This window comes from Brevundimonas sp. KM4 (genome assembly GCF_000964075.1).
Classification (GTDB): domain Bacteria; phylum Pseudomonadota; class Alphaproteobacteria; order Caulobacterales; family Caulobacteraceae; genus Brevundimonas; species Brevundimonas huaxiensis.
The window spans coordinates 57,672-112,628 of sequence record NZ_JZRG01000003.1; the positions used below are offsets into that span (position 1 = coordinate 57,672).

Below are 54,957 nucleotides of genomic sequence, written 5' to 3' on the forward strand. Positions count from 1 at the left end.
TTCGGCGACCGCCGCAAGGCCATGCTGGAAGACATCGCCATCCTGACGGGCGGCCAGGTCATCTCGGAAGACCTGGGCATCAAGCTTGAGTCGGTCACGCTGGACATGCTCGGCAAGGCCAAGAAGGTCTCGATCACCAAGGACGACACCACCATCGTCGAAGGCGTTGGCGGCAAGGAAGAGATCGAAGCCCGCGTGGCCCAGATCAAGCGCCAGATCGAAGACACCACGTCCGACTACGACAAGGAAAAGCTGCAGGAACGTCTGGCCAAGCTGGCCGGCGGCGTTGCAGTCCTGCGCGTCGGCGGTTCGACCGAAGTCGAAGTGAAGGAAAAGAAGGATCGCGTCGACGACGCCCTGAACGCCACGCGCGCCGCGGCTGACGAAGGCATCGTTCCCGGCGGCGGCATTGCGCTGCTGAAGGCGTCGAAGATCCTGGCTGACGTCAAGGGCGACAACGCCGACCAGAACGCCGGCATCGCCATCATCCGTCGCGCCCTGCAGGCTCCGATCCGTCAGATCTCGGAAAACGCAGGCGTCGAAGGTTCGATCGTCGTCGGCAAGGTGCTGGAAAACGACCAGTCCTCGTTCGGCTTCAACGCCCAGACCGAAGAGTACGGCGATCTGGTGCAGATGGGCGTCATCGACCCCGCCAAGGTCGTCCGCACGGCTCTGCAAGACGCCGCTTCGGTGGCCGGCATCTTGATCACGACGGAAGCCGCCGTCGCCGACGCCCCCAAGAAGTCGGGCGGCGCTGCGGCTCCCGACATGGGCGGCATGGGCGGCATGGGCGGCATGGACTTCTAAGCGGAAGGGCGGCCTTCGGGCCGCCCGGACGCCCCGGCGAAGGCCGGGGTCCAAGCTAACCGACGCTGAAATGCAGAAGGGCGGGACCGCAAGGTCCCGCCCTTTTTGTTTGCCTATCCTCTCTGCGAAGCGGGGAGGGTGTGGCTGTTTCAGAACTCCGAAATCGCGCCCGGCTTGCGGGACCGCGTCTTCAGCCACATCACGCCCAGGAGGTCCGAGACAGAGGCGCGCAGGCGGCCCCAGTTGGTGTATTTCGAGCGGCCGACCTCGCGGTGGCGGTGGTCCACGTCGAGATACTGATTCTTGAACCCCTCGCGGATCATCAGGGCCGGCAGATAGCGGTGGATGTGATCGAAGTAGGGCAGCCGCAGGAAGACGTCGCGGCGGAAGGCCTTCAGGCCGCAGCCGGTGTCGTCGGCGTCGTCGCCCAGCAGTTTGCGGCGGATACGGTTGGCCCAGATCGAGGCCTGGCGTTTGGCCTCTGTGTCCTGGCGTTTGGCGCGACGGCCGCCGACCAGGCCCACGTCGCCAGGCGCGGCCAGAAGCGCATCGACCAGGCGGGGCGCATCGGCCGGCGGGTTCTGACCGTCGCCGTCCATCGTCACCACGACCGGCGCGCGCGCGGCCAGGACGCCGGTTCGAACCGCGCGGCTCTGGCCCGCATTGGTCCCGTGGGCCAGGACGCGGAGCGCCGGCAGTTCGGCCATGGCGGCCTTCAGCTCGGCCAGGGTCGCATCCCGGGACGCATCGTCCACGAAGATCATCTCGTACGAACGGCCGGCGAAGGCGGCGGCGATCTCGCGCGCCAGGGGCACGGCGGCGCCCGCCTCGTCATGGACGGGAACGACGACGGAGATTTCGGGCGTTTCGGGGGTCATCGGCGCTCCATAGAGGATAACGATGGCTTAGGGGAGACGGCTGACGACGGCGTAGTCGCCGTGTAAGGAGTCTGGAATGAAGACTTTCGATCTGGATGGCCGCATCGCCGGCTGGCGCGGGCCGGTTCTCGCGGCCCTGCTGACGCTGATCGCCGGGCTGCCGGGCCTGCTGCTGCTGCCGCCGCTGGATCGCGACGAGAGCCGGTTCGCCCAGGCCACGTCCCAGATGCTGGAGAGCGGCGACTATGTGGACATCCGCTATCAGGACGAGCCGCGCTGGAAGAAGCCGGTCGGCATCTACTGGATGCAGGCGGTCGCCGTGGGCCTGACCTCGGATGTCGAGGACCGCGAAATCGCGCCCTATCGCATCCCGTCCCTGCTGGGCGCCATGCTGGCGGCCTGGGCCGTGGCCTGGGCCGGCTCGGCCATGCTGGGCAGCCGGGTCGGCTTCTTCGGCGGGGCCATCATGGGGGCGACCTTCCTGCTGTCGACCGAGGCGGGGATCGCCAAGACCGACGCCATGCTGTGCGGGGCGACGACCCTGGCCATGGCGGCGCTGGCGCGCATCTATATGGCGACGAAGGCGGGCGAACGCCCGATCCGGCCGCACAAGCTGCTGTTCTGGATCGGGATCGGGCTGTCGATCCTGATCAAGGGACCGATCGGGTTTTTGGTCGTGGCCCTGGCGATCATCGCCCTGTCGATCTGGGATCGGAACGTCAAATGGCTGTATCGCCTCGGCTGGGGTTGGGGTCTGCCGCTGGTCGCCCTGATGGTCGGACCGTGGGCCATCGCCATCACCATCGCCACCGACGGCGGTTTCTGGCGCGAGGCCATCGGCGGGGATCTGGCGCCCAAGATCGCCGGCGCGCACGAAAGCCATTCGGGCTTCCCCGGCATGTATCTGTTGCTGGCGCCCCTGCTGTTCTTCCCCTCGACCCTGCTGTTGCCCGCCGCCGTCTCGACGGGTTGGAGCCGACGCGCTGAGCCGGCGATCCGGTTCCTGGTCTGCTGGCTGGTCCCGGGCTGGCTGATGTTCGAACTGGCGCCGACCAAGCTGTGGCACTACACCCTGCCGACCTTTGGGGCGCTGGCCCTGCTGGCCGCCGCTGCCCTGGCCCAGCCCATCGGCAAGGTCTCGCGCATCACCGGTGCGGTGCTGGGCGCCTTCGCGGCCCTGCTGATCATCGGCATCACTGTCTATGGGTTGACCGTATACGGCACCTCGACGGCCCAGACCTGGGCGGCGCTGACGGTGGTCATGGCGCTGGCGGCGGGGACGATGGGGGGCTTCCTGCTGCTGAACCGTGCGCCGGTCGCAGCGCTGGTCGCCTCGCTGGCGTTCGGGATCGTGGCGCACGCGGCCCTGTCGGGCACGATCCGCCAGTTGCGGCCCCTGGCTATCGCGCCCCAGCTGGAAAAGGCGCTGGAGGCGGCCGACCTGCACCCGCGTCAGGGGCGCACGCCGGGGCCGGTGGCGATCACCGGCTTCCATGAACCCAGCTTCGTCTTCCTGACCGGACGAGACACCGACCTGACCGACGCCCAGGGCGCGGCCGAGGCCCTTGCCGAGGGGCGGCCCGCCATCGTCGAAGGACGCGACGCCGACGCCTTCCGTGCGGCTGCGGCGCGTCTGGGCGTGTCCGGTCGCGCGGTCGGGACGGTCAACGGCTACAACTATTCGGCCGGCGATCCGGTCAGCCTGACCGTCTATGCGCCGCCGCCCCGAAACGGGAACGGTAACGGCAACGTCGTGGCGGGAGCCGAGTGATGGGCCGCTTCATCCAGATCGTCGAAGTCGGGCCGCGCGATGGCCTGCAGAACGAAAAGGCGGTGCTTGAGCCCGCGGTTCGCGCCGATCTGGTGCGACGGCTCGAGCAGGCGGGGGCGAAACGGATCGAGGCCGTCTCCTTCGTCCATCCCAAATATGTGCCGCAGATGGCCGGCGCCGAAGAGGTCATGGCCGCCCTGTCGCATGAGGCGGGGCGCAGCCGCATCGGCCTGGTGTTGAACGGCAAGGGCTATGACCGGGCGCTGGCGACCGGAGTGGACGAGGTCAATGTCTCGGTCGCCGCCACCGACGGCTTCGGTCTGAAAAACCAGGGCCTGGCGGTGAAGGATCAACTGGCCATGCTGGGCGAGATCGTCGCCCGCCGCCACAACGCCGGGGCCAGCGAGGGCGCGCCGTCGCTGTCGGCCATGATCTCCTGCGTCTGGGGCTGTCCGTTCGACGGCGAGGTGTCGGTGGATCAGGTCGCGGACATGGTCGGCGCCATCGCCGAGATGGGCGTCGGCGAGATCGGGCTGGCCGACACCATCGGCGCGGGCGATCCCTGGGCGGTGACGAGAAAGGTCGAGGCGGCCAGGACGGCCGCGCCGAGTGCGACCCTGCGCCTGCACTTCCACGACACCCGCAACACCGGCCTGGCCAATGCCTATGCCGGCGTCGAGGCGGGGATCGATGTGCTGGACGCCTCGGTCGGGGGGATCGGCGGCTGCCCGTTCGCGCCGGGCGCCACGGGAAACATCGCCACTGAGGACCTGGTCTATATGCTGGCGCGGGCCGGGTTCGAGACCGGCTATGACCTGGACGCCCTGATCGCGACGGCGCGCTGGATCGGCGAGGCCATCGGCCGGCCGGCGCCGTCGGCGCTCAGCCGGGCAGGCGGATTTCCCAAGCGCTGAACCTTTGTGGCGGCGTTTCGCAAACGGCGCTAAATCAGGGTGAACAGGCGTAGCCGTTGGACCGGCTGCGAAGAGGACCGTCCATGCTGCTCGCCATTCCGCTGCTGCTGATCCCGGTGGTGCTCTACAATATCGTGGTGCTGTTCGGCGCGCCGAGCGGGGCGGGCATGGTGCAGGCGGACGTGCTGCTGCGCGATCCGCTGTTCTCGATCACCATGACCTCGGGCGCGCAGTGGACGATCGGATCGGGCGACCTGATCCTGTTTCTCGGCCTGATCCTGCTGTTCTTCGAGCTGGTGAAGTCCACCTCCAGCCAGCGGATCGCCATCATCAATCACGCCCTGTCGATGATCCTGTTCATCGGCGTGCTGGTGGAGTTCCTGCTGCTGCCGGGTTTCGCGACCTCGACCTTCTTCCTGATCGTCATCATGATCCTGCTGGACGTGCTGGCCGGGTTCATCGTGACCATCATCGCGTCGCGCAAGGATTTCGATTTCGGCGGGGCGTGAGCCCAACGGCTCTCCCCGACAACGGCCTCAAGCAGCGCGAAGCGCGGTAGGCCCTAAGAAACATGCGCTCAAGTCGCGCGAAGCGCGGTAGGCTCCAAGAAACATGCGCTCAAGCAGCGCGAAGCGCGGTAGCGCTTACGAAAATGCCGTGAAGATCAGGGCGACGACGGCGATGTCGAAGGCTTTGGCGGCGAGGGCGAAGACGGCGGGCATGGGCGGGTCCGGCTGAGAGCGTTCTGCCTCTCCCCCAGCAAACCTCGTGCCGCCGGAGCGGCGTCAGCTCAGATGTCGGTCTTGGCGGTCTTGCCTGTTTTCGGACGACGCTCGGCCGCGCCCGAATATTCGGCTCCGAGGTAGGCGGAGCGGGCCGCATCCAGAACCGGCGGGCCGCCGCGCAGGCCGCGTTTCTGCCCGCTCTGGCCCATCTGCTGGGCGACGAAGGCGGCCGCGCCGGGCTCGGGCGTCGGCAGGACGGCAGCTCTTGCCGAGGCCGATTGGGGCTCGACCATCTCCGGCGCATCGACGGGGACCAGGGCGCGCGAGGCGGATCGGGCGCGCCGCTCGCGTTCGCGGCGTTCGCCTTCGCGGCGATCTACCCGGTCCGGTCCGCCGACGGCCTGTATCCGGTCGGTCATTTGCCCTTGCCGCCCGCCAGTTTCTCAATCTGACGGCGCATCTCGTCCATCTGGCGACGCATCTCGTCCAAGGCGTCGGGCGCCTCGGGCGGCGGGGCCGGTTCAGCCTTGTCGTCCGACGCGGCAGGCGTCGGCTCGGCGCGCGGGTAGGTGAAGGCCGGGAACATCTGCATGGCGCGCTCGAACATCGCCATATTGGCGCGCGCGGCGTCCTCCATCAGGGTCGCACCCGCGCCGGTTCCGAAGGCGCGGCCCATCTGACTGGCGAACTGTTCCTGCTGGCGACCGAAGTTGGCCAACGACATCTCTAGATAGGAGGGCAGGACGCCCTGCATCTGACCGCCGTAGAAGCCGATCAGCTGGCGCAGGAACTGAACCGGCAGCAAGGCCTCTCCCCGGCTCTCTTCCTCGAAGATGATCTGGGTCAGGATCTGGCGGGTCAGGTCGTCGTTGGTCTTGGCGTCATAGACGACGAACTCCGTCCCCTCGCGCACCATGGTCGCCAGGTCTTCCAGCGTCACATAGGCGCTGGTCCGCGTGTTGTAGAGCCTGCGGTTCGCATACTTCTTGATGACGACCTGAGCGCTGTCGCCGGTCTTTCCACCCTTGGTCTTTTCGTCAGCCACGCTTGTTCTCGCGATGTTGCAACGCGTCACTATCCTCCGTTGCGACGCGATGCGCCAGAGGGGGCGAAACCGCCGGGAACGGACGGTCGATCAGTGGCTCATCGCCGGGGCCAGCACGACGCCGACCAGCACCGCCGTCCAGTGGACTGTCGCGCCGGTGACGACGAAGCCGTGCCAGATGGCGCGGCGGAACTTCACGCGCGGACTGATGAAGACGAAGACGCCGGCGGTATAGATCAGGCCGCCGATGACCAGCAGGGCCAGAGCGATCGGATGCACCGTCTCCACCATCGGCTTCAGGGCCGCGACCGCCAGCCAACCGAAGACGACGTAGACGCCGCTCCAGAACTTGTCCGAGATGCGCGGCGCGAACAGCTTCACCCCGGCGCCCAGGAAGGCCAGGGTCCAGATCAGGGTGGTGAAGCCGATGGCCCACAGACCTTCGAACCGTTGGGTGGTGAAGGGGGTGTAGCTGCCGGCGATCATCAGGAAGATCGCCGCCTCGTCCAGCCGCCGTAGCACCGGGCGCGCAGCGCAGGGGTTGGTCCAGTTGTAGATGGTCGAGGCCGTCAGCATGCCGACGAGGCACAGCGCGTAGATGGCGGTCGCCATCACGCCGCCGATCCCCGCATAGACCCCGGCCAGACCCGCCAGGATGATGCCGCCGACCGCCGCCAGCATCAGGCCGACGACGTGAACCCACAGATCCGCCAGCTTTTCCGCGCGCGTCGGATAGTGCTCGATCATGTCCAGCTCGTCCGGCGTGCAGACGTGGGTGACAAGACGTTTCAGCGTGCGCAGCATGGACCTTCCAATCCGTCGATCGCCTCTATCGTTCCGCGACAATGCACCGACAGGGTGACGATTGGCTGAATCGCGCCCTGTCCATGTCGTCGCAGGTGACGAACGCGCTGCAATGCGGCAAAACGGTCACGCCGAGTTATTCTCCAAAGAGTGAAATCCCATGACCGACGTCGTCATCGTGTCCGCCGCGCGCACCCCGGTCGGCTCCTTCCTGGGCGCCCTGTCGTCCCTTCCGGCTTCCAAGCTGGGCGAGGTCGCCATCAAGGCGGCGCTGGAACGGGCCGGCGTCTCCGGCGACGAGGTCGATGAGGTGATCCTGGGTCATGTGCTGCAGGCCGCCGCGGGTCAGGGCCCTGCGCGCCAGGCCGCCGTGGGCGCGGGCGTTCGAAAGGAGGCCGCCGCCTGGAGCCTGAACCAGATCTGCGGCTCGGGCCTTCGCGCTGTCGCCATCGCCGCCCAGCAGATCGCTCTGGGCGACGCCAAGATCGTCGTCGCCGGCGGTCAGGAGAGCATGAGCCAGGCGCCGCACGCCCAACAGCTGCGCAACGGGCACAAGATGGGCGACGTCGCCTTGGTCGACACCATGATCAAGGACGGTCTGTGGGACGCCTTCAACGGCTATCACATGGGTCAGACGGCCGAGAACATCGCCGAAAAATGGTCGATCAGCCGCGAGGCGCAGGACGAATTCGGTCTGGCCAGCCAGCACAAGGCCGAGGCGGCCCAGAACGCCGGCAAGTTCGATGAGGAGATCACGCCGGTCGTCATCCCGGGTCGCAAGGGCGATGTGACGGTCGACAAGGACGAATATATCCGCCACGGCGCGACGCTGGAGCTGATGCAGAAGCTGAAACCCGCCTTCACCAAGGACGGCAGCGTGACCGCCGCCAACGCGTCCGGGCTGAACGACGGCGCCGCCGCCCTGGTGCTGATGAGCGCCGACGAGGCCAAGGCGCGCGGGCTGGAGCCCCTGGCCCGCATCGCCTCCTACGCCACCGCCGGCGTCGATCCGTCGATCATGGGGACCGGCCCGATCCCGGCCTCCAAGAAGGCGCTGGAGAAGGCCGGCTGGAGCGTCGCCGATCTGGATCTGGTCGAGTCCAACGAGGCCTTCGCCGCCCAGAGCCTGTGCGTGGTCAAGGAGCTGGGGCTCGACCCGGCCAAGGTCAACGTCAACGGCGGCGCCATCGCCATCGGCCATCCCATCGGCGCCTCGGGCGCGCGCATCCTGACGACGCTGCTGTTCGAGATGAAACGGTCGGGCGCGAAGAAGGGTCTGGCGACCCTGTGCATCGGCGGCGGCATGGGCGTGGCCCTGTGCGTGGAGCGCGCGTGAGCCGGTAAAAAGAAGGGGCGAGGTTTCCCTCGCCCCTCAACTCTTAGTCCGCCGCCGGATATTCGAACGGATCGCTCGGCGTGGGCTGGGTCGGCAGCGGCATGCGGGGCAGGGGTTCGTCGCGGTTGGCGGCGTTCAGCAGGAAGCTGGCCAGAATGACGGCCGCCTGACGCAGGTCCTCGGCCTTCAGGTGGTCATAGCTGTCGATGCTGGTGTGGTGCAGGCGGCTGGAATAGTCGAGCGGGTCCTGGATGAACTGATATCCCGGCACGCCGACGGTCTGCATATAGACGTGGTCGGTGCCGCCCGAGTTGCGCAGCGAGACGGTCGTTGCGCCCATGCTGGCGAACGGCGCCAGCCATTCCTGGAAGATTGGGGCGGCGGCGACATTGCCCTCGGCGTTGATGCCACGAATCTTGCCCGACCCGTTGTCCAGATTGAAATAGGCGACCAGATCGCGATAGCCGGCGCGCGGCTCGATCGGCCAGCGGCTGCGCCAGGTGCGGTTGTCCGGCAGTCCCGCCAGCGCCGGATCGTTCGACGCAGCCCGCGTCGCCAGATGACGGTCGACATAGGCCAGCGAGCCCAGGATGCCCTGCTCCTCGCCGTTCCACAGGGCGAAACGGATAGTGCGCTTGGGCTTGACGTTCAGGGCTTTCAGGATGCGGGCGGCCTCCATGACCACCGCGCTGCCCGCCGCATTGTCGACTGCGCCGTCCGAGGCCACCCAGCTGTCCAGGTGGGCGCCGGCCATGACGTATTCGGTTCCGCGCGCCGTGCCGGGGATGTCGGCCAGGATGTTGTAGGCGTTGACGTCCTCGTCGTGGAAGCGGACCTCGCTCATCAGCTCCAGCGTCGGCGGCGCGTCGGTCAGGGCCAGGCGCGCCAGACGGCGATAATCCTCGGCCGCCAACTCCATCCCCGCCAGCTTGGGCGTGGCGCCGACCTGATAGCTGTAGCCCGTGCCGTGTAGCAGGCCGCCGTCGCGCTGGGAAATCCGCACCCAGGCCAGGGCGCCCTGTTCGGCCAGGAAGGCGTCCAGCTGATTGGCGAAGTTGACGGTCTTCAGCGAGCGTTCGATGGCGGCCGGCGAATGCTGGGGCTGATTATAGGTGTTGCGCTCGGCCAGTTCGGCGCTGGTCCAGCGGCGGAAGGCCGGCTCGGTCGGCTCCGACCCCGTGCCCGGCTGGGACAGCATGACGATCTTGCCCGCCAGCTTTCCGCGCCACTTGTCGAAATCCTCAACCTTGGAGATCGGGGCCACGATCACGCCGCCGCTGATCACGCCATTGGTCGAGGGCGTCCAGGCGACCGGGATGGCGCGCAGATCCAGCGGGCGCGGCGCGGTCATGCGCGCGCTGGAGCGGACGATGGACCAGCCCCGGCCGAACTCGAATCCTTCGGCGCGCACGTCGGACAGACCGTAGTCGCGGAACTGCTGCTGCGCCCAGCGTTCGGCCTCGCGCATCTGGGGCGAGTTGGTCATCCGCCCGCCGATCCGGTCGGTCAGATAGGCGGCGGTCTGCATCACCTGACTGTGGTTCAGCCCCTGGTCGATGATGCCGTTGACGGCGACGCGGTCCACCGACTGGGCGGCGACCGGCGTGGCGAGAAGAGCGGCGGCGGAGACGAAGGCGAGCAGACGCGACATGGATTTCCCCAAGAAAGCCCGATGGCTGAACAGGGGCGCATCTGATGTGATCCGGTCGCGGAGTGCAAACCGCAAACGGCGTCCAGACCGCGACGATCAGCCCCAGGGACCGCGCGGCTCGTTCGGGGTGGTCGGGACGCCCGTGGTGGTGAAACTGGCGGCCGGTCGCGGCTGGGTGAGGTCCGGCGTTCGGGCGCGGGACTGCATGCCCATCTTCGCGCCCAGCTCCATCAGGGCCCGGACGCGGTTCCCCGTCGCTGGATGGGTCGAGAACAGATTGTCCGCGCCGCGTCCCGCCAGCGGATTGATGATGAACATCTGGCCGGAGGCCGGATTGCGCTCGGCCGTCTGATTGGTGATCCGCCTGGCGTAGGCGTCGATCTTCTGCAGGGCCGAAGCCAAGGCCTGGGGATCGCCGGCGATCTCGGCGCCGACGCGGTCGGCCTCATATTCGCGGCCGCGGCTGATGGCCATCTGCACCAGGCCGGCGGCCATCGGCGCCAGCAGCATCAGGGCGATGGTGCCGATGATGCCGCCCGGCCGCTCGCGGTCATTGCCGCCGAAGAACAGCGCGAAGTTGGCGAGCGCGGCGATGGCGCCGGCGATGGTCGCCGTCACCGTCATGATCAGGGTGTCGCGGTTCTTCACATGGGCCAGCTCGTGCGCCATCACCCCGCGCACCTCCTCGCGCGTCAGCATGTCCAGCAGGCCGGTGGTGGCGCAGACGGCGGCGTTCTCGGGGTTTCGGCCGGTGGCGAAGGCGTTGGGCTGATCATTGGGAATGATGGCGACCTGCGGCTGGGGCAGGCCCGCGTCGCGGGCCATCTGACGCACGTCGGCGACATAGTTCCTGACCACGGCATTGGGGTGCTGCTCGTCGACCGGCTGGGCCCGGTACATCTTCAGCACGATCTTGTCGGCGTTCCAGTAGCTGAACAGATTCATCCCGCCCGCGAACAGCACGGCGATCGCCATGCCGGTCGCGCCGCCGACCAGATAGCCGACCCCGGCGAACAGGGCCGTCATCGCCGCCAACAGAATGAAGGTCTTCAGATGGTTCATCGCGGTTCCATTCCCGATCCGGCTGGCGTCCCGGGCTTGAACCTCTATTTGAGAGAAGGCGCATCAAGCCTCAAGGGAGCCGCCCTGTGACCGAACATCCCACCCTCGCGCCGAATGACGCCGACGAAACGGCGGTTGCGGCGCCTGTCTTCAACGCCGACGTGCCCCACGCCACGCCGGAACGGCCGCTCAGCGAGGCCGCGCGCCGCGCGCTTCAGGAAGCGGCGGATCGTCGCGCGGCGGAAACGACGGTTCAGGCGGACACGGAATACGGCGGTCCGACCGGTCCCGAACCGACCCGTTTCGGCGACTGGGAAAAGAAGGGTCTGGCGGTTGATTTCTAATCCGCCAAGCCCGCTGCAACGGGCGCAAAGGTTAACCACGCCTTAAGAAACAGGCGCCGGACTTGCCAGTCACGGGACAACTCAGAGGAGTCTGTCCCGTGACGATACAGTCGATACTTACCGCCGCGTCGGCGGCTCTGCTGCTCTCCGCAGCGCCCGCTCTGGCCGGTGGTCCCGGTCACGGGGGTTATGGCGGCGGCCATCCCGGCGGCGGCTGCGGCGGGGGATGCGGCGGCGGTCACTATGGCGGCGGCAACTACAACGCCAACCACAACGTCAATGTGAACGTGAACGGCGGCGCCTACGCCAATGCCAACGCCAACGCCTATGCGAGCGCCGCCAGCTATTCGGCGAGCAGCGCCCGGTCCTATTCCAGTTCGTCCAGCTTCCAGCGCGGCTACGTCGGCGGCGGCACGACCTATGTCGGAAGCGGCGGCTATTCGGACGGCTATTACGGCGGCGGCTATGTCGGCGGCGTCAGCGCGACCTCGGTCCTGGTCGGTCGCCCGCCGGTCAGTGCTCCGGTCGGCTATCCGGTCTATGGCTTCGGCCGTGACTATATCGGCTGGCGTCCGTATCCGGGCCGTCCGATCGACTGCAACTGCCGTCCGCCCGCTCGCCCGCCGGTTCGCTACGAACACCGCTATGAGCAGCGTTACGAGCAAGGCTACGTCGATCAGCCGCCGGTCTATGTCCAGGCGCCGCCCGTCCAGATCGCGCCGCAGCGCATCTATGTCGCGCCTTCTCAGGTCAGCCTGGCCCCGCCCCAGATCGAGATGGGACCGCCTACCTATATCGAACAGCCGCCCATCTATGTGCAGGCGCCGCCGGTGAACATCGGGCCGCAACGCGTTCAGGTGGCTCCGTCGCAGGTGAATTTGGCTCCGGCCCAGGTCGATGTCGGCCCGCCCGTCTATGTCGATCAGGCCCCGGTCTATGTGCAATCGGCGCCCGTCAACATCGGCCCGCAACACATCCAGGTCGCCCCGGCCCAGGTCAATGTCGCCCCTGCCCAGGTCGAGGTCGGCGGCCCGGTCTATGTCGATCAGTCGCCGGTCTATGTGCAGTCCGCGCCGGTTAATGTGGCCCCGGCCCAGGTCTATGTCGCGCCGCCGGAGGTGAACACGGCCCCGCCGCCGCCTCCTCCGCCCCCGCCGCCGTCGGGCTACTACGGCGACCTGCCGCCGCCCGAGGCGCCCGCGCCCCACGCCCCGCCGCGTCACGGCTATGCCCAGGAGCCGGGCGAGCGCGGCTGATCGCCACTCTCGAAAACAACCGAAGACGAACGGTCGCCCTGGTCTGTCTCAGATCAGGGCGATCTGCTGTGCGATTTCTTGCGCCGCCGCGCGCGGATCGGCCGCCGCCGTGATCGGCCGACCGATGACCAGATGGGTCGCGCCGGCCTGAAGGGCCGCCTGTGGCGTCGCCGCCCGCGCCTGATCGTCCAGCGCCGCGCCGACCGGGCGTACGCCGGGCGTGACGATCAGGAAGTCGGGCCGCCCCGCCTCGATCGCCAGAGCCCGGGCCCGCGCCGCCTCATGCGGGCTGGAGACGACGCCGTCGATCCCGGCCTCCAGCGCCTGACGCACGCGCCGCTCGACCAGATCGGCCGGCGACAGGCTGTGGTCGTCGGCGGCCAAATCGTCGGCTGTCAGGCTGGTCAGGACCGTAACCCCGAGAACCTTCATCTTCGAGCCCGCCGCGCCGCGCGCCGCCGCCGCCATGACCTGGGGCCGCGCATGGACCGTCAGCAGGTCGCAGTCGGCGCCCGCCAGATTGGCCGTCGCCTTCTCCACGGTCGCGCCGATGTCGTGCAGCTTCCAGTCCAGAAAGATCTTCCGACCCTGCGCCTTCAATTCCCGCGCCAGCGTCATGCCGTCGACCGCGAACAGTTGCAGTCCGACCTTGTAGAAGCCGATCGCATCGCCGATCCGCTCGGCCAGGACGGCCGCCTCGGCCGTCGTCGGCACGTCCAGGGCGCAGATGATCCGCTCGTCGGGCGCACGATCGGAGGCGGTTTGGGGATCGGTCATCGACGGACTCGCGCTGAGCGGCTATGCCGGACACGAGGGCGCGTCGGCAGGGCGGCGTGATGGATTGAGGGCGAGGGCAGGCGATGAACGCAGTCGATTTGGGTGTCAACCTGTTCGTGACCCTGTTCGCCTTGCTGGACCCGATCGGCAATCTGCCGATCTTCGCCGCCGCGACGGCGGGGGCGACCCTGCGTCAGCGGATTTCGGTCTCGGCCCTGATCTGCGCCTTCGCCGCCGTCTTCCTGGCCTTCTTCCTGTTCACGGGCCTGGGCCTGTTGCAGTTCTTCGGCATTTCGCTGGCGGCGTTCCGCATCGCGGGCGGCATACTGCTGCTGTTCCTGGGGCTGGACATGGCGCGCGGCGACTTCCTGGCCATGTTCGCCGACAAGGATGCGCTGGCGGATTCCAAGGACGTGCGCGGCTATGCCCGCAGGCGGTTCCAGCGCCTGGTCGTCCCCTTCGCCATTCCGCTGATGATCGGCCCCGGCGCCATTTCGGCCGTGATCATCCAGGCGGGCGAGGCGGCCAAGCTGGGCTATGCCGGGACCATGGGCTCGCTGGTGGCGATCGCGGCGGCCTGCGCCGTCTCCTTCGTCTGTTTCGCCCTGACAGGCTCGCTCAGCCGCCTGCTGGGCGAGGTCGGCATGGCGATCATCGTCAAGGTGCTGGGCCTGATCCTGTGCGCCCTGGCGATCCAGTTCATCCTTCTGGGCCTGGGCGAGGCCATCCCCGGCATGATCTCCGGCGCGGTGACGACGCCCTATCCGGCGACCAAATAAAGCGTCAGTCCGCCTCGTCCTCGATGGCGTGGATGTCATCGTCGGTCAGGCCCAGGTGATGGCCGATCTCGTGGATCAGGACGTGGGCGATCAGTTCGCCGATCCCCACGTCGCCGCGCTCGCACCATTCGTCCAGGATGGGGCGGCGATAGAGGAAGACCCGCGATGGCTCGGCCGCCGGGCCCAGGCTGTCGCGCCGGCCGATGTCCACGCCGTGATACAGGCCCGTCAGCTCGAACGGATCCTCGATCTCCATCTCGGCAAGCGTCGCCTCGTCGGCGAAATCGTCGATGCGGATGACCACCTCACCCGCCGCGTCTTTGAACGGTCCGGGCAGGGCGTCGAACGCCTCTTGCGCCAGGCGGGCGAAGTCATCGAGGGAGGGAGCGATCGGGTCGGTCATGTCCGCGATATCACAGCCCCGACGCTCTGCCGCAACGGGGCGCGATGACGCGATTACGAGACTGCCGCTTTTTCGCGCGCTTGGAGTATGGTTAGCGAATCGGGGCTGAGACTCTTCTCCAGGGACACGAATGGCCGAGGCCGACATCGCCTATGTCGCCACAGCGGGCGCAGCCGGATTGGCCATGGCCGTCAGCGCCTGGGCCTTGCTGCTGCGTGGGCGGTTGCATGAGACCGCCGTCGCCGCCGAGCGCGAGCGGGTCGAGGCCCTGGCCGACCTCAGCCGCCATGACGCCATGCTGCGCGCCTTCGACGACGTCAGCCTGGCCCTGACGCCGGTTGGGCAGGCGGCCGGTCTGCCGATCGGTTCGGCCGAACTGATCGCGCGGCTGGCGGGTGAGGACGCCGAGGCCGGGGCCGCGGTCCTGAACAAGCTCCGGATCACCCACGGCGCCCTTATCGACGCCTTGGTTCACGAAGGTCAGGCGTTCGAAGGTCTGGTCGCGCTGGACGATGTGGAGCCCTGGCGGATCGAGGGGCGGGTCGCAGGCGGTTCGGCCTGGCTGCGGCTGTCGCCCGCCTCGCGCTTCACCCTGACCGGGGCGGACGCGACGGAAAGCGGCCTAGCCCTGTTGGGCGACGCCTCGCCCACCCCGACCTGGGTCGTTGACGGCACCGGCAAGCTGGCCTGGGCCAACCGCGCCTGGCTGAACGAGACCAATGCCGAGAGCATCGACGACGCCGTCGAAAAGGGCGTGTCCTTCGACCGCGGCGCCGACGCCCTGGTCGCCGAGGCCGCGCGGCTGGGCGTGCGCCAGGAGGGCTTCCGCTGGACGACCGGCGGGGGCGCGCGGCGCGCCTGGCGCATCATCGCCGAGCCGGCGGGCGGCGGCGCCGTCACCGCCTTCGCCATCGAGGTGACCGAGGCGGAAGAGACGCGCGACACCCTGCGCCGCCACGTCGACGCCCATGACGAGACGCTGAACCACCTGGCCGACGCCGTCGCCATCTTCGGCCCGCAAAAGCGGCTGGCCTTCCATAACACCGCCTTCCAGACCCTGTTCGACATCGACGCGGCTTGGCTGGACGAACGTCCGACCCATGCCGAGCTGCTGGACCGTCTGCGCCAGCGTCGCAGCCTGCCCGAGGTCGTCGACTACGCCGGCTGGAAGGCGCGCGAGCTTGAGTTCTACGGCGCGTCGGAGGCTTCGCCGGACGACAGCTGGTCCCTGCCGGACGGGCGCACCCTGCGCGTCGTGCGCCAGCCGCACCCGCTGGGCGGCATTCTGCTGATCTTCTCGGACATCACCGACGAGTTGAAGCTGCGCAGCCGCTTCAACGCCCAGATCCAGGTCCAGCGCGCGACGCTGGACAAGCTGAACGACGCGGTCGCGGTGTTCGGCTCCGACGGCCGACTGCGGCTGCACAATGAGGCGTTCGAGACCTTCTGGAACCTGTCGGCGGACAAGATCGCGACGGCCTCGGATTTCGACGCCCTGGCTGAACTGTGCAAGGCCGTGCTGCCCGATCCCGCCCTGTGGCTGGGGCTGAAGGCGCGCGTCGCCGATCCCGATCCCGAAAGCCGTGTCGCCATCTCCGGCGAGGGCCGGACCGTGGACGGTCGCGTCGCCGCCTGGCAGACCCGCCCCCTGCCGGACGGCGCGACCCTGGTCGCCTTCTCGGACGTGACCGCGCGTCGCGGGCTGGAGCAGGCGCTGGTGCAGCGCGAACAGGCCCTGGCCGAAAGCCAGGCGCTGAAGCGCGAGTTCGTGGGCAGTGTCTCCTATGAACTACGCACGCCGCTGACGACCATCGTCGGCTATTCCGAACTGCTGGAGACGATGGGCGACCTGCCCGAACGCAGCCGCCAGCACGCGGGCGCCATCCGCATCGCCGCCAGCCAACTGGCCCGCTCCATCGACGACGTGCTGGACATGGCCCAGATCGACGCCGGCGAGATGGAGCTGTCGCTGGGCGACCTCAGGGTCTGCGACCTATTGAGCCAGGCCGCCGAAAAGGTCCGGGCGCGGGTCGAGGGGCGCGGCGCCACCCTGACCGTGTCCTGTCCCGCCGATCTCAAACCCATCCGCGCCGATGAACACCGCATCGGCCAGGCGCTGGATCATCTGCTGGAGAATGCGGCGCGCGCCGTGTCCGAAGGCGGGGCGGTCGAGCTGAAGGCCGAGGCCGGCCCGTCTGAAATCCGCCTGACGGTGTCCGACACCGGGCGCGGGATTCCCTATCACCTGCAGGCCCACGTCTTCGACCGCTTCGTGCGGCGCGAGCGGGGCGGTCCCGGCGTGGGTCTGGCCCTGGTCAAGGCCCTGGTCGAACTGCACGGCGGCTGGGCCGAGGTCGAAAGCGAGCCGGGCAAGGGCGCCGCCTTCATCCTGCATCTGCCGCTGGGCGCCGCGACCACCGCCGCCGCGCCCGAGCTTCAGCTGGAACTCTAGCGCCGCGACGCCTTCGAGGCGTCCCGCGCAGGGCCGAACTCGGCGCCGGCGTTCCATTCCGGCCATTGGTCCCCGTCCGCCAGCTCGCGACCGACGGCGTAGATCAGGGCCACATCGGCGGCGGCGGCATCCATGGTCCAGGTCGAATCCCATTCGTCCGTGGGCTGATGATAGCGGTTCTGGACGTAGTCGCGGCTGGCCGCGCTGGCGCCGGTGAAGCCCGCCGCCGGGAACAGGGCCGGCACGCCCTTCAACGCCAGGGGGAAGTGGTCCGAGCGATAGAAGGCCCCGGCCTGGGGCGCCGGATCGGCGATCAGGGTGCGGCCCGTCTCGGTCGCATGGCGCGCCAGAATGTCGTCCAGCTGGTTCTTGCCCTTGCCGATGACGACGACGTTGGGGTCGATCTCGGTCCCCGGCAGCAGGCTGTCGACGTTGATGTTGACGACCGTGGTCTCCAGCGGCCAGACCGGGTTGGCGGCATAATAGGTCGAGCCCAAGAGGCCCGCCTCCTCGCCCGACCAGGCGGCGAAGACGACCGATCGTTTGGGGCGCGGACCCTCGGCGAAGGCGTTGGCCAGTTCCAGCAGGGCCGCGACGCCGGTCGCATTATCCACCGCCGCATTATAGATCTTGTCGCCCTGGGCGTTCGGCGTGCCGACGCCGTAGCCGTCCCAGTGGGCGCCGTACATGACGGTCTCGTCCGGGCGTTCCGAACCGGGAATGCGGGCGATGACGTTCTTGGTCTCCACCTTGTCGGCGATCTGGCCGAAATCGACGCTCAGGGTCAAGCCGGGCAGGACGACCGGCTTGAAATCGGCGCTGCGCGCGCTGTCCTTCAGGGCGGCGAAATCCAGGCCGGCGGCGGTGAACAGTTCTTCCGCCTTGGCGCGCTGGATCCAGCCCTGGAACGCCGCGCGTTCGGCGTCGGGGTTGGCGCGCACGATGTCGAACTTGGGCGCGGCCGATGAGTTCTGCAGCGTGGACCAGGGATAGCCCGCGCCGGCCGTTTCATGCACCACCAGCACGCCCGCCGCGCCGCGACGACCCGCCTCCTGGAACTTGTAGGTCCAGCGGCCATAGAAGGTCATGGCGTTTCCGTCGAACTTGCCCGCGACCGGATCGCCGTCGGGCGCCTGGAAGTCGGGATCGTTGACCAGGACGACGATGACCTTGCCGCGCACGTCCACGTCCTTGAAATCGTCCCACTGGCGCTCGGGCGCCGTCGCGCCGTAGCCGACGAAGACCACGGGCGCGTCGGTCACTGTGATGTGGTCGGTGGGCCGGTCGCTGGACACCAGAACGTCGGGACCGCGCTCCAGGCTGATGGTCTTGCCGCCGACGGTCGCGGCGACGGTGGCCGGACCGTCCTGGCGGGTGCGCGACAGATGGGCGACCTGAACAAAGGCGCCGTCCGGCCCGCCGCCCTCGGCCCCCGCCGCCTTGAACTGTTCGACCAACCAGGCGACGGTCTTTTCCTCACCGGCCGAGGCGGGCGCGCGGCCTTCGAAATCGTCCGACGCCAGAACCCGAACCGACTCATTCATCCGCGCGGCGTCGATGTTCGGCGTCGTCTCCTGCGCCAGGGCCGGCGAGCAGGCCATCATCAGGGCCAGGATGGAAACAGCGGGGAGGGCGTGGCGCATCGGATACTCCTGATCGAACCGCGCGACCCTGCCTTTCTCAGTCCCGGCTGTCGAGCCAGTCGATGACGCCCTCGGCCGCGACGACGGCGGAGGCGAAGCTGGCCTGAAGCAGATAGCCGCCGGTCGGCGCCTCCCAATCCAGCATCTCGCCGGCGACGAAAACGCCCGGCCGCGCGACCAGCATCAGCCGTTCGTCCACGCCGTCCAGTTTGACGCCGCCCGCCGAGGAAATCGCCCGCTCCAGTCCCTGAACGCCAGTCAGGGTCAGCGGCATGGCCTTGATCCGTTCGGCCAAGGCCCGAGGCGAGGCGGGCAGGGGGCCGGCTTCATACAGCAGGGCGACGGCGGCCGACTCCAACCCGGCCACCTTGCGCAGATGGTTGGACAGGCTGGCCTTGCCGCGCGGCTTGGACAGACGGTCGGTCAGTTTTCCGATCGCTACATCGGGCTTTAGATCGATCTGGATCTCGGCGCGCCCCGCCATTTCGACCGTCGTCCTCAGCGCCGCGGACAGCGCATAGATGACCCCGCCCTCGATGCCGTAGCAGGCGATCATCGCCTCGCCCCGCGCCGTCCGCTCGCCATGGGTGGCAGCGACGCCTTTTAGCGGCTGGCCCGCGAACCGATCACGGAACAGCGCCGACCAGGCCACATCGAAGCCCACATTGGCCGGTCGGAACGGCGACACGGCGGCGCCCTGCGCTTGCAGCCACGGCGCCCAGGCCCCGTCTGAACCCAGACGCGGCCAGCTGGCGCCGCCCAGCGCCAGGACCACGGCGTCGGGTCGTTCGAGCCGCTCGCCGTCCGGCGTCTCGAATGTCAGCGCGCCGTCGCGCCAACCGGTCCAGCGCGAGCGCGTGCGGATCTCGACGCCCTGCGCCTCCAGCCGCGCCAACCAGGCCCGCACCAGGGGCGAGGCCTTCATGGCCTTCGGAAACACACGCCCGCTGGAGCCGACGAAGGTCTCCTGCCCCAGGCCTTCGACCCAGGCGGTCAGGTCGGAAGGCGTGAACCGGTCGATCCAGGCGGCGGCCGTCGGCTGGGCGGGACCATAGCGGGTCATGAACCGGTCCAGCGGTTCCGAATGGGTCAGGTTCAACCCGCCGCGCCCGGCCATCAGCAGCTTGCGGGCCACGGACGGCATCCGGTCGTGCACCACGACCGTCGCCCCCGCCTGCGCCAGCCGCTCGGCCGCCATCAGCCCCGCAGGACCGGCGCCGATCACATGAACCTGACGGGGCGATTTCATCATCGGCCCGCTTTGCCCGGTTGCTGTCGCGCTGGCTATAGGCGCCGTCATCGCTATGTTCCCGACCATGAGCGTTGCCTTCACCCGCGAAGAAGATCTGGAAGCCACTGCCGCCGACTTGGCGGACCGCCCGATCTCGCCCCATCCCAATCTGGTCACGCCCGAGGGTCTGGCCGCGATCGAGGCCGAACTGGCCTCGGCCCGCGCCGCCTACACCGCCGCTCAGGTGCAAGGCTCGATCGAGAGCGACCGCACCGCCATGGCGCGCGCGACGCGGGACCTGCGCTACTGGTCCGCCCGGCGCGCCTCGGCCCAATTGGTCGAGCCTGCTGAAGCCGATGGGGCCGTGCGGTTCGGGGGCTCGGTCTCCATCGAGCGCGAGGACGGACGCGCCCAGACCTGGCGCATCGTCGGCGAGGACGAGGCCGATCCGGCCGCAGGCTCGGTCAGCCATGTCTCGCCCCTCGCCCGCGCCGTCATGGGCAAACGGGTCGGCGACGAGGTGACGGTGGCCGGTCAGTCGGCCGAGATCGTAGCGGTCGGCTAGACCTAGTCCTGGGTGCCGTCGTCGCCCAGCATATCCCGCATCATGTCCAGGATCAGCTTCTGCTTGCGCGCCGGCAGGCGCGGGGCCAGGCGGGTGATCTCGACGCTGGTCTTGGTGGGTCGATGCTCGTGGTCGAAGGCGGGCGCCTCCTCGGCGACCCCGACCGTCGCGCTGGTGTAACCGTCGAAGAAGAAGGGGATGCCGACCTTCATGAACTCGGCCATCTCAAACAGTTTCGAGGCCGAGACGCGGTTCGTGCCCTTCTCGTACTTCTGCACCTGCTGGAAGCTGACGCCGACGGCCTTGGCCAGGGCGGTCTGCGTCAGGCCAAGGTCGAGACGCTTTTCCTGAACGCGACGGCCGACATGGCGATCGACGGGATGCGGATCCTCGTCCTTTTCACGCGCCATCGCCGTCACCCTTCACCTAGATCGCTACTCGACTTCCCTGGACCCTAGATCGCCGGATCGACGGCCACAAGGACAGGATGAACGCTGTTAGCATTGAGAAAAAGAACAGGAAATCGCCAAATCGGCCATAGGGCGTCACGCCCGTCGGACGGGGCAGTGGGGCGTCGATGACGCCCATGACGCCGGGCTCCAGCCGCTGACCCTCCACGATCCGGCCCCACGGGTCGATCATGGCCGAAATGCCCGTCGGGGTGGCTCGCGCGATGGGCAGGCCGGTCTCGATCGCGCGATAGCTGGCCAGATTCAGATGCTGGCGCGGGCCCGAGGTCGCGCCGAACCAGGCGTCGTTCGACGCATTGACGATCCAGTCTGGCCGGCCGGCCGCGCCGGGCGTGAAGCCGGGATAAAGGCTCTCATAGCAGATCAGCACCTGCGCCGGCGGAGCGCCCGGAACCGAGATCGGGGCCGGCGTCGGTCCGGCGGAAAAGTCGCTGGGCATATGCACCAGGCTGCGCAGGCCGATGGAGGTCATGATCGACCCCAAGGGCAGGTACTCGCCAAACGGCACCAGCCGGTGCTTGTCATAGACGGCGGCGACCCTCAGGCCCGCCCCGCCTTCGTCAGCCAGGGCGAACAGGCTGTTGTAATAGCGCGCGCCCTCGGGCGCGGTCAGGTCCGGCTCGCCGCGCGCCAGGCCCATCAGCAAGGTCTGTCCGGGACGCAGGGCGCCCGCGATGGCCTGGGCGTCGGCCGAGGCGAAGACGTCGTTGGCCGAGGCGGGCAGGGCGCCTTCAGGCCAGACCACGACATTGGGCGTTCGCGTCGCGCTTTGACCCGTCAGGGCGACATAGCGATCGACGATGGAGCGATAGGCCTCGGGCGACCATTTGGTCTCCTGCTTCACATCGGCCTGAACCAGGCGCACGACCGTGTCGGTGAACTGAAGATCCGACTGCGCCAGCCTGACGGCGCCGAAGCCGCCGACGGCGATCAGGGCCAGGGCGCCCAGGCCCGCCGAGATCAGACGGCTGCGCTTGTCGCCCGGCCCGATGAGGGGCGCGAAGGCCGAGGTGGCCGCGACCGTGACCAGGCTCAGCCCATAGACGCCGACGACCGAGGCGAACTGGGACATGCCGCCGCCCGCGCGCCAGGTCGCGCCGGCCGGGTTCCACGGAAAGCCCGTCAGCACATGACCCCGCAACCATTCTGCCGCGCAGAACAGGGCGGCGAACAACAGCACCCGCACGGCCCCCAGCGGTGCGAACCGACGATAGAGGGCGCAGGCCGTTCCCCAGAAAAGCCCAAGGCCCGCCGGCAGCAGGCTGGCCGCAAACGGCGCCATCCACGCCTGTTCGGGATTGACGAAAAACGCCTCGGCCACCCACCAGCAGCCGACGAAGAAATAGGCGAACCCTGCCAGCCAACCCATCCAGAAGGCGCCGCGCGCCGTGTCGGACCGCTCCGACAGGATCATCAGCAGCGGATAACCCAGAAGCCCGATCAGCATCCCGAACGGCGGATGGGCGAAGGCCGTCCCGGCGCCGGCCAGCAGCGCCAGACCAATACGGATCAGCCGCCACGTCAGGGCGCGCTTCCTGTCGGGCAGGGCGCGGATCGGGGCCGCGAAACGGTCCAGCAGGGCGTCGGGGAACATCGGATCAGTCCTGCTCGGCGATATAGGGGTCGGCGACGCCGATCTGGGCCAGGATTTCGCGCTCCTCGGCCTCCATCTCCTCGGCCTCGGCGTCGTCTTCGTGGTCGCGACCCAAGAGGTGCAGCACGCCGTGGACGACCAGATGGCTCAGATGATCGGCCAAGGTCTTGCCCTGCGCCTCGGCCTCGGTCGCGCAGACGCCGTAGGCCAGAACGATGTCGCCCAGATGCGGAAAGGCGTTCTCCGGCGCCGGGAAGGACAGGACATTGGTCGGCTTGTCCTTGTCGCGAAACCGGCCGTTCAAGTCGCGCACGGCGGCGTCGTCGGTCAGCAGGACGACGATGTCGCCCTCCGCCGTGCCCAGCGCGGCCTGCGCCGCGCGTTCGACGACGGCCTCCGCGTCCGGCAGGGCGCCGGTCCAGGCCTCGGCCTCGACTTCAATCTCGATCATGCGGGGTCTTCGAGGTCCGGGGCGGGGCGTCCGCGCGCGGCGTCGGCGTCATAGGCGCGCACGATCCGCTCGACCATGGCGTGACGCACCACGTCGGACGCCTCGAACTTCAGGATGCCGACGCCCTGGACCCCGTCCAAGATCCGCAGGGCGTGGGCCAGGCCGGAGTCGCGCGGGTTCAGCAGGTCGATCTGCGACGGATCGCCCGTCACCACCATCCGCGCGCCTTCGCCCAGACGGGTCAGCACCATCTTCATCTGCAGGCGGCTGGTGTTCTGGGCCTCATCGACGATGACGAAGGCGTGGCTGAGCGTGCGGCCGCGCATGAAGGCGATCGGGGCGGCTTCAATCTCGCCCTTGTCGCGGCGACGCTGGACGTCCTCGGCGCCCAGAATGTCGTTCAGCGCCTCCCAGATCGGCGCCAGATAGGGATCGACCTTTTCGTTCAGATCGCCGGGCAGGAAGCCCAGCTTCTCGCCCGCCTCGACCGCCGGGCGGGTGATGACCAGCCGGTCAACCTGCCCCCGCCGCAGCAGCGATGCGCCATAGGCCGCCGCCAGAAAGGTCTTGCCCGTGCCCGCCGGGCCGACGCCGAAGCTCAGTTCACACCGGCCCAGCATGTCCAGATAGGCGGCCTGCGCCTTGGTCTTGGGCACGATGGCGCCGCGCTTTCCGCCCGGCAGCGATACGCCCGCCGCCGCCATACCGGGCGTGCCGCGACCGCCGCGCGCCTGACCCAGAGAGGCGCGCACGTCGGCCTCGGTGACTTCGGCGCCCAGGGCCGCGCGCTTGGCCAGATCCTCGATCACCTGGCGGGCGTCCGTGCGGTCGCGGGCGCCGCCGTTGACGGAGACCCCGCCGCCCGGGGCCTCGACCAGCACCTTGAAGGCGTCCTCGATCAGGGCGACGTGGCGACTGTTCGGCCCGATGACCGCCCGCAGTTCGGCATCGTTCAAGGGGACGAATTCAGACTCACGCGCCATCAAGCGGCCTTTTCTTTTTGGGCTGTCGCCGGGCCTGCGGGACCCGGCTGTTTCAGCCCGTCTGCTGTGAGCCGGCCCGATAGACTGTTCTGCTGGCCGGCGATGATCTCGACCGGAACGATCTGCCCGATCAGATGATCCGCGTCATCGACGTGGACCGATTGAAGATATGGGGATCGACCGAGCGCTTGGCGACGGTGGCCGTGCCGTCCCGGCTTGTCGAACAGCACGTTCAGCGTCCGGCCCGCCTGCGCCGCGTTGAAGGCGGTCTGCTGTTCCGTCAGCAGGGCGATCAGGCGATGCAGTCGGTCCTTGACGATTTCCGGCTCGACCTGTTTGCCCATGCCCGCCGCCGGCGTGCCCGGTCGCGGCGAATAGGCGAAGGCGAAGGCTCCGGCGTAGTTCACGCGCCGCACCAGATCCAGCGTGTCCTCAAACTCCCGATCCGTCTCACCGGGAAAGCCGACGATGAAGTCGCCGGCGATGGCGATATCGGGCCGCGCGGCTCGGATGCGGTCGATCAGGTCGAAATATTTCTGACGCCCGTGCTTGCGGTTCATCGCCCGCAGGATCCGATCCGACCCCGCCTGAACCGGAAGGTGCAGATAGGGCATCAAGGCGTCCAGATCGCCATGCGCGGCGATCAACTCATCGGCCATGTCGTTGGGATGGCTGGTCGTATAGCGGATGCGGTCCAGGCCGGGGATCTCGGCCAGGGCATAGGCCAGTTCGGCCAGGGTCGCCTTTCGCCCGTCCGGCCGCTCGCCGTCATAGGCGTTGACGTTCTGGCCCAGCAGGGTGACCTCGCGCACGCCCCGATCCGCCAGTTGCCGCGCCTCTTCCAGCACCGCCGCCATCGGCCGCGACCATTCGGCGCCGCGCGTATAGGGCACGACGCAGAAGGTGCAGAACTTGTCGCACCCCTCCTGCACCGTCAGGAAGGCGGTCGGCCCCTCGGTGAAGCGGGCCGCGGGCAGGGCGTCGAACTTGTCGTCGGGAGCGAAGTCGGCGCCGATCCGCTCGCCTCGCGCCCGCGCCGTGCGGGTCAGAAGCTCGGGCAGCTGGTGATAGGCCTGGGGACCGACGACGATGTCGACGGCCGGCTGACGCCGCATGATCTCCTCGCCCTCGGCCTGGGCGACGCAGCCGGCGACGGCGATGGTCAGGTCCCCGCCGGTTTCGCGCCGGATGTCGCGCATCTCGCGCAGCTTGCCGAGCTCGGAATAGATCTTCTCGGCCGCCTTTTCGCGGATGTGGCAGGTGTTCAGGATGACGAAGTCGGCGGCCTTCACGTCGTCGGTGACGCCATAACCCAGCGGGCGCAGCACATCGGCCATGCGCTCGCTGTCATAGACGTTCATCTGACAGCCGTAGGTCTTGATGAACAGACGCTTTTGGGGCGCCGTCTCGACTTGAGGAACCAGGGTCTCGGTCATTGTGGGCTTATGATCGCCCGCAAGCGTCGCGACAAGCCGAGCGTCAGCCCGCATCCACATCGGCGGGATCGACCCGCGCCGCATGGCGGGTGAAGATCAGGCCTTCGCGCTTGGACGGCTCGGCGCCCTCGATCGCAACGCCGTAGAGCTCCAGCTTGTGGCCGATCAGCTGGAAGCCCAGCCGTTCCGCGATCTCGTTCTTGAGCCGCTCGATCTCGGCGTCGAAGAATTCGATCACCTCGCCCGACTTGGTGTCGATCAGGTGGTCGTGGTGATCGTCGCCGGCCTCTTCATAGCGGCTGCGGCCGTCGCCGAAGTCGTGCTTCTCGACCACGCCCGCCTCTTCGAACAGGCGCACGGTGCGATAGACGGTGGCGATGGAGATGTGCGGATCGATGGCCGAGGCGCGGCGATACAGCTCTTCCACATCCGGGTGGTCCGCGGCGTTGGACAGCACCCGGGCGATCACCCGGCGCTGTTCGGTCATACGCATGCCGCGCTCGGCGCAGAGTTTTTCGATCCGGTCCATGCGCCTAGAATAGGGGCTTGGATCGCATCAGGGAAGCGTCAGGTTGGCGTCAGGCGCACAGAGGTCGCGGCTCATCACCACCGCATCGGTCCGCGATCCGTCCGCGCCCGCATAATAGGCTTTGCGGCGACCGATCGGATCGAACCCGGTCCGCTCATACAGGCCGCGCGCGGCGACATTGTCGTCGGCGACCTCCAGGAACAGCCGCGTCGCGCCGGCCTGGGCTGCAGCGACGGTCGCCGCCTCGACCAGACGTCGCCCCAGTCCGTGGCGGCGCGCGGACGGGACCACGGCCAGGGTCAGGATTTCCGCCTCGTCGACCACGGTGCGGATCAGGATGAAGCCGTCGGGCTCGCTGACCGCCAGCACGCCCGGCTGCGACAGCAAATCGGCGAAGGTGTCGGCGCTCCACGGCGCGGCAAAGCCCTGGGCGTGCAGGGCGGCGAGAGAGGCGGGGTCCGCCGCCGTCATGACGCGGGCTGGCGCGGCTGGCCCGGCAGGCGGCTGGGCGGCGTGGCGTCGGGCGCGCGCAGATAGAGCGGACGGGGCGGCTGGGTCGCCGGATCGGCGGCGGCGGCCAGGCGCGCCAGCGCCTCCGGCGACGGCGCGACCCGGTCGTCCATATGGGTGAAGGTCAGATCGGGAAAGGCCTGGGTCACGACCGCCGCGCCATTGCCGACCAGGGCGACGCCCGGTCCGATGTGGGCGATCCGCCGCGCGGCCTCTTCCACCGACAACGCTTCATCGGGGAAAAGCGGCCCGCCGTCGGCGAAGAGGCGCGCATAGACCTGACCGCGCCGCGCATCGATCAGGGCTGCGATGGGGCCGTCGTGATTGGCGAGCGAGGCGGCGAGCGCGTCCAGCGTCGAAAGACCGACGACCGGCCGATCCAGCGCCGCGCCCAGACCCTGGGCAAAGGCCAGGCCGACGCGCAGACCGGTGAACGAGCCCGGTCCGACCGTGACGCCGATCCGGTCCAGGCTGTCGAAACCGCCGCCCGCCTCGGCCATGACGTCGCGCACCAGGCCGCCGATCCGTTCCTGGTGTCCCTTGGTCATCGGCTCGAAGCGCATGGCGAGCGCGCGATCGTCCTCGAACACCGCCGCCGTGCAGGCGCCGAGCGCCGTATCGATCACCAGAAGTCTCATGGGCGTCTTCTAGGCGGCGCGTTTCAGAACCGCCACCGCGTCCGGATCAGAGGGTCTGCTCGACCCGCGTCACCTCGGGCACATAGTGGCGCATCATCTGCTCGACCCCGGCCTTCAGGGTCGCCGACGACGACGGACAGCCGGCGCAGGCGCCGCGCATCCGCAGGTTCAGCACGCCGGTCGCCTCGTCGAAGGAATCGAACAGGATGTCGCCGCCGTCCTGGGCCACAGCGGGGCGGATGCGGCTGTCCAGCAGGGCCTTGATCTCGGCGACGATTTCGCTGTCGTCCTCGGCATGGCCGTCGGTTTCGCCGCCGGCGCTGCGCGTCAGCGCCTGACCCGAGACGAAGTGATCCATGACGACGCCCAGGATCGGCGCCTTCATCTCCGACCATTCCGGACCCTGGGGCTGGCGGGTCACCGAAACATAGTCGGCGCCGAAGAAGACGCCGTCGACGCCTTCCAGTTCGAACAAGGCCTCCGCCAGCGGAGAGGCCGTCGCCTCGTCGATGGTGCGATATTCCAGCGCGGCGGTCGGCGACACGTCGCGGCCGGGCAGGAATTTCAGCACGTTCGGATTGGGCGTGGGTTCGGTCTGGATGAACATGGGCGGGAGATGCGCTTGCCTCCGCCCCGTTGCAAGACCCGAGCGGAACCTAGCGCCGCTTCAGCCCGCCCAGCAGACCGCGCATCAGCTCGCGTGTCAGGGTCGATCCGGCCGTGCGCAGGACCGATTTGGTCAGCGCCTCGACCGGCGTTTCGCGGGTGGACCGGCGCGCAGGCTTTGCGGCCTCGCGCGCCGCCCGCGCCTCGGCCTGAGCCTGAGCCTTGGCCCGGGCTTCGGCGGCCTTCTGATCGGCCTTGGCCTGAGCGGCGGCGGCCTTGTCGGCCTCGGCCTGCGCCTTGGCCTGAATTTGGGCCTGGATCTCAGCCTGATCGGCGGCGCTGTGGCGATTGGCTAGGATTTCGGCGGCGGATTCGCGGTTCAGCACCTGCTCGTAAAGGCCCCGCACCGGGCTGGCGGCCATGACGGCGGCGCGCTCAGTATCGGTGGCCGGACCCAGGCGCGAGGCCGGCGGGCGGATCCTGGTGCGGGCCACGATGGTCGGCGCGCCCTTTTCGTCCAGCACCGACACCAGGGCCTCGCCCACGCCCAGACCCTGAATGGCCTCGGCCGTGTCGAAGGCGGCGTTGGCGCGGAAGCTCTGTGAGGCCGCCTTCAGCCCCTTCTGCTCGGACGGCGTATAGGCGCGAAGCGCATGCTGAATGCGGTTGCCCAGCTGGGCCAGGACGCTGTCGGGAATATCGGCCGGGTTTTGCGTCACGAAGTAAACCCCGACCCCCTTGGATCGGATCAGCCGCACGACCTGTTCGACCTTTTCCAACAGGGCGCGCGGGGCGTCGTTGAACAGCAGGTGCGCCTCGTCGAAGAAGAAGACCAGGCGCGGCTTTTCCGGATCGCCCACCTCGGGCAGCTGTTCGAACAGCTCCGACAGCAGCCACAGCAGGAAGGCCGCATACAGGCGCGGACTGTTCATCAGCCGGGTCGAGTCCAGCACATTGACCTGGCCACGGCCGTCCAGACCGACGCGGATCATGTCTTCCAGCTTCAGCGCCGGCTCGCCGAAGAAGGCGTCGCCGCCCTGCTGCTCGACCTGCAACAGCGCGCGCTGGATGGCGGCGATGGAGGCGGGGGCGACATTGCCGACCTCGCGCCCGATCCGCTCGGCGTTCTCGCCGACATAGACCAGCAGGCTGCGCAGATCGTCCAGGTCCAGCAGCAGCAGACCTTCCTTGTCCGCGACGTGGAACACGACGGTCAGCACGCCCTCCTGCACCTCATTCAGGTTCAGCATCCGCGCCATCAGCACCGGACCGATTTCCGACACGGTGGTGCGGATCGGATGTCCCTTCTGGCCATACAGGTCCCAGAAGACGGTGGGGGCGGCGCGCGGCGTCAGGGTCAGGCCCATCTCGGCTGCGCGGGCGATCAGTTTCTCATTCGGCGCGCCGACCTGAGAGATGCCCGACAGGTCGCCCTTCACATCGGCGCAGAAGACCGGCACCCCGGCGTCGGAAAAGCCCTGGGCCATGATCTGCAGCGTGACCGTCTTGCCAGTGCCGGTCGCGCCGGCGACGACGCCGTGGCGGTTGGCGCGGTTGAACAGCAGATTTTCCGGCTGGGCGGCGTCGGACTGGCCGAGGAACAGGCCGGGCAGGGCGTCGGGCATTGGGGTCTCCGATGGCGTCTCCGGCAAAGGTCTAGCGCGTTCCCTGCGCGCTCGGAACAGCGATTGACGGCGACGGCGGGCGGTTCGACAACACGATCATGAAAAACCCCATCGCCACGCCGTCTTCGGTCGCCGCTCGCAATGCTCTCGGCGTCATCGCCACGGTGGCGGCCGGGGCGGCGATCTATTGGCTGCGGGACATCCTGACGCCGCTGGCGATGGCCATCTTTCTCCTGATCATGATCGACGGGGTGAAGCGGTCGGTCGAGGCGCGCACGCCGTTGAACAGCCGCATGGCCGGGATCGCGGCCCTGACGCTGGTGGTGCTGGCCTTCTTCGCCTCCATCGCCATCATCGTGAACGGGGCGGCGGGCTTCTTCGGCGAGGCGTCCGGCGTGTCGGCCAACATCGGCCCGCGCATCGATCAGATCATTCGCGACGCCTATGGGCTGGTGCGTCTGGCCAATCCGCCGACGGCGCAGGACCTGATCAACGGCGTCGATGTGCGCGGCTGGCTGACGTCCATGGCGTTCCAGGTGCAGGGCATCGCCTCGGGCGCCTTCTTCGTCCTGATCTATCTGGGCTTTCTGCTGGCCTCTCAGGTCGGCTTCCGGCGCAAGATCGTCGCCATGTTCCCGTCGGAGGCCCAGCGCGATGAGGCGGTCGCGGTGTTCCAGCGCGTGCGCGGCGGGGTCGAGGGCTATATCTGGGTGCAGTCGGTGACCGGCGCGATGATCTGCGTCGTCGCCTGGATCCTGATGCGGGCCGTCGGGCTTCAGAACGCCGAGTTCTGGACCTTCGTCATCTTCATCGTCGGCTTCATCCCCGTGTTGGGCGGGGCGGTGGCCGGTCTGGCCCCGCCGCTGTTCGCCCTGGTCCAGTTCGAAAGCTATTGGCCCGCCGCCATCCTGCTGGTCGGGTTGCAGGTGATCCTGTTCGTCGTCGGCAACTTCATCCAGCCGCGCATGCAGGGCGACAACCAGAACATCGACCCGGTCGTGGTGCTGCTGGCCCTGGCCTTCTGGGGCAAGCTGTGGGGCGTGGTCGGCATGTTCCTGTCGACGCCGCTGGCGGTCATGGCCATGGCGATCCTGGCGGAGTTCAAGGGCTCGCGCTGGATGGCGATCCTGCTGTCGGGCGACGGCGAGCCCTATGCCAACAAGGGCAAGACGACCGACAAGCCGAAATCGACCCGTCGCAAGCCCAAACCGGAACTCGCAGCGGAGGCCTGATCAGGGCTGCCAGCCGCTGATCTGGTCCGCCTCGCTGTCGCCGGCCAGGGCGCCGCGCGTCTTCTTCACCTCGGCCCAGGCGGCGCGGAGCAGGGCGGGCACGCCTTCGCCCGACACGCCGGACACCAGCATGGGACGGCGACCGGCGACGGCCTCCAGTTCAGCGGCCTTCTCCTCGCGCGCCTCGGGCGTCAGGGCGTCGATCTTGTTCAGGGCCAGAATCTCGGCCTTGTCCGCCAGACCCTCGCCATAGGCTTCAAGCTCGCCCCGGATGATGCGGTAGGCCTCGACCACGTCGTCCTGGGTGCCGTCGATCAGGTGAATCAGGCTGGCCGAGCGTTCGACGTGACCCAGGAAGCGCGTGCCCAGGCCCGCGCCCTCGCTGGCGCCCTCGATCAGGCCGGGAATGTCGGCGATGACGAACCGCTCCGATGGCGACAGGTCCACCATCCCCAGGTTCGGCGCCAGGGTGGTGAACGGATAGTCGGCGATCTTGGGCTTGGCGGCGCTGGCGGCGGACAGAAAGGTCGACTTGCCCGCATTGGGCAGGCCCGCCAGACCGATGTCGGCGATCAGCTTCAGCCGCAGCCAGATCCAGCGTTCCTGACCCTCCTGGCCGGGGTTGGCGTAGGTCGGCGCCTGATTGGTCGGCCCTTTGAAGCGCACATTGCCCCAGCCGCCGTTGCCGCCCTTCAGCAGCAACTCCATCTTGCCGGGCGTGTCCATGTCCAGCAGGACCGTTTCCTTGTCCTCGTCCAGCACCTGGGTGCCGACGGGCACCTTCAGATGCACGTCCTCGCCCTTGCCGCCGTGCATCTGGCGCCCCTGGCCGTGGTGGCCGGTCTGGGCCTTGAAATGCTGCTGATAGCGATAGTCGATCAGGGTGTTCAGACCCTCGACCGCCTCGATCCAGACATCCCCGCCCTTGCCGCCGTCGCCGCCGTCCGGCCCGCCATTGGGGATGAATTTCTCGCGTCGAAACGACACGGAGCCCGCGCCGCCGTTGCCGGAGCGGATATAGATCTTGGCCTGGTCGAGGAACTTCATCGCGGGCTTATGCCGCAGAAGCGCGGCGAATTACAGGCCCGGCGACCTGGCGCTATTTCAGCGCCAGCGTCACCGTCTTGACGTCCACATATTCGTCGATGCCGTGGATCGAGCCTTCGCGACCATAGCCCGACTGCTTGACCCCGCCGAACGGCGCGACGGCGGTGGAGATCAGTCCGGTGTTGACCCCGCACATGCCGGCTTCGATCCGCCGGCTGAACCGCATGGCGCGATCCAAGTCCCGGGTGAACAGATAGGAGGCCAGGCCGTAGTCGCTGGCGTTGGCCTTCTCCAGCGCCTCCTCCTCGGTGTCGAAGGCGAAGACGGGGATCATGGGGCCGAACGTCTCTTCCTCGCGGAAAAGGGCGTCGTCGCCGCCCAGGGTCACGGTCGGCTGGAAGAAGCGGCCGCCCAGATCGTGGCGCGCCCCGCCGGTCAGCACGCGTCCGTCGTCGGCCTTGATCGCCGCCACATGCTTTTCGACCTTGTCGATGGCCTTGTTCTCGATCAGCGGGCCGACCTTCACGCCGTCGTCGAAGGCGGGACCGACCACTATCTTGGCCACCTCGGCGGCCAGTTTCTCGGCATAGGCCTCGGCGACCGACCGCTCGACATAGACGCGGTTGGGACAGACGCAGGTCTGGCCCGAGTTCCTGAACTTGCCCTTGATGGTTTCGGCCACCGCCAGATCGAGATCGGCGTCGGCGAAGACGATCAGCGGCGCCGCGCCGCCCAGCTCCATCGATACCCGCTTCAGCGTTCCCGCGCATTGCTCGGCCAGTTTGCGGCCCACGCCGGTCGAACCGGTGAAGGAGAGTTTGCGAATGTCCGGGCTGTCGGTCAGCGCCTTGCCGATGGTGGCGGCGTCCCCGGTGACGATCGACAGGGCGCCTTTCGGCAGGCCGGCTTCATAGGCCAGTTCGGCCAGGGCGATGGCGGTGAAGGGCGTCTGACTGGCCGGCTTGACCACGGCGGTGCAGCCTGCCGCGAACGCCGGCCCCAGCTTTCGCGTCAGCATTGCGGCGGGGAAGTTCCAGGGCGTGATCAGGGCGCAGGGCCCGACCGCCTCGCGATAGGTCAGAATCAGATGGCCCAGCGGACTGTCCTGGGTCTCGCCGATCAGCCGCTCGGCCTGGCCCGCGAACCATTTCAGGAAGCCGTTGGCGTAGGTGACCTCGCCCTTGGCCTCCTCGAACGGCTTGCCGTTCTCCAGCGCCATAAGGGCGCCCAGACCCTCCAGATTGTCGTCGATCAGCGCGGCCCAATTGCGCAGGAAGGCCGCGCGCGCGTGCGGATCGGATCGCGACCAGGTCTTGAACGTCTCGCTTGCCGCCGCAATGGCCTGTTCGGTTTCGGCGGCGCCCAGATCGGGGACATGGCCGATCACATCGCCGGTCGCCGGATCATCGACGGCGATGCCGCCGCCGTTGGCCGGAACGGCCTTGCCGCCGATCAGGGCGTGCTGGCGCAGGAGTTTAAGGCCGGCGTCGCGGGCGGTGTAGTTCACGGGATGGCTCCTGTCGCGGTCGTGAAACGAACAAGGCCCCGACGATGCGGGGCCTTGCCGGTCGAATGCTGCAGCCTGGGCTGCGGCCGTCGATTAGTTCTTGGCGTCTTGGGCGGCGCCGGTCACGGCCTGGCCGGCGGCCTGGGTGTCGCGGCCCACGCCTTCGACGGTGTTGCAGGCGGCGGTGGTCAGGGCGGCGGCGGCGGCGACCAGAACGAAAATCTTGCGCATAGGGGAAGCTCCAGGGTTGGCCGGGGTGAAACTCCGCCGGTCTCGGCTCATCAACGCGACGCCACCGCTGCGGTTCCGGGCGTCTTGTCCGCCGGATCGACGGGCGCGAGCGCTTCGGGGGTGGCGAAGATCATGCGGGCGATGGTGCCGCCGCCGGCAGGAGTGTCGAACTCGGTCTCGCCGCGCAGCTGTTTGGCGAAGGCGCTCATCAGGGTGCGGCCCACCCCGACCTCGGCGCCGACCTGGGCGCCCGGGCCATTGTCCTCGACTTCCAGAACCGATGTCTCGCCCTGGACGCGGAAGCGCACCTTCAGCTCGCCGCCGCTGTGGGCGAAGGCGTGTTTCTGCGCATTGCTGACCGCTTCGACCAGCCACAGCGCCAGGGGCGCCAGCTTGTCCGGATCGACGTGCAGGGAATCGGCGTCCACCGAGCTGATGACCACCGGTCCGCGTCCGGCTTCGCTGGCGATCAGTTGGCCCACCAGTTCGTTCAGAAACTCGCGCGCATCGGCATGGCGGATGTCGTTGCTCTGGTAAAGGGTGCGGTAGATCAGGGCCAAGGCCGAGATGCGCTGGCGCGTATCGCCCAGAGCCGCCTTGGCCGGCGCATCGGTCAGGGCGCGCTGCTGCATCGACAGCAGCGACGAGATGATCTGAAGATTGTTCTTCACCCGGTGATGGATTTCACGCATCAGCGCGTCCTTTTCCATCAAGGCGTCCGTCAGCTCGCGGTCGCGCAGAGTGATGGCCTCGGCCATCTCGTCCAGGGTGCGCGCCATGGTGCGGATTTCCGACGGGGCGTTCATCGCCTGCAGCGGACGCACCGAGAACCGGCCCTTGGCGTAGATGGCCGCGACCCGCTCCAGATAATCCAGCCAGCGAATGAAGATGCGTTCGGACAGCAGCATCACCGCCGCGAACGCCGTCAACCAAGCGCCCAGCGGCAGCAACAGGGTGCCGATCGGATTGAGCCGCGCCCACGACAGCCATCCCGGCGCGGGGGCCGACAGCAGGGCGTAAAGATCGCCGCCGGCCAGGGCCGCGCCCGCATAGTCGCGGCGCTGATTCTGCGCATCCTTGGCCTCGAACACCGCAGAGCCCTGATCACGCGCTCGGCCGACCCAGCCCGCGATATCGTCGCCAGCCGACAGTTTGAAGACGTCGGGATCGCTGGCCGTCAGAATGCGGCCGGCGCCGTCGGTCAATGCCGCTTCTGCGTCCGAGGGCAGGGCGGGGTCGGCCACATCGGGTTGCAGGGCGGAGAAGGGGATCACGGCGACCATGGCGCCGTCGAACCGGCCCATCGGCCGCTCGGCGCGGGTGGCCACGATCAGCGCGCCCTCATAGCCTGCGCCATCGGGCGCACGCATGACGACCAGTTCTTCGCCATTGCGCAACCGCTGGAACCAGGTCGCCTGGGCGGCGGGCGCCACGCCGGATCTCACGCCGTCCGCCCGGCCCGAGGCGCACACCGCCTCGCCCGTGGGGCTGATGCGATACAGACCCTCGTAACCTTCCAGACGTCCGACCAGCGCCGTCAGGCGCGGTGCGCAATAGGGACCGACCGCATCGGGGCTGAGCGCGCGCAACAGCACCTGGGCGCTGTCCAGCTTGGCCTTGGCGCTGGAGGCGCTGCGTTCGGCCGCCAGTTGAAGGTCCACCTGCCGGTCGTCGGCCTGTCTTTGGAAGTCCGCCTGGGTCTGGATCAGGCTGAGAACGAAGATCGGCAGCAGGGCCATGGCCATGGCCGCGCCCAGTCGAAACCGGATGCCCTGAAAGCGATCCGATTTCCACGTGCGACCGAGCCGCGACCTGGAGGCCTCCCTGCTCGTCTCGTTCACCGCCGCTTAGCTCCGGGCGCCGGCCAGCCTGTCGGCCTCGCCCAGGATCGTGCGCATGGCGTCGCCGGCCGCTTCACCGTCGCGGCCGTAACCGCCCCGCTCCAGCGTGGCTTGCAAGGCCCGGCGTGCGCGGCTGACGCGGCTCTTCACCGTGCCCACCGCGCAGCCGCAAATCTCGGCTGCTTCTTCATAGGCGAAGCCGCCGGCGCCGACCAGGATCAAGGCTTCGCGCTGCTCTTCGGGCAGGGTCTTTAGAGCCTGACGCAGTTCGTCCAGAGCAACGGGCGCCTCGGGATCGTCCACGGCGACCAGGGTCCGCTCGGCGGCTTCCTGATCCAACTGGGACTGACGCCACGAGCGGCGCTTTTCGGAATAGAACTGGTTGCGCAGGATCATGAAGGTCCAGGCCTTCATGTTCGTGCCCATCTGATAGCTGGCGCGCGCATCCCAGGCCTTCATCATGGCGTCCTGCGCCAGGTCGTCGGCGGCGGTCGGGTCGCCGGTCAATGTCCGGGCGAAGGCGCGCAGATGCGGGATCAGCAGGACCAGTTCGCGCTTGAAGCCCTCGTCGTCGGCCGACGCGGGTTTGGGGGCGGCGCCCAGGCGTGAGGTGCTCATGCGGCGCTGTCCGAAGACTTGGCGTCGGCGCGTTTCAGAATATCGAGAAACTCATCGGGCACGGGTTCGTTGACGACCTCGTCGAACATGTGCCGCAGCTTAACGCCAATGGCCTGCTGGCGAAGGCGAGCTTCTTCAAGCCCTGCCTCCCCCTTCTGGTCGCCTTTGGGACGAGAGGAGTCCGGAGAATCGATCATAGACAGAGCCAAGCCCACCCAACTGTCATCGCGAAGAGATGTCGGTCTCAAACGTCATCAGACCAGCCGGGTTCCTGCATGGACGTCTTTTAATGCTAAAGCTTGTTTGCCACGGCGGAACCGTGATGCGAATGTGACGTTTAGGCTGATGTAACGCCCCGCCTTGCCGGCCGGGCTGTGATTTGTCGGGGACTATCTGAATGAGCCTTCTGGCCAGACTCGCGCCGCACCTTCCTTATGTGCGCCGTTACGCACGCGCCCTGACCGGCGATCAATCCACCGGCGACAACTATGTCCGCGTCGCTCTGGAGGCCTTGGCCGCCGGCGAGCAGCAGCTGTCGGCTGACATGACGCCGCGCGTCGCTCTTTATCATGTCTTCCACGCCATCTGGTCCTCGACCGGCGCGCAGCTGGAAACCGGCACGCTGGAAACCACGGGCAGCGACGCCTCGCAGCGTCTGCTCCGCATCGCGCCGCGCTCGCGTCAGGCCTTCCTGCTGACCGCCCTGGAAGGCTTCACCCCTTCGGAGGCCGCGCAAATCCTGTCCGCCGACCCCCGCGACGTGGAGCGTCTGATCGCTGACGCCCAGGCCGACATTGACGCCGAACTGGCTACCGATGTTCTGGTCATCGAGGACGAGGCCATCATTTCGGCCGACATCCAGAGCCTGGTGACCGAACTGGGTCACCGCGTCACCGGCACCGCCACGACGCACGACGAGGCGATCGACGCCGTCGCCCGCCACAAGCCGGGTCTGGTGCTGGCCGACATCCAGCTGGCCGACGGCTCGTCGGGCATCGATGCGGTCAAGGATATCCTGAAGACCATGGACGTGCCGGTGATCTTCATCACTGCCTTCCCGGAACGCCTGCTGACCGGCGAGCGTCCCGAGCCGACCTTCCTGATCACCAAGCCCTTCCAGCCGGAAACGGTGAAGGCGGCGATCAGCCAGGCGCTGTTCTTCCACCCGTCGCGCCAGAAGGAAGCCGCTTAAAACGCGATCTTTCGCTGACGACAAGATTGGCCTCGGTCCTTCGGGATCGAGGCCTTTTCTTTAGTGTGCGCCGGCGTTGATGGGACAAAGTACGAAAGCGCAAAAAAAGCGATCGAGGTCGGGAACCGGCTTCGGGCGCCGTCGTTATCGGTCTGTGGAGGCGGCGACGCCCCCCGACTTGATCTGCGAAAGCTGATCATGCCGCCTCCGCGCCTCATTCTCGATGATGCCACTTCAAAGCGATCCGAAAGGGTCGCTTTTTTCTTGGCGCGCACCTCGACCGAAGCCGCCGTCGCGGCCAAGATGGTGGTCAAAGAAAACGCACGGAGAGACGCCAATGGCTTCGACAAGCGGCAAGACGAACCGTCAATGGGTGCTGCGCCAGCGCCCCAAGGGCCTGATCCAGCCCGGCGATCTGGAACTGGTCGAGACGGCCATCCCTGATCTGAAGGAGAACGAGGTGCTGGTCCGCACCGTCTATCTGTCGCTGGACCCGACCAATCGCACCTGGATGAACGATTCCGAGGGTTATCTGCCGCCGGTCGGCCTGGGCGAGGTCATGCGCGGCCTGACGCTGGGGGTGGTCGAAGCCTCGCGATCCAGCCGCTTCAAAACAGGCGATGTCGTCATGCCGACCTCGGGCGGCTGGGCCGACTATGCGGTCGTGCCGGAAGGCGGCCTGCGCCCGGTGCATCGTGCGCCCGGTTTGCCGCTGACCGCCAATATGTCGGTGCTCGGCATGACCGGCCTGACCGCCTATTTCGGCGTCACCGACGTGTTGAAGGCCAAGGAAGGCGAGACCATCGTCATCTCGGCGGCGGCCGGCGCGGTCGGCTCCATCGCGGGGCAGATCGCCAAACAGCGCGGCTGCCGCGTCATCGGCATCGCGGGCGGCCCGCAGAAGTGCGCCTGGCTGACCGACGAACTCGGCTTCGACGCAGCCATCGATTACAAGAATGAGGATGTCGGCGAGGCGCTGGACCGCCTGGCCCCGGACGGCGTCGATCTGAACTTCGAGAATGTCGGCGGCGACATCATGATCGCGGTGTTCAACCGTCTGAAGGTCCATGGCCGGATGGCGGTCTGCGGCCTGGTGTCCTCCTACAATGCGACCAAGGCGCCGCCTTCGCCGAACTTCGCGCGCATCATCACCCATCGTCTGCACGTCCAGGGCTTCCTGGTCCTGGACTACGCCCCGCGCGCTCGTGAGATGGTGGCTGAGATGGGCCCATGGCTGGCGGATGGCCGTTTGAAGTGGAAGGTTCACGTCGACGACGGGCTGGAAGGCGCGGTGGAGTCGTTGAATCGCTTGTTCACCGGCGATCACGACGGCAAGCTGCTGGTTCGCGTTTCCGAAGAACCCGCCTGAACCCAAGGTCTGCGCATGAGCGATCCGCTGCACGTCCATTTCGAAGACCTGGAGGTGGGGCAGGTTGTGCCGCTGGGCGCCTGTGCGGTCGATCAGGGGGCGCTGGACGTCTTCATCGAGCGGTTCTCGCCGGGCTGGGACGTGGCCTACGGCGCACCGGACGCCATGGTCTATGTGCTGTGGAGTCGACTGGCGGCCGACAAGTCCGGCGGCTGGGCCCAGACCAAGGTCCTGGCCGTCGATGGGCTGCGTTACATGCGCAATCCCCCGGCGGGCGAACTGCTGCGGGGCCGCATGACGGTGATGGGCAAGGATCCGGTCGGAGACGACAAGGGCATTGTCATCGCCTCGCATGACCTGCTGGACGAGGCCGGACGTCTGGTCTTTTCCTGCCTGACGCGGGCGCTGTTCTCGCGCCGCTGAAACGAAAAACGCCCCGCCGGCGAACCGGCGGGGCGTTGATCGATCTTCGACAGACCGGGTCTTAGTTGACCGAGGTCGGGGCCTGGGCCTGGCGCATCACGGCCATGGCGATCAGGCGATCCCAACCGACCAGCGACACCAGGTGGGCGTAGATCTGGCCCAGGGCGCCGTTGTCGCGCAGCTCGACCAGCTTCTCGGCGGGCAGGGCGCGCAGCTTGTCTTCCGACACCGCATAGTATTCGGCCAGCTTCTGCGGCTGACCCGGCGTGCCGTCGGGATTGCGCGGCGTGAAGTGGGCTTCGCGGATGTCCAGCAGGTCCAGATCCTTGACCAGGGCGACGAAGCCCTCGGTGCGCTGGCGCTCCTGTTCGAAGTTGTTGCAGAACTCCATCGCCATGTTCGTGTAGTCGCTGGGCTGGCCGTCGACGAACAGCGGGTTCTGGCCGCCTTCGGCGACGATCGAGGCGCCGCGGTCGATGCACAGGATCAGGCGCTGGTTCTGCTTGTCGTCGGCGAAGACGAACGGATAGCGGCGCACATAGGCCGGCACATAGGCGTCGGCGCGGAACTCGCCGTCGGGCGCGACGAACAGGTTTTCGTTGGAGCTCAGGCCCATCACGGCGACCGGCTGGCGGTTCTCGCCGGTGAAGATGATCGGATAGGACAGGGCGGCGGCCGAGAATTCAGTGACCGTCAGCGGCACGATATTGGTCTGGGCCACGAAGGCGTAGGGCTTGTCGCTCGGGTTCACGCCCAAGCCGCCGTGGACGCTCTGATCCAGCGGTTCGGGGTTGGTGTAGAAGAGGACGTTGCCTTCAAGCGGCGAATTGTTCGTGTCGGTCATGAAGCGAGGACGCTCTGGTTAAAGATCGGAGGCGCGCCTTCTAGCCCAACGCCGCGCAACCGGCAAACCCGCGATGCGTCGGTTGCAGTGGGGGTCGCCAGCCATTAGCTGTGGCGTATGGGTTCCGCCTGCGATCACGACCATGACCACTCCGGCCTGAACGGCGGGGCGCTGGACCGCGCCCTGGCGGCGGCCGAGGCGCGCGCGGTCCAGCAGGGCGAGCGGATGACCGCCCAGCGCCGGCGCGTCCTGGCCCTGCTGCTGGAAAGCGGCGAGCCGGTGAAGGCCTACGATCTGATCGCACGCTTCGGCGAAGACGGTCAGGCCGCCAAGCCGCCGACCGTCTATCGCGCGCTGGAGTTTCTGGAGCGGCTGGGCATGGTGCATCGCATCGCCTCCATCAGCGCCTATGTCGCCTGCACCGACGATGGCGAGGCCGCCCACGCGGCCGCCTTTTTGATCTGCGACTGCTGCGGCGCGACGCGCGAGGTCAGCGGACCGGATCAGAGCGCCATGAACGCCGCCGCCTCGGCCGCCGGTTACGCCATCGCCCGCACGACGATCGAGGCGCACGGTCGCTGCGCCGCCTGTCGCGACGTCGCATGACCATGGATGCGGCGTTGATGTCCTCACCGCGTCGCCTGTCCGTGCCGATCGACAATCGCTGGGGCGCCGGCGAGATGGCCGTGCTGGATTTCGGCGATCCGAACCGGCCGGTCGATCTGATCTTCTCTCACGCCAACGGCTTCAATGCCGCCACCTATCGCAGCCTGTTGTCGCCATTGTCGGCCTCCTTGCGGATCTGGGCGCCGGATCTGCGCGGCCATGGACGGTCTGCGCTGCCGACCTTCGCGCGACCCAAGACCAGCTGGCTGGACCACCGCGACGACCTGCTGGCGCTGCTGGAGGCCATCGACGGCCCGCCCGTGGTCATGGCCGGCCATTCGATGGGCGGCACGGCCTCGCTTCTGGCGGCCGCCGTCCGGCCGGATCGGGTGTCCAGCCTGGTGCTGTTCGATCCGGTGATCTGGAAACGCTCGGCGGTCTTCGCCTTCAACCTGCCCTTCGCCCACAAGCTGATGAAGGCGATCCCTATCGCCAAGGCTACCCTGCGCCGTCGCAGCCAGTTCGACAGCCGCGAACAGGCCATGGCCGCCTATCGCGGGCGCGGCGCGTTCAAGGGTTGGCCCGATATGGTCCTGGCCGACTATCTTTCCGAAGGTTTGAACGAAGGCGACGGCGGGTTCAGCCTGACCGCCGCGCCGGCCTGGGAGGCGGCCAACTACGCAGCCCAGGCGCACGATCCGTGGCGGGCCATGAAACGCTATCCCGGACCAGTTCGTATCCTGAAGGCCGAACACGGCGCCCTGACCCATGTGCCGGTCCGGCCCCGTGGCCTGCCCAATGTCTCGGTCGAGGTCGTGGCCGGCGGCGGGCACCTGTTCCCTATGACCCATGCCGACGTGGCGCGCGACGCCCTGTTCGACGCCGCCGTCTGAGAACGAATTCTGTAGGCGGAGCATGGGCGCGCGCTATAAGGGCGCCGCTGAGCATAACGCCCGCCGCCCGAGACGCCGCTTGTCCTTCTTCCACGCCGGTCCCGCGCCCAAAGGCGCCGGCCCCCGCTCCGGGGCGCTGCGCGACGGTTTGATCCTCGCCCCAGGCATGAAGGTCGGCCTGTTCGGCGGCTCCTTCAATCCCGCCCACGACGGTCACGCCCATGTCGCCGAGACCGCCATGCGGCGTCTGGATCTCGACCGGGTCGTCTGGCTGGTCTCGCCGCAGAACCCGTTGAAGGACGCCCGTCACAGCGCCCCGCTGGAAGACCGCATGGCCTCGGCGCGCCAGCACGCGCGCGGTCCGTCGATGATCGTCTCGGATTTCGAGAGCCGGGCCGGCGTCGCCTGGACCGTGGACACCCTGCGCCTTCTGGTCGCGCGGCATCCGGGCGTGCATTTCGTCTGGCTGATGGGGTCGGACAATCTGGCCAGCTTCCACCGCTGGAGAGGCTGGACCGACATCATGCGGCTGATGCCGGTGGCGGTCATCGCCCGGCCGGGTTCGCTGCTGGACAGCCGCACGGCGCCGGCCGCCGCCCGCTTCGCCGGTTTCCGCATTCCCGCCCAGCAGGCGGGGCTTCTGCCGACGCTTCAGGCGCCCGCCTGGACCTATCTGACGGCGCCGCTCAACCCTCTGTCGTCCACGGCGATCAGGACCGGCTCAAGCGTGCGCGCGACCTCGTGATCGCCGGACGATTCGGGCGGCGGTTCACGTTGCGGCCCATCCGTGCTAGAGGGCTTCTTTAGTCAACGCTCCCGGAGCCCTCCGCTGACCCCCTCGCCCGCGTATGATACGCAAGACGCCGCCGTCTCGAATACGGCGCACGAGATGGACCCTATCGAACCTCTCCATTCCGAAGACGGCTTTGAATCCGACGCCTCGCCGCGCGGCTTCGACGATTCCGCTCCCCGCCCCGTCGGCTCCACGCCGCTGGAAGAAGCCCTGCTGAGCCGCCTCGACGAGGACAAGGCCCAGGACATGGTCCTGATCGACCTGAAGGGCAAAAGCGCCATGGCCGACACCATGATCGTGGCGTCCGGTCGTTCGCACCGTCACGTCGGCGCCATCGCCGACCACCTGCTGCGCACGCTCAAGGAACAGGGGCTGGGCAAGGCCAAGGTCGAGGGCCTGCCGCACTGCGACTGGGTTTTGATCGACGCCGGCGATGTGATCGTGCACCTGTTCCGCCCGGAAGTGCGCACCTTCTACAACATCGAAAAGATCTGGGCGGTCGATTCCGCCCACCGCATGGTCCGCGACTGACAAGATGAAGCTGAGCATCGTCGCCATCGGCCGACCGGGCCGGGGGCCTGAAGCGACGCTCGCCGACGACTACGCCAAGCGCGCCACCCTGTCGGGACGCGCGCTTGGCCTCGGTCCCCTCGAACTGATCGATCTGGAAGCCCGCAGACCCGGCAAGGCGCCGGAGGCTGAGCTGATCTTGGCTGCCGCAGAGGGCGCGCACCTGATCGCCTGCGACGAGCGCGGCAAGACCTATTCCTCGCGCGCCTTCGCCGACCACGTCGCCAAATTGCGGGATCAAGGCGAGCGCCGTCTGGTCTTCGCCATCGGCGGGGCGGACGGGCTGGACGCCAGCGTGCGCGAGGCCGCGTCCTCGACCCTGGCCTTCGGCCCCCAGACCTGGCCCCACGCCCTGGCGCGCGCCATGCTGGCCGAACAACTGTATCGGGCCGTGACCATCCTGGCCGGATCGCCCTATCATCGCGACTGACATGCGTCGCGCCATACCCTTATCGCTGGCCCTGCTGACGGGTTTCGTCTGCGCCGCCCCGGCGATGAGCAGGCAGGCGCCCGAGAGCGAACTGTCGCGCATCCAGGCCGAATACCGCGACGAGACGGTGCGCGCCCGTCGTCTGCGCGCCGACGCCGACGCCGCCAAGACCGAACTGGCCCAGCTGGAGCGCCGCCTGGCTTCGCTGCGGGCCGACGAACAGACCGGCGACCGCCAGATCGACGATCAGCGCGCCCGGCTCCAGCAACTGACCGAACGCGAGGCCGAACTGGTCACGGATCTGGCGCGGGAGCGCGGCGCCCAGGGCCGTCTGCTCAGCGCGCTGCAGATGATGAGCCGCCGACCGCCGCCGCCCTTGCTGGTGCCCGCCGACAAGGCCATCGACACCGTGCGCGCCTCCATCCTGCTCAAGGCCATGACGCCGGATCTGGAAAGCCGCGCCAAGGTGCTGGCCGCCCGTCAGGCCGAGATCATGCGCATCCGCCGCCTCGCCGTCCTGTCCTCGGAGCGACTGCTGACGACCGAGAGCGAGCAGGGCGACCGGCGCGGCGAGATCGAGGGGCTGACGGCGCGCAAGACCGCCCTGACCGCCGTCCTGAATGCCGAGGCCCGCGCCGCCGAACGCGCCGCCGCCGTGCTGGAGCGCCGCATTCGCGAACTGGGCGGCGCGGTCCCGACGACCCAGGCCGAAGAGACGCCGACCGCCCGCCTTCCGGCCGGACGCGGCCGCCTCAGTTCGCCTGTCGCCGGCGCGCCCAGCCAGACCTGGGGCGCCGGAACCTCCGGCTGGCGCTGGCGGGCCGACCGCGCGGCCGTCACCGCGCCTGCCGACGCCAAGGTCGCCTACGCCGGGCCGCTGACGGGGTGGGGCAATGTGGTGGTGCTGGATCTCGGTCCCGGCTGGCGCGCCGTCATCGCCGGGCTGGAAAGCGTCGATGTCGGCCCGGACGCCCGGGTCTCGGACGGCCAGACCCTGGGGCGCAGCGGCCCGGACGGCGACGTCTATTTCGAACTGCGTCGCGACGAACGGCCGATCGATCCGGGACCGTGGTTGCGGTGAACCCGCAATAGTCCTTTGCATTCTCGTCTGACGCTGATTTTATCGGCGGGACGCCGCGTCGCCACGATTTGGTCGTGAGGACGGGGCCTTAACCTACCTACGGGCGCCCACAGTGATCGGCCCGACCGAAAGAGACCGAATGCGTAAACTGCTCCTCGTCGGCTGCGCCGCTCTGGTGCTCGGCGGATCCGCCGCTGCTGTCAGCAGCCAGACCCCGCGAAACGAAACCTTCCGCATGCTGGAGCTGTTCGGCGACGTGGTGGGCATCGTCGAGCAGGCTTACGTCGTCCCGGTCGACAACAAGAAGCTGATCGAGGCCGCGCTGGCCGGCATGATGACGGCGCTGGACCCGCACTCCAACTATCTGCCGCCCTCCAACTACGACGACCTGCGCGAACGCACCGAGGGCCAGTATTCGGGCGTCGGCCTGACCATCAGCGCCGACGGCGGCATGGTGAAGGTCATCTCGCCGATGGACGACAGTCCCGCCGCCAAGGCCGGGGTCCAGGCGGGCGACGTGATCTCTTCCATCGAGGGCCAGAACGCGGCGGGCCTGACGGTCAGCCAGGTGTCCGAAAAGCTGCGCGGCGCCGTGGGCACCAGCGTCAAGGTGACCTTCCTGCGCGACGGTTCAGATCCGCTGGAAGTGACCCTGACCCGCGAGGTCATCAAGGTTCAATCGGTCACAGGCAGGGTCGAAGGCGACTTCGGCTATCTGCGCGTCTCGACCTTCAACGAAAACACCGGCCGCGAGCTGAACGAGGCCATCGCCAAGATCAAGGCCGAGAAGCCGGGCGTGAAGGGCTATGTTCTGGACCTGCGCAACAACGGCGGCGGCCTGCTGAACGCCGCCATCGACGTGTCCGACGCCTTCCTGGAACGCGGCGAGATCGTCAGCCAGCGGGGCAGGAAGCCCGAGCAGATCCAGCGCTATTCCGCCAAGCCCGGCGACGTCACGGGCGGCCTGCCGCTGGTCGTCTTGGTCAACTACGGTTCGGCCTCGGCGTCGGAAATCGTCGCCGGCGCCTTGAAGGATCATCAGCGCGCGACCATCGTGGGCCTGACCAGCTTCGGCAAGGGTTCGGTGCAAACGGTGATCCCGCTGCGCCAGGGCCAGGACGGCGCCTTGTCGATCACGACCGCGCGCTACTACACCCCCTCGGGCGCCTCGATCCAGAAGATCGGCATCGAGCCGGACCTGGAAGTCGCGCGTTCGGAGGCAGAGGCCCGCATCGTCTCGCGCTCCAGCTTCATCTATTCCGAGGCCGCCTACGCCACGGCCCTGGACGCCTCCATCGGCGCCGAGCGCAAGGGTCCGCACACCCCGCGCGAAGCTCCGGGCGACAAGTTCGACAAGGAAAAGGACTATCAGCTTCAGCGCGCGCTGGACGTTCTGCGCGCCGGCGGCGACCTGTCGAAACTGTCGGCCCCGCCCGAAGGCATCGTCGTCACCGAACCGGGCTCGACGCCCAAGCCCGACGCCGAACCAACGGCGGACGAACCGAAGGAAGAATAAAGACGGGAAAGGGCGGCGCGAGCCGCCCTTTTTCTTGCGCCTACGACAGGCGGTCGCGGAAGGCCGAATAGTCGAAGTCGCGCACCGTCGTCAGCGCATCCGTCTGTGAGTTCCACAGCACGATGGACGGCAGCGGCACGCCGTTGAAGGTGTTCGTCTTCACCATCGAATAATGGGCCTGGTCCAGAAACGCGATCCGCGTTCCGGGCGTCGGCCGCTCGGCGAAGACGTAGTCGCCGATGATGTCTCCGGCCAGGCACGACGGCCCGCCCAGCCGCACCGTCACCCCATGTTCGGGCTCTTTCAGCAGCGCGGGGCGATAGGGCGCCTCGATCACATCGGGCATATGGCAGGTGGCCGAGATGTCGGTGATGCCGATGGGCATGGCGTTGTCGAACACGTCCAGCACCTCGCCGATCAGGATGCCGGCGTCCAGCGCCACGGCCTCGCCCGGCTCCAGATAGACCTGAACCCCGTGCCTGGCCTGCAGATCGCGTACGAAGGCGATCAGATCATCGGTCTGATAGTCGGCGCGGGTGATGTGGTGCCCCCCGCCCAGGTTCAACCATTTGATCCCGCCCAGCAGCGGCGCCAGCTTCGGCTCCACCGCCGCCCAGATACGCGACAGCGGCTGGAAGTCCTGCTCGCACAGCGCATGGATATGCAGACCATCGACGCCGATCAGATGTTCGGCTGTCAGTTGCGAAACCGGGAAGCCAAGGCGCGAACAGGGCTGGGCGGGGTCGTATTTGGCGACCTCGCCTTCGGAATGTTCAGGGTTCAGCCGCAGGCCGATCTCGAACACCTGCCCTTCAGCCCGCGCCTTGGCGATCAGATCGGCGAAACGGGCGATCTGGGCCGGGTTGTTGAAAATGACGTGGTCCGACAGACGCAGGATCTCAGGCAGGTCCTGCGCCGTATAGGCCGGCGAATAGGTGGTCAGCTCGCCCTTGTAGAACTCGCGCGCCAGCCGCGCCTCCCACAGGCCCGAGGCGCAGACTCCGTCGAGGTATTCGCCGACCACATCGGCCAGCGCCCACATCGAAAACGCCTTCAGCGCCAGAAGCACGCGCGCCTCCGCCCCGTCGCGCACACCTTTCAGCACGGACAGATTGCGACGGATGGCCGCCTCGTCCACCACGAAGGCGGGCGAGGCGACGCGGTTCAGGTCGAAATGCGCAAAGGCGCCCGGATCGCCAGCCTGGGTCTGCATTCAGTCGGTCCGATCAGAAGTCCAGAGGGGCGTCCAGGTCCTGAACCTTCCACGGCAGGCCGTGCTTGTTCAGCATGTCCATGAAGGGGTCGGGGTCCAGCTGCTCCATGTTGAACACGCCGTCGCCCTTCCACTGGCCGGTCACCATCAGGGCCGCGCCGATCATGGCCGGCACGCCGGTGGTGTAGCTGACGGCCTGGTTGCCGGTCTCGGCATAGGCCTCTTCGTGGTCGCAGATGTTGTTGACGTAGACCGTCTTCTTGACCCCGTCCTTGAGGCCGGTGGCGATGACGCCGATGTTGGTCTTGCCCTTGGTGATCGGACCCAGCGAGGCCGGCTCGGGCAGCAGGGCCTTCAGGAACTCGATCGGAATGATCTCGCGGCCCTGGAACGACATCGGCTCGATCGAGGTCATGCCGATGTTTTCCAGCACTTCGAGGTGCTTCAGATAGCTGTCGCCGAACGTCATCCAGAAGCGGATGCGCTTGATCTCGGGATAAAACTTCGCCAGCGATTCCAGCTCCTCATGATACATGAGGTACATGTTCTTGGGACCCACGCCCTCGAAGTCGAAGGTCTGTTTACAGCTCAGCGCCGGGCCTTCGACCCACTGGCCGTTCTCCCAGTGACGCGAGTTCGCCGTCACTTCGCGTAGGTTGATCTCGGGGTTGAAGTTGGTCGCGAAGGGCAAGCCCGTGTCGCCGCCGTTGCAGTCCAGGATGTCCAGCGTCTCGATGGAATCCAGCAGGTGCTTCTTGATGTAGGTGGTGAAGACCGAGGTCACGCCGGGATCGAAGCCCGAACCCAGCAGCGCCATCAGACCGGCGTCCTTGAAGCGGTCCTGATAGGCCCATTGCCACTTGTATTCGAACTTGGCCTCGTCGCGCGGCTCGTAATTGGCGGTGTCCAGATAATCGACGCCGGCGGCCAGGCAGGCGTCCATGATCGACAGGTCCTGATAGGGCAGGGCCAGGTTCACGACCAGTTCGGGTTGCACCTTCTGGATCAGGGCCGTGGTCGCCGCCACGTCATCGGCGTCGATGGCGGCCGTGTCGATGTCGACGCCGAAGCGCGACTTCACGGACTGGGCGATCGCGTCGCACTTGGACTTGGTCCGGCTCGCCAGGGTGATATGCGAGAAGATGTCCGCGTTCATCGCCATCTTGTGGACGGCCACCGAACTGACGCCGCCTGCGCCGATAACCAGCACCTTGCTCATCTGTGCTTCTCCCGAAGTCTGAAACCCTGGCGACAGCGCCGCCCCTATAAAGGGCGCGGCTCTTAGCACGATGATGACAATCCGCTAAATCCCTGCGCCGATATTGGCTCTTATAGCGTGACCGGATCGCTCCGGTTGCCTTAGTACGGTTTTTCCGCCATAAGCCGCCGCTTCCGACGCAAGTGAACCTGCGTCTCCACCGGGACGACAGCTTTTTTGTCGTGCTAACGCGCTCCGCGCTACTTGAGCACAGCCCATTCGGGCTCAAGTAGGCCGCAAGGCCGATAGCCCGCAAAGGAGAACGAGCCCGGCGAGAACCCTCCGCCGACGTGATCGTCGCCGGGGGCCGTTGTCGTATGGAGCCGTTTCACCTGCGCCACACGAGGTAGTGAATGTTCGAGGCTCTGAACGAGCGGCTGACAGGCGTCTTCGACCGGATCACCGGGCGCGGCGCCCTGTCCGAAAAGGATGTCGCCGAGGCGATGCGCGAAGTGCGCGTGGCCCTGCTCGAGGCCGACGTCGCCCTGCCGGTCGTCAAGGAATTCATCGCCTTCGCCACCGAGCGCGCGACCGGCGAAGAGGTCATCCGTTCGGTCAAGCCGGCCGATCAGGTGGTCAAGATCGTCTACGACGGCCTGATCGAGATGCTGGGCGGCGAAGAGCCGGTCCCGCTGAACACCAACGCCAACCCGCCCGCCGTGGTGCTGATGGCCGGCCTTCAGGGCTCGGGCAAGACCACGACCTCGGCCAAGCTGGCGCTGCGCCTGACCAAGTTCGATCGCAAGAAGGTCATGATGGCCTCGCTGGACACGCGTCGTCCGGCCGCGATGGAACAGCTGGCCACCCTGGGCAAGCAGATCGAGGTCGCCACCCTGCCGATCGTGGCGGGCGAGAGCGCGGTCCAGATCACGCGCCGGGCGCTGCAATCGGCCAAGCTTCAGGGCTTCGACGTCCTGATCCTCGACACCGCGGGCCGCATCACCCTGGACGAAGGGCTGATGAACGAGGTGGCCGAGGTCGCCGACATCGCCAAGCCCGTCGAGACCCTGCTGGTGGCCGACAGCCTGACCGGCCAGGACGCGGTGCGCACCGCCAAGGCCTTCCACGAGCGCCTGCCCCTGACCGGCCTGGTCCTGACCCGCGCCGACGGCGATGGTCGCGGCGGCGCCATGCTGTCGATGCGCGCCGTCACCGGCCTGCCGATCAAATATCTGGGCGCCGGCGAAAAGGTTGATGCGCTGGACGTGTTCGACGCCCGTCGCGTCGCCGGCCGCATCCTGGGTCAGGGCGATATCGTCGCCCTGGTCGAAAAGGCCAGCCAGGATCTGGACCAGGCCAAGGCCGAGAAGATGGCCCGAAAACTGGCCAAGGGTCAGTTCGATCTGGACGACCTGGCCGGCCAGCTTCAGCAGATGAAGCGGATGGGCGGGCTTCAGGGCATCATGGGCATGCTGCCCGGCGTGGCCAAGATGAAGGGTCAGATGGCCGAGAGCGGCATCGACGACCGCATGATCCTGCGTCAGGAAGCCATCATCTCCTCGATGACCAAGGCCGAGCGCAAGAAGCCCGACCTGCTGAACGCCTCGCGCAAGAAGCGCATCGCCGCCGGCGCCGGCGTAGATGTGCAGGACGTGAACCGGGTTCTGAAACAGCACCGCCAGATGGCCGATGTGGTCAAGTCGATGGCGCGCGGCGGACCCAAGAAGATGCAGCAGATGGCCGCTATGTTGGGCGGCCTCGGCGGCGGTGGCATGCCTGGCATGGGCGGCGGCCCCGACATGGCCCGCCTCAAGGCGTTGGGCGGCGGCAAGATGGCCGAACCCTCCGCCGACGATCTGAAAGCCATCCAGGACCGGCTCGCCGGACTGGGCGGCGGACAACTTCCGGGAGGTCTTCCTGGCCTGCCGGGCTTCCCTCCCAAGAAATAACGACTTCCTAGAAAGAGATCTGAAATGCTGAAGATTCGTCTGGCCCGCGGCGGCGCCAAGAAGCGCCCCTACTACCACATCGTCATCGCCGACTCGCACTCGCCGCGCGACGGCAAGTTCATTGAGAAGGTCGGCAGCTACAACCCGATGCTGCCCAAGGACGGCGCCACCCCGCGTGTCGCCCTGAAGGTCGAGCGCATCGCCGAATGGCTCGGCAAGGGCGCCCAGCCGACCGACCGCGTCGCCCGCTTCCTGTCGCAGGACGAGACCCTGGGCCAGAAGGTCAAGTGGACGCAATCGAACAACCCGAACAAGGGCGCTCCGGGCAAGAAGGCGCAAGAGCGCGCCGCTGAACGCGCCCAGCGCGAAGCCGACCGCCTGGAAGCCGAAGCCGCCGCCAAGGTCGAGGCCGCTGAAGCCGCCGCCCGCGCCAAGGAAGAGGCCGCCGCCGCCGCCGAAGCCGCCAAGAACGCTCCCGCTGCTGAAGAAGCGCCTGCCGAAGAGGCCCCGGCTGCTGAAGCGACCGAGGAAAAGGCTGAAGGCTGAGCCTTTCGGTTTGACGATGATCAGGGCGGCGTCTTTCGACGCCGCCTTTTTCATGGGTTAAGAACACGCATGACCACGGACAGCAGATTGATCCTCGTCGGCCAGGTCGGCGGCGGCTTCGGCGTGCGGGGCGAGGTGCGGGTGACCGCCTTCACCGCCGACCCCCTGGCCCTGACCGCCTACGGCCCTCTGCTGCGCGCGGATGGGACTGTGGCCCTGACCCTGACCTCGACGCGGCCCGACAAAAACGGCGTCGTCGGCCGGGCCAAGGAGATCACCACCAAGGAACAGGCCGACGCCCTGCGCGGCCTGAAGCTGCACGTCCCCCGCGACCGGTTCCCCGAGCCGGACGAGGACGAATTCTACCTCGCCGATCTGCTGGGCGTTCAGGTCCGTGACACAGCGGGCGGCGTCATGGGCACGGTGAAATCGGTCCAGAACTTCGGCGCGGACGACATGCTGGAGATCGCGCCCGCCGCCGGCGGCCCGACCTGGTATCTGCCCTTCACCAAGGAAGCGACGCCGGAACTGCACCTGGCCGACGGTTGGCTATTGGCCGTGCCGCCGACCGAGGTGGGCGAGCGCGAGCCCGACTGAAGTTTCGTCACCGCTCCCGTCGGTGTTGCGGATGGGCTGGGCGGCGCCGACATAGGCCTATCGCAATAGCCGAGGCCGCACCCATGACCGACCTGTCCGCCTTCCCGATCACGCAACGCTGGCCGGCCCAGCATCCCGATCGCATCCAGCTCTACTCCCTGCCGACGCCCAATGGGGTGAAGGTTTCGATCATGCTGGAAGAGGTCGGCCTGGCCTATGAGCCGCACCTGATCGACATCACCAAGAACGAGACATGGGGGCCGGAGTTTCTGTCGCTGAACCCCAACGGCAAGATCCCCGCCATCCTCGATCCGAACGGCCCGAACGGAAAGCCGCTGGCCCTGTTCGAATCCGGCGCCATCCTGATCTATCTGGCGGAAAAGACCGGCAAACTGCTCTCGGCCGATCCGGCGACCCGCTATGAGACGATCCAGTGGGTCATGTTCCAGATGGGCGCGATCGGCCCGATGTTCGGCCAGCTGGGCTTCTTACACCGCTTCGCCGGCAAGGACTACGAGGACAAGCGCCCGCGCGACCGCTACGTCGCCGAAAGCCGCCGCCTGCTCGGCGTGCTGGAGACGCGGCTTGCCAATGACGGGGGAGAGCCCCGGGACTGGCTGGTCGGCGACTATTCCATCGCCGATGTCGCCACCCTGGGCTGGGTCCGCAACCTGATCGGCTTCTACGAAGCGGGGGAGATCGTAGGTTTCGCCGACTTCCCGCGCGTCGCCGCCTGGCTGGAGCGCGGCCTGGCGCGCCCCGCCGTCCAGCGCGGCCTCAACATCCCGGCGCGCGACTGATCTGAACCTCGGTCCGTCGGTCGCGTTGTCTGCTCACACCAACAGGAGCGCGACCGATGGGCATCTTCTCTTCGATCTGGAACAAGATCACGGGCCACAAGCCGAAGGCGGCCCCCGTTCCGCCGCCGGCCTCGACGGCAGGAATTCCGGCGCCCAATGCCGCGCCGGCCCCGACCGCCGCACCGGCCTTGCCGCCCGTCGATGTCGAGGCGGTGCTCAGCGATCTGGCGGCGTCCAAGGGCGGCGGCGGCAACTGGCGGACCTCGATCGTCGATCTTCTTAAGCTGCTGGACCTGGATTCCAGCCTGGCCGCGCGCAAGGAACTGGCCGAGGAGCTGAACGTCCACGCCGGCGAGCATGGCTCGGCCGAACAGAACATCGCCCTGTCCAAGGCCGTCTGGAAGAAGCTGGCCGAAAACGGCGGCCAGGTCCCGGCCTCGCTGCGCGACTAGCATCTACAGCTGGATCAGGCCGGCGGTCTGATCCAGCGCATGGCGGCCAGAGCGGCAGAACCCACGACCAGACCCCAGAAGGCCGATCCGACGCCGAACAGGGTCAGGCCCGAGGCCGTCGCCGCAAACGTCAGCACCGCTGCCTCGCGCGATCCGACCTCCGTCATCATGGTTTGCAGCGCGCCGGTCAGCGGCGCGATCAGCGCCAGACCCGTCACCGCCGCCAGCGCGGCCGGCGGCATGGCGATGAACAGTCCGGCCAGCGGCGCGGCGAACAGGGCCACGACCAGATAAAGACCGCCATAGATCACCCCCACGATCCAGCGCCTTGTGGGATCGGGATGGGCGTCCGTCCCGGTGCAGATCGCCGCCGTGATCGCCGCCAGATTGACCCCGTGCCCGCCGAAGGGCGCGATCAGCAGGCCGGCGACCCCGGTGGACAGGATCAGTCGGTTGGCGGGCGGCGGATAGCCGGCGCTCTTCAGGACCACCAGCCCGGGCAGGTTCTGGGCCGCCAGCGTCACCAGAAACAACGGAAAGCCAAGGCTGACCGCCGCCTTCCAGTCGAACACGGGCGCAACCGGCTCCAGATGGCCGAACAGTCCGGGTCCGGCCGGCAGGGCCAACTGCCCCCGCATCGCCAAGACCGCAAAGGCCGCCGCCAGCACGGCGGGCAAGGCCCAGGTCGGCCACAGCCGTCGAAAGATCAGGAACACCGCGATCAGCCCGACGACCAAGGCCGTCTCGTCCGGCGCCACCTTGAACAGTCTCAGCACGAAGGGCAGCAGCACCCCCGCCAGCATGGCCGAGGCGAGGGCCGCCGGTATCCGCCCAGCCAGCCGCCCCAGCACCGGGATCAGGCCGGTCAGGATCATCAGCAAGGCGGCGAAGACGAAGGCGCCGATGGCTGTCGGCCAGGACAGGCCCAGGGTCGAGGCCGCCAGCAGGGCCGCCCCCGGCGTGGACCAGGCCAGCACCACGGGGATCTTCAGCCGCCAGCTCAGCACCGCGCCGGGCACCCAGATGCCCAGGCACAGGGCCGTCACCATCGACCCGATCTGGCCCGCGTCCGCCCCCAAGGCCTGGCCGGCCTGGACCACCAGGGCGACCGTCCCGCCAAACCCGATCACTGTCGCCACGGCAGCGGACGAAAAGGCCGAGGCGGGCAGGGCGCGCATGGAAAAGGCCGGAGCAGTCATGCCCCGGCCTTAAACCGTCGTCTCGGATGGCGGAAGGCTGGGATCCAGCCCTCCTGATCAGCCTTCGATGTCTTCCGGCAGGCCCACGGCGTGGAAACCCGCATCGACGTGGACGACTTCGCCCGTGGTCGAACGGCCCAGGTCCGAGCACAGCCACAGGGCCGCTCCGGCGACGCCTTCCATCGAGGTCTCTTCCTTGATCAGCGAGAACTGGGCCGACTTGGAGTGCAGACCGCGCCCGCCCGAGATGCCGGCCAGCGACAGGGTGCGCATGGCCCCGGCCGAGATGGCGTTGACGCGGATGTTCTTGGGACCCAGGTCGCGCGCGATATAGCGGGTCGCGGCTTCCAGCGCGGCCTTGGCCACGCCCATGGTGTTGTAGTTCGGAATGACCCGCTCGGACCCCAGATAGGTCAGGGTGATCAGGCTGCCGCCGTTCGGCATCAGCTTGGCCGCCCTACGCGAGACGTCCACGAAGCTGAAGGCCGAGATGTTCATGGCCAGAAGGAAGCTGTCGCGCGTGGTGTTGTCCACGAAGCTGCCCTTCAACTCATCCTTGTTGGCGAAGGCCACCGAATGGACGACGAAGTCGATCGTGCCGAAGGTCTTTTCCAGCTCGGCGAAGGCCGCGTCCATCGAGGCGTCGTCGGTGACGTCGGCCGGGATCAGCAGCTTGGCGCCGACGCTTTCCGCCAGCGGACGCACGCGGCGCTCCAGGCTTTCGCCCAGATAGGTGAAGGCCAGCTCGGCGCCCTGGGCGGCCAGCTGCGAGGCGATGCCCCAGGCGATGGAGCTGGAGTTGGCCACGCCCATGATCAGGCCCTTCTTGCCCTTCATGAGGTCGCCGGTCGGCATGTCCCAGCCTTCGGAAGTCGCCATGGTTCGTCTCCTGATGATTTGCGCGGAGGGTTAGCAGGGGCGGGCGTAAACCGGAACCCCCGCCGCCTTCCCTAGCGTCAGAGCAGGCCCGCGATCGCCTCGCGCGCCGCGTCGCCCAGATCAGGGCGTTTCAGGGCCAGGGCGACGTTGGCGCGCAGCAGGCCGATCTTGTCGCCGCAGTCGTGGGTCACGCCCGCATATTCGACGGCGGTGAAGCTCTGGTCCGCCATCAGTCGCGCCATGGCGTCGGTCAGCTGGATCTCGCCGCCCGCGCCCTTTTCCTGCGTCGCCAACAGGTCGAAGATTTCCGGCTGCAAAATGTAACGGCCCGAGATCGACAGGTTGGACGGCGCAGTTCCGGCGGCGGGCTTTTCGACCATGCCCTTCATGACGATGCGCGAACCGTCGCGGCTGACCGGATCGACGATGCCGTATTTGTGGGTCTGATCTTCGGGGACGGATTCCACGCCGATGATGTTGCCGCCGGTCTCGGCATAGACCTCGGCCAACTGCTTCAGGGCGCCGGGCTGAGAATCCACGATCACGTCGGGCAGGATGACGGCGAACGGCTCGTGCCCGATGATGTCGCGCGCGCACCAGACGGCGTGGCCCAGGCCCTTGGGCTGCATCTGGCGGGTGAAGCTCA

The 54,957-nt window shown here is 67.9% G+C and carries 58 protein-coding genes (2 of these 58 running past the window's edge); 26 read left to right on the forward strand and 32 right to left on the reverse strand.

What is annotated here, in order from left to right:
* A protein-coding gene (gene groL, locus VH88_RS00440; RefSeq protein WP_045809498.1) for a chaperonin GroEL crosses the window boundary here: on the forward strand, positions 1-807 show its end. The gene continues 840 nt to the left of window position 1, outside the view; only the last 807 of its 1,647 coding nucleotides appear in the window; its start codon lies beyond the left edge, outside the window; it ends in the stop codon at positions 805-807.
* A 149-nt stretch (positions 808-956) separates the two neighbouring features.
* Here groL and VH88_RS00445 read toward each other — a convergent pair whose 3' ends face one another.
* Complete coding sequence (locus tag VH88_RS00445) at positions 957-1,685, reverse strand: glycosyltransferase family 2 protein (protein ID WP_039245802.1); 729 nt, start codon at positions 1,683-1,685, stop codon at positions 957-959.
* Between the two features lie 76 nt (positions 1,686-1,761).
* Between VH88_RS00445 and VH88_RS00450 the strand changes: the two genes are divergently transcribed.
* The 3 genes from VH88_RS00450 (at position 1,762) to VH88_RS00460 (ending at position 4,879) form a co-directional block, all read left to right on the forward strand.
* On the forward strand, positions 1,762-3,456 hold the full coding sequence (locus VH88_RS00450; RefSeq protein ID WP_045809499.1) for a glycosyltransferase family 39 protein: 1,695 nt from the start codon (positions 1,762-1,764) through the stop codon (positions 3,454-3,456).
* Positions 3,456-4,370: a hydroxymethylglutaryl-CoA lyase gene (locus VH88_RS00455; RefSeq protein ID WP_045809500.1), complete on the forward strand. Its 915-nt coding sequence runs from the start codon at positions 3,456-3,458 to the stop codon at positions 4,368-4,370. The genes VH88_RS00450 and VH88_RS00455 overlap by 1 nt, the downstream gene beginning before the upstream one ends.
* An 83-nt stretch (positions 4,371-4,453) precedes the next feature.
* Positions 4,454-4,879: a hypothetical protein gene (locus tag VH88_RS00460; protein ID WP_045809501.1), complete on the forward strand. Its 426-nt coding sequence runs from the start codon at positions 4,454-4,456 to the stop codon at positions 4,877-4,879.
* Between the two features lie 281 nt (positions 4,880-5,160).
* Here VH88_RS00460 and VH88_RS00465 read toward each other — a convergent pair whose 3' ends face one another.
* The 3 genes from VH88_RS00465 to VH88_RS00475 all read right to left on the reverse strand — a co-directional run bounded on the left by VH88_RS00465 (position 5,161) and on the right by VH88_RS00475 (position 6,944).
* Positions 5,161-5,514: a hypothetical protein gene (locus VH88_RS00465; protein ID WP_045809502.1), complete on the reverse strand. Its 354-nt coding sequence runs from the start codon at positions 5,512-5,514 to the stop codon at positions 5,161-5,163.
* Entirely contained in the window at positions 5,511-6,140 is a 630-nt protein-coding gene (gene phaR / locus VH88_RS00470; protein WP_039245806.1) for a polyhydroxyalkanoate synthesis repressor PhaR, read from the reverse strand. The genes VH88_RS00465 and phaR overlap by 4 nt, the downstream gene beginning before the upstream one ends.
* Before the next feature lie 90 nt (positions 6,141-6,230).
* Positions 6,231-6,944: a hemolysin III family protein gene (locus VH88_RS00475; RefSeq protein WP_017505478.1), complete on the reverse strand. Its 714-nt coding sequence runs from the start codon at positions 6,942-6,944 to the stop codon at positions 6,231-6,233.
* A 160-nt stretch (positions 6,945-7,104) separates the two neighbouring features.
* Here VH88_RS00475 and VH88_RS00480 point away from each other — a divergent pair, with 160 nt between their 5' ends.
* Positions 7,105-8,280, forward strand: coding sequence for an acetyl-CoA C-acetyltransferase (locus tag VH88_RS00480; protein ID WP_045809503.1), 1,176 nt, complete (start codon positions 7,105-7,107; stop codon positions 8,278-8,280).
* Between the two features lie 43 nt (positions 8,281-8,323).
* On the opposite strand, the gene VH88_RS00485 is transcribed toward VH88_RS00480, so the two are convergent.
* Together VH88_RS00485 and htpX are read right to left on the reverse strand one after the other, a co-directional pair.
* On the reverse strand, positions 8,324-9,931 hold the full coding sequence (locus VH88_RS00485; RefSeq protein ID WP_045809504.1) for a M20/M25/M40 family metallo-hydrolase: 1,608 nt from the start codon (positions 9,929-9,931) through the stop codon (positions 8,324-8,326).
* Between the two features lie 96 nt (positions 9,932-10,027).
* Positions 10,028-10,993 carry a zinc metalloprotease HtpX gene (gene htpX / locus VH88_RS00490; RefSeq protein WP_045809505.1) on the reverse strand — a complete coding sequence of 322 codons (966 nt, stop codon included), beginning with the start codon at positions 10,991-10,993 and terminating at the stop codon, positions 10,028-10,030.
* 86 nt (positions 10,994-11,079) lie between these two features.
* Here htpX and VH88_RS00495 point away from each other — a divergent pair, with 86 nt between their 5' ends.
* Both VH88_RS00495 and VH88_RS16180 read left to right on the forward strand, forming a co-directional pair.
* A complete protein-coding gene (locus VH88_RS00495) occupies positions 11,080-11,337 on the forward strand; it encodes a DUF1674 domain-containing protein (protein WP_045809506.1) in 258 nt (85 codons plus the stop codon).
* Between the two features lie 98 nt (positions 11,338-11,435).
* A complete protein-coding gene (locus VH88_RS16180; RefSeq protein WP_045809507.1) occupies positions 11,436-12,593 on the forward strand; it encodes a hypothetical protein in 1,158 nt (385 codons plus the stop codon).
* Between the two features lie 48 nt (positions 12,594-12,641).
* Here the strand turns inward: VH88_RS16180 and pyrF are convergent, their stop codons facing one another.
* Positions 12,642-13,370: an orotidine-5'-phosphate decarboxylase gene (gene pyrF / locus VH88_RS00505; RefSeq protein WP_045809508.1), complete on the reverse strand. Its 729-nt coding sequence runs from the start codon at positions 13,368-13,370 to the stop codon at positions 12,642-12,644.
* An 83-nt stretch (positions 13,371-13,453) separates the two neighbouring features.
* Here pyrF and VH88_RS00510 point away from each other — a divergent pair, with 83 nt between their 5' ends.
* Positions 13,454-14,149 carry a MarC family protein gene (locus VH88_RS00510; RefSeq protein ID WP_017505485.1) on the forward strand — a complete coding sequence of 232 codons (696 nt, stop codon included), beginning with the start codon at positions 13,454-13,456 and terminating at the stop codon, positions 14,147-14,149.
* Positions 14,150-14,153: 4 nt separating this feature from the next.
* Here VH88_RS00510 and VH88_RS00515 read toward each other — a convergent pair whose 3' ends face one another.
* Positions 14,154-14,552 carry a metallopeptidase family protein gene (locus VH88_RS00515; protein WP_045809509.1) on the reverse strand — a complete coding sequence of 133 codons (399 nt, stop codon included), beginning with the start codon at positions 14,550-14,552 and terminating at the stop codon, positions 14,154-14,156.
* Between the two features lie 130 nt (positions 14,553-14,682).
* Here VH88_RS00515 and VH88_RS00520 point away from each other — a divergent pair, with 130 nt between their 5' ends.
* Positions 14,683-17,004: a PAS domain-containing sensor histidine kinase gene (locus VH88_RS00520; RefSeq protein ID WP_045809510.1), complete on the forward strand. Its 2,322-nt coding sequence runs from the start codon at positions 14,683-14,685 to the stop codon at positions 17,002-17,004.
* Here VH88_RS00520 and VH88_RS00525 read toward each other — a convergent pair.
* Positions 17,001-18,647, reverse strand: coding sequence for a M28 family metallopeptidase (locus VH88_RS00525; protein ID WP_045809511.1), 1,647 nt, complete (start codon positions 18,645-18,647; stop codon positions 17,001-17,003). The two genes, VH88_RS00520 and VH88_RS00525, sit on opposite strands and share 4 nt — an antisense overlap.
* A gap of 37 nt (positions 18,648-18,684) precedes the next feature.
* A complete protein-coding gene (locus VH88_RS00530; RefSeq protein ID WP_197070949.1) occupies positions 18,685-19,899 on the reverse strand; it encodes a TIGR03862 family flavoprotein in 1,215 nt (404 codons plus the stop codon).
* Between the two features lie 64 nt (positions 19,900-19,963).
* Between VH88_RS00530 and greA the strand changes: the two genes are divergently transcribed.
* A complete protein-coding gene (gene greA / locus VH88_RS00535; protein WP_045809585.1) occupies positions 19,964-20,443 on the forward strand; it encodes a transcription elongation factor GreA in 480 nt (159 codons plus the stop codon).
* Positions 20,444-20,445: 2 nt separating this feature from the next.
* Here the strand turns inward: greA and VH88_RS00540 are convergent, their stop codons facing one another.
* Genes VH88_RS00540 through VH88_RS00585 form a run of 10 tightly spaced genes read right to left on the reverse strand, consistent with a single transcriptional unit; the run spans position 20,446 to position 29,285 of the window.
* Positions 20,446-20,853 carry a helix-turn-helix transcriptional regulator gene (locus VH88_RS00540; protein ID WP_045809512.1) on the reverse strand — a complete coding sequence of 136 codons (408 nt, stop codon included), beginning with the start codon at positions 20,851-20,853 and terminating at the stop codon, positions 20,446-20,448.
* Between the two features lie 16 nt (positions 20,854-20,869).
* On the reverse strand, positions 20,870-22,507 hold the full coding sequence (lnt, locus tag VH88_RS00545; protein WP_052689432.1) for an apolipoprotein N-acyltransferase: 1,638 nt from the start codon (positions 22,505-22,507) through the stop codon (positions 20,870-20,872).
* 4 nt (positions 22,508-22,511) lie between these two features.
* Positions 22,512-22,958: an rRNA maturation RNase YbeY gene (gene ybeY, locus VH88_RS00550; RefSeq protein WP_045809513.1), complete on the reverse strand. Its 447-nt coding sequence runs from the start codon at positions 22,956-22,958 to the stop codon at positions 22,512-22,514.
* Positions 22,955-23,941, reverse strand: a complete 987-nt coding sequence (locus tag VH88_RS00555; RefSeq protein WP_045809514.1) for a PhoH family protein — start codon at positions 23,939-23,941, stop codon at positions 22,955-22,957. The genes ybeY and VH88_RS00555 overlap by 4 nt, the downstream gene beginning before the upstream one ends.
* The gene (miaB, locus tag VH88_RS00560; protein ID WP_045809515.1) at positions 23,941-25,377 is read right to left on the reverse strand and encodes a tRNA (N6-isopentenyl adenosine(37)-C2)-methylthiotransferase MiaB; all 1,437 of its coding nucleotides are present in this window, start codon (positions 25,375-25,377) and stop codon (positions 23,941-23,943) included. Before miaB ends, VH88_RS00555 begins: the two co-directional genes overlap by 1 nt.
* Before the next feature lie 43 nt (positions 25,378-25,420).
* A complete protein-coding gene (locus VH88_RS00565; RefSeq protein WP_017505496.1) occupies positions 25,421-25,906 on the reverse strand; it encodes a Fur family transcriptional regulator in 486 nt (161 codons plus the stop codon).
* Between the two features lie 27 nt (positions 25,907-25,933).
* Complete coding sequence (gene rimI, locus VH88_RS00570) at positions 25,934-26,377, reverse strand: ribosomal protein S18-alanine N-acetyltransferase (protein ID WP_045809516.1); 444 nt, start codon at positions 26,375-26,377, stop codon at positions 25,934-25,936.
* A complete protein-coding gene (tsaB, locus tag VH88_RS00575; RefSeq protein ID WP_045809517.1) occupies positions 26,374-27,054 on the reverse strand; it encodes a tRNA (adenosine(37)-N6)-threonylcarbamoyltransferase complex dimerization subunit type 1 TsaB in 681 nt (226 codons plus the stop codon). The genes rimI and tsaB overlap by 4 nt, the downstream gene beginning before the upstream one ends.
* A gap of 46 nt (positions 27,055-27,100) precedes the next feature.
* Positions 27,101-27,661 carry a NifU family protein gene (locus VH88_RS00580; protein ID WP_045809518.1) on the reverse strand — a complete coding sequence of 187 codons (561 nt, stop codon included), beginning with the start codon at positions 27,659-27,661 and terminating at the stop codon, positions 27,101-27,103.
* A 49-nt stretch (positions 27,662-27,710) separates the two neighbouring features.
* Positions 27,711-29,285: a helicase HerA-like domain-containing protein gene (locus VH88_RS00585; protein ID WP_045809519.1), complete on the reverse strand. Its 1,575-nt coding sequence runs from the start codon at positions 29,283-29,285 to the stop codon at positions 27,711-27,713.
* A gap of 98 nt (positions 29,286-29,383) precedes the next feature.
* Here VH88_RS00585 and VH88_RS00590 point away from each other — a divergent pair, with 98 nt between their 5' ends.
* A complete protein-coding gene (locus tag VH88_RS00590) occupies positions 29,384-30,517 on the forward strand; it encodes an AI-2E family transporter (protein WP_045809520.1) in 1,134 nt (377 codons plus the stop codon).
* Here VH88_RS00590 and obgE read toward each other — a convergent pair whose 3' ends face one another.
* The 6 genes from obgE to VH88_RS00620 all read right to left on the reverse strand — a co-directional run bounded on the left by obgE (position 30,518) and on the right by VH88_RS00620 (position 35,958).
* The gene (obgE, locus tag VH88_RS00595) at positions 30,518-31,564 is read right to left on the reverse strand and encodes a GTPase ObgE (RefSeq protein ID WP_045809521.1); all 1,047 of its coding nucleotides are present in this window, start codon (positions 31,562-31,564) and stop codon (positions 30,518-30,520) included.
* 52 nt (positions 31,565-31,616) lie between these two features.
* Positions 31,617-33,071: an NAD-dependent succinate-semialdehyde dehydrogenase gene (locus VH88_RS00600; RefSeq protein ID WP_045809522.1), complete on the reverse strand. Its 1,455-nt coding sequence runs from the start codon at positions 33,069-33,071 to the stop codon at positions 31,617-31,619.
* Positions 33,072-33,164: 93 nt separating this feature from the next.
* Positions 33,165-33,302 (reverse strand): entericidin A/B family lipoprotein, encoded by a 138-nt coding sequence (locus tag VH88_RS00605; protein WP_017505506.1) that lies wholly within the window; start codon positions 33,300-33,302, stop codon positions 33,165-33,167.
* A gap of 50 nt (positions 33,303-33,352) precedes the next feature.
* A complete protein-coding gene (locus tag VH88_RS00610; protein ID WP_045809523.1) occupies positions 33,353-35,047 on the reverse strand; it encodes a sensor histidine kinase in 1,695 nt (564 codons plus the stop codon).
* Positions 35,048-35,149: 102 nt separating this feature from the next.
* A complete protein-coding gene (locus VH88_RS00615) occupies positions 35,150-35,761 on the reverse strand; it encodes a sigma-70 family RNA polymerase sigma factor (RefSeq protein WP_017505508.1) in 612 nt (203 codons plus the stop codon).
* Positions 35,758-35,958 carry a NepR family anti-sigma factor gene (locus tag VH88_RS00620; protein WP_045809524.1) on the reverse strand — a complete coding sequence of 67 codons (201 nt, stop codon included), beginning with the start codon at positions 35,956-35,958 and terminating at the stop codon, positions 35,758-35,760. Before VH88_RS00620 ends, VH88_RS00615 begins: the two co-directional genes overlap by 4 nt.
* Before the next feature lie 200 nt (positions 35,959-36,158).
* On the opposite strand from VH88_RS00620, the gene VH88_RS00625 reads away from it, so the two are divergent.
* From VH88_RS00625 to VH88_RS00635, 3 genes are all read left to right on the forward strand, one after another.
* Entirely contained in the window at positions 36,159-36,953 is a 795-nt protein-coding gene (locus tag VH88_RS00625) for a response regulator (RefSeq protein ID WP_026108480.1), read from the forward strand.
* A gap of 337 nt (positions 36,954-37,290) precedes the next feature.
* Entirely contained in the window at positions 37,291-38,322 is a 1,032-nt protein-coding gene (locus VH88_RS00630; protein WP_045809525.1) for an NADP-dependent oxidoreductase, read from the forward strand.
* Positions 38,323-38,337: 15 nt separating this feature from the next.
* Positions 38,338-38,745, forward strand: a complete 408-nt coding sequence (locus VH88_RS00635) for an acyl dehydratase (protein ID WP_017505512.1) — start codon at positions 38,338-38,340, stop codon at positions 38,743-38,745.
* A gap of 61 nt (positions 38,746-38,806) precedes the next feature.
* On the opposite strand, the gene VH88_RS00640 is transcribed toward VH88_RS00635, so the two are convergent.
* Positions 38,807-39,589 carry a SapC family protein gene (locus VH88_RS00640; protein ID WP_045809526.1) on the reverse strand — a complete coding sequence of 261 codons (783 nt, stop codon included), beginning with the start codon at positions 39,587-39,589 and terminating at the stop codon, positions 38,807-38,809.
* A gap of 117 nt (positions 39,590-39,706) precedes the next feature.
* On the opposite strand from VH88_RS00640, the gene VH88_RS00645 reads away from it, so the two are divergent.
* From VH88_RS00645 to VH88_RS00675, 7 genes are all read left to right on the forward strand, one after another.
* Positions 39,707-40,195, forward strand: a complete 489-nt coding sequence (locus VH88_RS00645; RefSeq protein ID WP_017505514.1) for a Fur family transcriptional regulator — start codon at positions 39,707-39,709, stop codon at positions 40,193-40,195.
* 2 nt (positions 40,196-40,197) lie between these two features.
* Positions 40,198-41,088, forward strand: coding sequence for an alpha/beta fold hydrolase (locus tag VH88_RS00650; RefSeq protein WP_045809587.1), 891 nt, complete (start codon positions 40,198-40,200; stop codon positions 41,086-41,088).
* 79 nt (positions 41,089-41,167) lie between these two features.
* Positions 41,168-41,833, forward strand: a complete 666-nt coding sequence (locus tag VH88_RS00655) for a nicotinate-nucleotide adenylyltransferase (RefSeq protein WP_045809588.1) — start codon at positions 41,168-41,170, stop codon at positions 41,831-41,833.
* A gap of 144 nt (positions 41,834-41,977) precedes the next feature.
* Positions 41,978-42,412: a ribosome silencing factor gene (gene rsfS / locus VH88_RS00660; RefSeq protein ID WP_082064315.1), complete on the forward strand. Its 435-nt coding sequence runs from the start codon at positions 41,978-41,980 to the stop codon at positions 42,410-42,412.
* Between the two features lie 4 nt (positions 42,413-42,416).
* A complete protein-coding gene (rlmH, locus tag VH88_RS00665) occupies positions 42,417-42,881 on the forward strand; it encodes a 23S rRNA (pseudouridine(1915)-N(3))-methyltransferase RlmH (protein WP_045809527.1) in 465 nt (154 codons plus the stop codon).
* Position 42,882: 1 nt separating this feature from the next.
* Entirely contained in the window at positions 42,883-43,962 is a 1,080-nt protein-coding gene (locus VH88_RS00670; RefSeq protein ID WP_045809528.1) for a murein hydrolase activator EnvC, read from the forward strand.
* 139 nt (positions 43,963-44,101) lie between these two features.
* Positions 44,102-45,478, forward strand: a complete 1,377-nt coding sequence (locus VH88_RS00675) for a S41 family peptidase (RefSeq protein ID WP_045809529.1) — start codon at positions 44,102-44,104, stop codon at positions 45,476-45,478.
* A 40-nt stretch (positions 45,479-45,518) separates the two neighbouring features.
* On the opposite strand, the gene VH88_RS00680 is transcribed toward VH88_RS00675, so the two are convergent.
* Both VH88_RS00680 and VH88_RS00685 read right to left on the reverse strand, forming a co-directional pair.
* On the reverse strand, positions 45,519-46,691 hold the full coding sequence (locus VH88_RS00680) for a carboxynorspermidine decarboxylase (protein ID WP_045809530.1): 1,173 nt from the start codon (positions 46,689-46,691) through the stop codon (positions 45,519-45,521).
* 13 nt (positions 46,692-46,704) lie between these two features.
* Positions 46,705-47,910 (reverse strand): saccharopine dehydrogenase family protein, encoded by a 1,206-nt coding sequence (locus VH88_RS00685; RefSeq protein ID WP_045809531.1) that lies wholly within the window; start codon positions 47,908-47,910, stop codon positions 46,705-46,707.
* 392 nt (positions 47,911-48,302) lie between these two features.
* Here VH88_RS00685 and ffh point away from each other — a divergent pair, with 392 nt between their 5' ends.
* The 5 genes from ffh (at position 48,303) to VH88_RS00710 (ending at position 52,233) form a co-directional block, all read left to right on the forward strand.
* Positions 48,303-49,838 carry a signal recognition particle protein gene (gene ffh / locus VH88_RS00690; RefSeq protein ID WP_045809532.1) on the forward strand — a complete coding sequence of 512 codons (1,536 nt, stop codon included), beginning with the start codon at positions 48,303-48,305 and terminating at the stop codon, positions 49,836-49,838.
* A gap of 24 nt (positions 49,839-49,862) precedes the next feature.
* Positions 49,863-50,384, forward strand: coding sequence for a 30S ribosomal protein S16 (gene rpsP / locus VH88_RS00695; RefSeq protein WP_017506628.1), 522 nt, complete (start codon positions 49,863-49,865; stop codon positions 50,382-50,384).
* Between the two features lie 69 nt (positions 50,385-50,453).
* Positions 50,454-50,981, forward strand: a complete 528-nt coding sequence (gene rimM / locus VH88_RS00700; protein WP_045809533.1) for a ribosome maturation factor RimM — start codon at positions 50,454-50,456, stop codon at positions 50,979-50,981.
* An 83-nt stretch (positions 50,982-51,064) separates the two neighbouring features.
* On the forward strand, positions 51,065-51,781 hold the full coding sequence (locus tag VH88_RS00705) for a glutathione S-transferase N-terminal domain-containing protein (protein ID WP_045809534.1): 717 nt from the start codon (positions 51,065-51,067) through the stop codon (positions 51,779-51,781).
* A 56-nt stretch (positions 51,782-51,837) separates the two neighbouring features.
* A complete protein-coding gene (locus VH88_RS00710) occupies positions 51,838-52,233 on the forward strand; it encodes a DUF3597 family protein (RefSeq protein ID WP_039245841.1) in 396 nt (131 codons plus the stop codon).
* A gap of 14 nt (positions 52,234-52,247) precedes the next feature.
* Here VH88_RS00710 and VH88_RS00715 read toward each other — a convergent pair whose 3' ends face one another.
* The 3 genes from VH88_RS00715 to galU all read right to left on the reverse strand — a co-directional run.
* Positions 52,248-53,432 carry a benzoate/H(+) symporter BenE family transporter gene (locus VH88_RS00715; protein WP_045809535.1) on the reverse strand — a complete coding sequence of 395 codons (1,185 nt, stop codon included), beginning with the start codon at positions 53,430-53,432 and terminating at the stop codon, positions 52,248-52,250.
* Positions 53,433-53,489: 57 nt separating this feature from the next.
* On the reverse strand, positions 53,490-54,287 hold the full coding sequence (locus VH88_RS00720; RefSeq protein ID WP_162237597.1) for an enoyl-ACP reductase: 798 nt from the start codon (positions 54,285-54,287) through the stop codon (positions 53,490-53,492).
* 101 nt (positions 54,288-54,388) lie between these two features.
* On the reverse strand, positions 54,389-54,957 hold the 3' portion of the coding sequence (gene galU / locus VH88_RS00725) for a UTP--glucose-1-phosphate uridylyltransferase GalU (protein ID WP_017506634.1). It continues 310 nt past the right edge of the window; the window shows 569 of its 879 coding nt (coding positions 311-879); its start codon lies off the right edge, out of view; the stop codon is at positions 54,389-54,391.

Coding starts and splice junctions, on each gene's coding strand:
- VH88_RS00630 (WP_045809525.1), top strand. CDS start 37,291: ATGGCTTCGACAAGCGGCAAGACGAACCGTCAATGGGTGCTGCGCCAG.
- htpX (WP_045809505.1), bottom strand. CDS start 10,993: ATGAACCATCTGAAGACCTTCATTCTGTTGGCGGCGATGACGGCCCTG.
- lnt (WP_052689432.1), bottom strand. CDS start 22,507: ATGTTCCCCGACGCCCTGCTGGACCGTTTCGCGGCCCCGATCCGCGCC.
- VH88_RS00705 (WP_045809534.1), top strand. CDS start 51,065: ATGACCGACCTGTCCGCCTTCCCGATCACGCAACGCTGGCCGGCCCAG.
- VH88_RS00520 (WP_045809510.1), top strand. CDS start 14,683: ATGGCCGAGGCCGACATCGCCTATGTCGCCACAGCGGGCGCAGCCGGA.
- VH88_RS00625 (WP_026108480.1), top strand. CDS start 36,159: ATGAGCCTTCTGGCCAGACTCGCGCCGCACCTTCCTTATGTGCGCCGT.
- VH88_RS00645 (WP_017505514.1), top strand. CDS start 39,707: ATGGGTTCCGCCTGCGATCACGACCATGACCACTCCGGCCTGAACGGC.
- VH88_RS00635 (WP_017505512.1), top strand. CDS start 38,338: ATGAGCGATCCGCTGCACGTCCATTTCGAAGACCTGGAGGTGGGGCAG.
- VH88_RS00585 (WP_045809519.1), bottom strand. CDS start 29,285: ATGCCCGACGCCCTGCCCGGCCTGTTCCTCGGCCAGTCCGACGCCGCC.
- greA (WP_045809585.1), top strand. CDS start 19,964: ATGAGCGTTGCCTTCACCCGCGAAGAAGATCTGGAAGCCACTGCCGCC.
- VH88_RS00620 (WP_045809524.1), bottom strand. CDS start 35,958: ATGATCGATTCTCCGGACTCCTCTCGTCCCAAAGGCGACCAGAAGGGG.
- VH88_RS00565 (WP_017505496.1), bottom strand. CDS start 25,906: ATGGACCGGATCGAAAAACTCTGCGCCGAGCGCGGCATGCGTATGACC.
- VH88_RS00510 (WP_017505485.1), top strand. CDS start 13,454: ATGAACGCAGTCGATTTGGGTGTCAACCTGTTCGTGACCCTGTTCGCC.
- VH88_RS00685 (WP_045809531.1), bottom strand. CDS start 47,910: ATGAGCAAGGTGCTGGTTATCGGCGCAGGCGGCGTCAGTTCGGTGGCC.
- rlmH (WP_045809527.1), top strand. CDS start 42,417: ATGAAGCTGAGCATCGTCGCCATCGGCCGACCGGGCCGGGGGCCTGAA.
- pyrF (WP_045809508.1), bottom strand. CDS start 13,370: ATGACCGATCCCCAAACCGCCTCCGATCGTGCGCCCGACGAGCGGATC.
- VH88_RS00525 (WP_045809511.1), bottom strand. CDS start 18,647: ATGCGCCACGCCCTCCCCGCTGTTTCCATCCTGGCCCTGATGATGGCC.
- rpsP (WP_017506628.1), top strand. CDS start 49,863: ATGCTGAAGATTCGTCTGGCCCGCGGCGGCGCCAAGAAGCGCCCCTAC.
- ffh (WP_045809532.1), top strand. CDS start 48,303: ATGTTCGAGGCTCTGAACGAGCGGCTGACAGGCGTCTTCGACCGGATC.
- VH88_RS00455 (WP_045809500.1), top strand. CDS start 3,456: ATGGGCCGCTTCATCCAGATCGTCGAAGTCGGGCCGCGCGATGGCCTG.
- VH88_RS00670 (WP_045809528.1), top strand. CDS start 42,883: ATGCGTCGCGCCATACCCTTATCGCTGGCCCTGCTGACGGGTTTCGTC.
- VH88_RS00640 (WP_045809526.1), bottom strand. CDS start 39,589: ATGACCGACACGAACAATTCGCCGCTTGAAGGCAACGTCCTCTTCTAC.
- rimM (WP_045809533.1), top strand. CDS start 50,454: ATGACCACGGACAGCAGATTGATCCTCGTCGGCCAGGTCGGCGGCGGC.
- VH88_RS00480 (WP_045809503.1), top strand. CDS start 7,105: ATGACCGACGTCGTCATCGTGTCCGCCGCGCGCACCCCGGTCGGCTCC.
- VH88_RS00615 (WP_017505508.1), bottom strand. CDS start 35,761: ATGAGCACCTCACGCCTGGGCGCCGCCCCCAAACCCGCGTCGGCCGAC.
- VH88_RS00485 (WP_045809504.1), bottom strand. CDS start 9,931: ATGTCGCGTCTGCTCGCCTTCGTCTCCGCCGCCGCTCTTCTCGCCACG.
- VH88_RS00715 (WP_045809535.1), bottom strand. CDS start 53,432: ATGACTGCTCCGGCCTTTTCCATGCGCGCCCTGCCCGCCTCGGCCTTT.
- VH88_RS00610 (WP_045809523.1), bottom strand. CDS start 35,047: ATGGCCATGGCCCTGCTGCCGATCTTCGTTCTCAGCCTGATCCAGACC.
- VH88_RS00515 (WP_045809509.1), bottom strand. CDS start 14,552: ATGACCGACCCGATCGCTCCCTCCCTCGATGACTTCGCCCGCCTGGCG.
- rsfS (WP_082064315.1), top strand. CDS start 41,978: ATGGACCCTATCGAACCTCTCCATTCCGAAGACGGCTTTGAATCCGAC.
- VH88_RS00460 (WP_045809501.1), top strand. CDS start 4,454: ATGCTGCTCGCCATTCCGCTGCTGCTGATCCCGGTGGTGCTCTACAAT.
- VH88_RS00580 (WP_045809518.1), bottom strand. CDS start 27,661: ATGTTCATCCAGACCGAACCCACGCCCAATCCGAACGTGCTGAAATTC.
- VH88_RS00650 (WP_045809587.1), top strand. CDS start 40,198: ATGGATGCGGCGTTGATGTCCTCACCGCGTCGCCTGTCCGTGCCGATC.
- VH88_RS00465 (WP_045809502.1), bottom strand. CDS start 5,514: ATGACCGACCGGATACAGGCCGTCGGCGGACCGGACCGGGTAGATCGC.
- VH88_RS00540 (WP_045809512.1), bottom strand. CDS start 20,853: ATGGCGCGTGAAAAGGACGAGGATCCGCATCCCGTCGATCGCCATGTC.
- VH88_RS00675 (WP_045809529.1), top strand. CDS start 44,102: ATGCGTAAACTGCTCCTCGTCGGCTGCGCCGCTCTGGTGCTCGGCGGA.
- miaB (WP_045809515.1), bottom strand. CDS start 25,377: ATGACCGAGACCCTGGTTCCTCAAGTCGAGACGGCGCCCCAAAAGCGT.
- VH88_RS00710 (WP_039245841.1), top strand. CDS start 51,838: ATGGGCATCTTCTCTTCGATCTGGAACAAGATCACGGGCCACAAGCCG.
- VH88_RS00475 (WP_017505478.1), bottom strand. CDS start 6,944: ATGCTGCGCACGCTGAAACGTCTTGTCACCCACGTCTGCACGCCGGAC.
- tsaB (WP_045809517.1), bottom strand. CDS start 27,054: ATGAGACTTCTGGTGATCGATACGGCGCTCGGCGCCTGCACGGCGGCG.
- VH88_RS00590 (WP_045809520.1), top strand. CDS start 29,384: ATGAAAAACCCCATCGCCACGCCGTCTTCGGTCGCCGCTCGCAATGCT.
- rimI (WP_045809516.1), bottom strand. CDS start 26,377: ATGACGGCGGCGGACCCCGCCTCTCTCGCCGCCCTGCACGCCCAGGGC.
- VH88_RS00555 (WP_045809514.1), bottom strand. CDS start 23,941: ATGGCGCGTGAGTCTGAATTCGTCCCCTTGAACGATGCCGAACTGCGG.
- ybeY (WP_045809513.1), bottom strand. CDS start 22,958: ATGATCGAGATTGAAGTCGAGGCCGAGGCCTGGACCGGCGCCCTGCCG.
- obgE (WP_045809521.1), bottom strand. CDS start 31,564: ATGAAGTTCCTCGACCAGGCCAAGATCTATATCCGCTCCGGCAACGGC.
- VH88_RS00720 (WP_162237597.1), bottom strand. CDS start 54,287: ATGCCGACCGGCGACCTCATGAAGGGCAAGAAGGGCCTGATCATGGGC.
- VH88_RS00445 (WP_039245802.1), bottom strand. CDS start 1,685: ATGACCCCCGAAACGCCCGAAATCTCCGTCGTCGTTCCCGTCCATGAC.
- VH88_RS00680 (WP_045809530.1), bottom strand. CDS start 46,691: ATGCAGACCCAGGCTGGCGATCCGGGCGCCTTTGCGCATTTCGACCTG.
- VH88_RS00450 (WP_045809499.1), top strand. CDS start 1,762: ATGAAGACTTTCGATCTGGATGGCCGCATCGCCGGCTGGCGCGGGCCG.
- VH88_RS00605 (WP_017505506.1), bottom strand. CDS start 33,302: ATGCGCAAGATTTTCGTTCTGGTCGCCGCCGCCGCCGCCCTGACCACC.
- VH88_RS00530 (WP_197070949.1), bottom strand. CDS start 19,899: ATGATGAAATCGCCCCGTCAGGTTCATGTGATCGGCGCCGGTCCTGCG.